Origin of the sequence: Rhizobium acaciae (assembly GCF_025941625.1) — a bacterium.
Classification (GTDB): domain Bacteria; phylum Pseudomonadota; class Alphaproteobacteria; order Rhizobiales; family Rhizobiaceae; genus Rhizobium; species Rhizobium acaciae.
Genome location: NZ_JAPCZO010000022.1, coordinates 54,959 through 109,280 on the forward strand (window position 1 = coordinate 54,959; position 54,322 = coordinate 109,280).

Annotated in this window: 59 protein-coding genes and 1 tRNA gene (2 of these 60 cut by a window edge); 31 read left to right on the forward strand and 29 right to left on the reverse strand. The window is 61.3% G+C overall.

Translation table 11 applies throughout. The annotated features are described in order from the left end of the window. Nucleotides 1-559, forward strand: partial view of an elongation factor G gene (locus tag OLZ32_RS29220; RefSeq protein ID WP_264398847.1) — the 3' portion only. The gene continues 1,397 nt to the left of window position 1, outside the view; only the last 559 of its 1,956 coding nucleotides appear in the window; its start codon lies off the left edge, out of view; its stop codon occupies nt 557-559. Between the two features lie 59 nt (nt 560-618). Here the strand turns inward: OLZ32_RS29220 and OLZ32_RS29225 are convergent, their stop codons facing one another. Then, entirely contained in the window at nt 619-1,665 is a 1,047-nt protein-coding gene (locus OLZ32_RS29225) for an NAD(P)-dependent alcohol dehydrogenase (protein ID WP_003541222.1), read from the reverse strand. Between the two features lie 205 nt (nt 1,666-1,870). On the opposite strand from OLZ32_RS29225, the gene OLZ32_RS29230 reads away from it, so the two are divergent. The 3 genes from OLZ32_RS29230 to OLZ32_RS29240 all read left to right on the forward strand — a co-directional run bounded on the left by OLZ32_RS29230 (nt 1,871) and on the right by OLZ32_RS29240 (nt 5,611). Beyond that, on the forward strand, nt 1,871-2,779 hold the full coding sequence (locus OLZ32_RS29230) for an AraC family transcriptional regulator (protein WP_003541220.1): 909 nt from the start codon (nt 1,871-1,873) through the stop codon (nt 2,777-2,779). 91 nt (nt 2,780-2,870) lie between these two features. Continuing rightward, nucleotides 2,871-3,929 (forward strand): glycosyltransferase family 2 protein, encoded by a 1,059-nt coding sequence (locus tag OLZ32_RS29235; RefSeq protein WP_264398848.1) that lies wholly within the window; start codon nt 2,871-2,873, stop codon nt 3,927-3,929. Beyond that, complete coding sequence (locus OLZ32_RS29240; RefSeq protein ID WP_264398849.1) at nt 3,929-5,611, forward strand: hypothetical protein; 1,683 nt, start codon at nt 3,929-3,931, stop codon at nt 5,609-5,611. Before OLZ32_RS29235 ends, OLZ32_RS29240 begins: the two co-directional genes overlap by 1 nt. 83 nt (nt 5,612-5,694) lie before the next feature. Here the strand turns inward: OLZ32_RS29240 and OLZ32_RS29245 are convergent, their stop codons facing one another. Beyond that, nucleotides 5,695-6,060 (reverse strand): DUF4087 domain-containing protein, encoded by a 366-nt coding sequence (locus OLZ32_RS29245; protein ID WP_264398851.1) that lies wholly within the window; start codon nt 6,058-6,060, stop codon nt 5,695-5,697. A gap of 21 nt (nt 6,061-6,081) precedes the next feature. Then, nucleotides 6,082-6,561 carry a hypothetical protein gene (locus OLZ32_RS29250; RefSeq protein ID WP_017988892.1) on the reverse strand — a complete coding sequence of 160 codons (480 nt, stop codon included), beginning with the start codon at nt 6,559-6,561 and terminating at the stop codon, nt 6,082-6,084. A 142-nt stretch (nt 6,562-6,703) separates the two neighbouring features. Between OLZ32_RS29250 and OLZ32_RS29255 the strand changes: the two genes are divergently transcribed. Both OLZ32_RS29255 and ilvC read left to right on the forward strand, forming a co-directional pair. After that, nucleotides 6,704-7,369, forward strand: coding sequence for a TetR/AcrR family transcriptional regulator (locus tag OLZ32_RS29255; protein WP_017961202.1), 666 nt, complete (start codon nt 6,704-6,706; stop codon nt 7,367-7,369). Between the two features lie 49 nt (nt 7,370-7,418). Then, complete coding sequence (gene ilvC / locus OLZ32_RS29260; RefSeq protein ID WP_003560822.1) at nt 7,419-8,438, forward strand: ketol-acid reductoisomerase; 1,020 nt, start codon at nt 7,419-7,421, stop codon at nt 8,436-8,438. Nucleotides 8,439-8,487: 49 nt separating this feature from the next. Here the strand turns inward: ilvC and OLZ32_RS29265 are convergent, their stop codons facing one another. The 6 genes from OLZ32_RS29265 to OLZ32_RS29290 form a co-directional block, all read right to left on the reverse strand. Further along, the gene (locus OLZ32_RS29265; protein WP_264398856.1) at nt 8,488-9,075 is read right to left on the reverse strand and encodes a class I SAM-dependent methyltransferase; all 588 of its coding nucleotides are present in this window, start codon (nt 9,073-9,075) and stop codon (nt 8,488-8,490) included. After that, the gene (locus tag OLZ32_RS29270) at nt 9,065-9,400 is read right to left on the reverse strand and encodes a type II toxin-antitoxin system RelE/ParE family toxin (protein ID WP_003541211.1); all 336 of its coding nucleotides are present in this window, start codon (nt 9,398-9,400) and stop codon (nt 9,065-9,067) included. Before OLZ32_RS29270 ends, OLZ32_RS29265 begins: the two co-directional genes overlap by 11 nt. Continuing rightward, nucleotides 9,384-9,635, reverse strand: a complete 252-nt coding sequence (locus OLZ32_RS29275) for a ribbon-helix-helix domain-containing protein (RefSeq protein ID WP_264399007.1) — start codon at nt 9,633-9,635, stop codon at nt 9,384-9,386. Before OLZ32_RS29275 ends, OLZ32_RS29270 begins: the two co-directional genes overlap by 17 nt. Before the next feature lie 118 nt (nt 9,636-9,753). Next, on the reverse strand, nt 9,754-10,131 hold the full coding sequence (locus OLZ32_RS29280) for a type II toxin-antitoxin system VapC family toxin (RefSeq protein ID WP_264398860.1): 378 nt from the start codon (nt 10,129-10,131) through the stop codon (nt 9,754-9,756). Beyond that, complete coding sequence (locus OLZ32_RS29285) at nt 10,131-10,340, reverse strand: AbrB/MazE/SpoVT family DNA-binding domain-containing protein (RefSeq protein ID WP_003560812.1); 210 nt, start codon at nt 10,338-10,340, stop codon at nt 10,131-10,133. The genes OLZ32_RS29280 and OLZ32_RS29285 overlap by 1 nt, the downstream gene beginning before the upstream one ends. Nucleotides 10,341-10,678: 338 nt before the next feature. Beyond that, complete coding sequence (locus tag OLZ32_RS29290; protein ID WP_264398864.1) at nt 10,679-11,779, reverse strand: branched-chain amino acid aminotransferase; 1,101 nt, start codon at nt 11,777-11,779, stop codon at nt 10,679-10,681. Nucleotides 11,780-11,984: 205 nt separating this feature from the next. Between OLZ32_RS29290 and OLZ32_RS29295 the strand changes: the two genes are divergently transcribed. Then, nucleotides 11,985-13,205, forward strand: coding sequence for an aminotransferase-like domain-containing protein (locus OLZ32_RS29295; RefSeq protein WP_264398866.1), 1,221 nt, complete (start codon nt 11,985-11,987; stop codon nt 13,203-13,205). A 40-nt stretch (nt 13,206-13,245) separates the two neighbouring features. Here OLZ32_RS29295 and OLZ32_RS29300 read toward each other — a convergent pair whose 3' ends face one another. The 3 genes from OLZ32_RS29300 to OLZ32_RS29310 form a co-directional block, all read right to left on the reverse strand. Next, complete coding sequence (locus OLZ32_RS29300; RefSeq protein WP_264398868.1) at nt 13,246-14,289, reverse strand: DUF2278 family protein; 1,044 nt, start codon at nt 14,287-14,289, stop codon at nt 13,246-13,248. 203 nt (nt 14,290-14,492) lie between these two features. After that, on the reverse strand, nt 14,493-15,551 hold the full coding sequence (locus OLZ32_RS29305; RefSeq protein WP_003541195.1) for an aldo/keto reductase: 1,059 nt from the start codon (nt 15,549-15,551) through the stop codon (nt 14,493-14,495). Nucleotides 15,552-15,775: 224 nt separating this feature from the next. Then, on the reverse strand, nt 15,776-16,246 hold the full coding sequence (locus tag OLZ32_RS29310; RefSeq protein ID WP_003541193.1) for a MarR family winged helix-turn-helix transcriptional regulator: 471 nt from the start codon (nt 16,244-16,246) through the stop codon (nt 15,776-15,778). A 231-nt stretch (nt 16,247-16,477) separates the two neighbouring features. Here OLZ32_RS29310 and OLZ32_RS29315 point away from each other — a divergent pair, with 231 nt between their 5' ends. The 4 genes from OLZ32_RS29315 (at nt 16,478) to OLZ32_RS29330 (ending at nt 21,222) form a co-directional block, all read left to right on the forward strand. Next, nucleotides 16,478-17,245 carry an alpha/beta fold hydrolase gene (locus OLZ32_RS29315; RefSeq protein ID WP_011652698.1) on the forward strand — a complete coding sequence of 256 codons (768 nt, stop codon included), beginning with the start codon at nt 16,478-16,480 and terminating at the stop codon, nt 17,243-17,245. A gap of 290 nt (nt 17,246-17,535) precedes the next feature. Further along, complete coding sequence (locus tag OLZ32_RS29320; RefSeq protein WP_264424197.1) at nt 17,536-18,513, forward strand: ABC transporter substrate-binding protein; 978 nt, start codon at nt 17,536-17,538, stop codon at nt 18,511-18,513. A gap of 7 nt (nt 18,514-18,520) precedes the next feature. After that, entirely contained in the window at nt 18,521-20,215 is a 1,695-nt protein-coding gene (locus OLZ32_RS29325; RefSeq protein WP_264398873.1) for an ABC transporter permease, read from the forward strand. Then, nucleotides 20,203-21,222, forward strand: a complete 1,020-nt coding sequence (locus OLZ32_RS29330; protein WP_264398875.1) for an ABC transporter ATP-binding protein — start codon at nt 20,203-20,205, stop codon at nt 21,220-21,222. The genes OLZ32_RS29325 and OLZ32_RS29330 overlap by 13 nt, the downstream gene beginning before the upstream one ends. Nucleotides 21,223-21,254: 32 nt before the next feature. Here OLZ32_RS29330 and OLZ32_RS29335 read toward each other — a convergent pair whose 3' ends face one another. Both OLZ32_RS29335 and OLZ32_RS29340 read right to left on the reverse strand, forming a co-directional pair. After that, the gene (locus tag OLZ32_RS29335; RefSeq protein WP_017988887.1) at nt 21,255-21,476 is read right to left on the reverse strand and encodes a hypothetical protein; all 222 of its coding nucleotides are present in this window, start codon (nt 21,474-21,476) and stop codon (nt 21,255-21,257) included. Nucleotides 21,477-21,597: 121 nt separating this feature from the next. After that, entirely contained in the window at nt 21,598-21,906 is a 309-nt protein-coding gene (locus tag OLZ32_RS29340; RefSeq protein ID WP_245512302.1) for a DUF4189 domain-containing protein, read from the reverse strand. Nucleotides 21,907-22,159: 253 nt separating this feature from the next. Here OLZ32_RS29340 and OLZ32_RS29345 point away from each other — a divergent pair, with 253 nt between their 5' ends. From OLZ32_RS29345 to OLZ32_RS29365, 5 genes are all read left to right on the forward strand, one after another. After that, nucleotides 22,160-23,269: an endonuclease/exonuclease/phosphatase family protein gene (locus OLZ32_RS29345; RefSeq protein WP_264398879.1), complete on the forward strand. Its 1,110-nt coding sequence runs from the start codon at nt 22,160-22,162 to the stop codon at nt 23,267-23,269. Beyond that, nucleotides 23,266-24,039: an NUDIX hydrolase gene (locus OLZ32_RS29350; protein ID WP_003541178.1), complete on the forward strand. Its 774-nt coding sequence runs from the start codon at nt 23,266-23,268 to the stop codon at nt 24,037-24,039. Before OLZ32_RS29345 ends, OLZ32_RS29350 begins: the two co-directional genes overlap by 4 nt. A 165-nt stretch (nt 24,040-24,204) precedes the next feature. Then, nucleotides 24,205-25,116: a PhzF family phenazine biosynthesis protein gene (locus OLZ32_RS29355; protein ID WP_017988885.1), complete on the forward strand. Its 912-nt coding sequence runs from the start codon at nt 24,205-24,207 to the stop codon at nt 25,114-25,116. A gap of 227 nt (nt 25,117-25,343) precedes the next feature. After that, nucleotides 25,344-25,419, forward strand: a tRNA-Lys gene (locus tag OLZ32_RS29360). Between the two features lie 156 nt (nt 25,420-25,575). Further along, on the forward strand, nt 25,576-25,872 hold the full coding sequence (locus OLZ32_RS29365) for a hypothetical protein (protein WP_026159948.1): 297 nt from the start codon (nt 25,576-25,578) through the stop codon (nt 25,870-25,872). 126 nt (nt 25,873-25,998) lie between these two features. Here the strand turns inward: OLZ32_RS29365 and OLZ32_RS29370 are convergent, their stop codons facing one another. Continuing rightward, nucleotides 25,999-26,313 carry a hypothetical protein gene (locus OLZ32_RS29370; protein ID WP_245271948.1) on the reverse strand — a complete coding sequence of 105 codons (315 nt, stop codon included), beginning with the start codon at nt 26,311-26,313 and terminating at the stop codon, nt 25,999-26,001. A 247-nt stretch (nt 26,314-26,560) separates the two neighbouring features. On the opposite strand from OLZ32_RS29370, the gene OLZ32_RS29375 reads away from it, so the two are divergent. Then, complete coding sequence (locus OLZ32_RS29375) at nt 26,561-26,863, forward strand: hypothetical protein (protein WP_003541172.1); 303 nt, start codon at nt 26,561-26,563, stop codon at nt 26,861-26,863. 286 nt (nt 26,864-27,149) lie between these two features. Here OLZ32_RS29375 and OLZ32_RS29380 read toward each other — a convergent pair whose 3' ends face one another. After that, nucleotides 27,150-27,458 carry a hypothetical protein gene (locus OLZ32_RS29380; RefSeq protein WP_003541169.1) on the reverse strand — a complete coding sequence of 103 codons (309 nt, stop codon included), beginning with the start codon at nt 27,456-27,458 and terminating at the stop codon, nt 27,150-27,152. A gap of 389 nt (nt 27,459-27,847) precedes the next feature. Here OLZ32_RS29380 and OLZ32_RS29385 point away from each other — a divergent pair, with 389 nt between their 5' ends. Both OLZ32_RS29385 and chrA read left to right on the forward strand, forming a co-directional pair. Next, nucleotides 27,848-28,663, forward strand: coding sequence for a sulfurtransferase/chromate resistance protein (locus OLZ32_RS29385; RefSeq protein ID WP_264398891.1), 816 nt, complete (start codon nt 27,848-27,850; stop codon nt 28,661-28,663). 1 nt (nt 28,664) lies between these two features. After that, nucleotides 28,665-30,086: a chromate efflux transporter gene (gene chrA, locus OLZ32_RS29390; RefSeq protein ID WP_017988881.1), complete on the forward strand. Its 1,422-nt coding sequence runs from the start codon at nt 28,665-28,667 to the stop codon at nt 30,084-30,086. Here the strand turns inward: chrA and OLZ32_RS29395 are convergent. Further along, the gene (locus tag OLZ32_RS29395; RefSeq protein ID WP_003541163.1) at nt 30,083-31,414 is read right to left on the reverse strand and encodes a hemolysin family protein; all 1,332 of its coding nucleotides are present in this window, start codon (nt 31,412-31,414) and stop codon (nt 30,083-30,085) included. The genes chrA and OLZ32_RS29395 overlap by 4 nt on opposite strands. 237 nt (nt 31,415-31,651) lie before the next feature. After that, nucleotides 31,652-32,035 (reverse strand): VOC family protein, encoded by a 384-nt coding sequence (locus tag OLZ32_RS29400; RefSeq protein ID WP_003541160.1) that lies wholly within the window; start codon nt 32,033-32,035, stop codon nt 31,652-31,654. A 373-nt stretch (nt 32,036-32,408) separates the two neighbouring features. Here OLZ32_RS29400 and OLZ32_RS29405 point away from each other — a divergent pair, with 373 nt between their 5' ends. After that, nucleotides 32,409-32,735 (forward strand): RcnB family protein, encoded by a 327-nt coding sequence (locus OLZ32_RS29405; RefSeq protein WP_003541158.1) that lies wholly within the window; start codon nt 32,409-32,411, stop codon nt 32,733-32,735. Between the two features lie 113 nt (nt 32,736-32,848). Here the strand turns inward: OLZ32_RS29405 and OLZ32_RS29410 are convergent, their stop codons facing one another. The 3 genes from OLZ32_RS29410 to OLZ32_RS29420 form a co-directional block, all read right to left on the reverse strand. After that, on the reverse strand, nt 32,849-33,028 hold the full coding sequence (locus tag OLZ32_RS29410) for a hypothetical protein (protein WP_003541156.1): 180 nt from the start codon (nt 33,026-33,028) through the stop codon (nt 32,849-32,851). After that, nucleotides 33,025-34,230, reverse strand: coding sequence for a zinc metallochaperone GTPase ZigA (zigA, locus tag OLZ32_RS29415; RefSeq protein WP_264424199.1), 1,206 nt, complete (start codon nt 34,228-34,230; stop codon nt 33,025-33,027). Before zigA ends, OLZ32_RS29410 begins: the two co-directional genes overlap by 4 nt. 146 nt (nt 34,231-34,376) lie before the next feature. Next, nucleotides 34,377-35,396: a zinc ABC transporter substrate-binding protein gene (locus tag OLZ32_RS29420; protein WP_319641142.1), complete on the reverse strand. Its 1,020-nt coding sequence runs from the start codon at nt 35,394-35,396 to the stop codon at nt 34,377-34,379. Between the two features lie 102 nt (nt 35,397-35,498). On the opposite strand from OLZ32_RS29420, the gene znuC reads away from it, so the two are divergent. From znuC to OLZ32_RS29440, 4 genes are all read left to right on the forward strand, one after another. Next, nucleotides 35,499-36,410, forward strand: coding sequence for a zinc ABC transporter ATP-binding protein ZnuC (gene znuC, locus OLZ32_RS29425; protein WP_264398920.1), 912 nt, complete (start codon nt 35,499-35,501; stop codon nt 36,408-36,410). After that, entirely contained in the window at nt 36,403-37,218 is an 816-nt protein-coding gene (znuB, locus tag OLZ32_RS29430; RefSeq protein ID WP_011652681.1) for a zinc ABC transporter permease subunit ZnuB, read from the forward strand. Before znuC ends, znuB begins: the two co-directional genes overlap by 8 nt. Beyond that, on the forward strand, nt 37,215-37,613 hold the full coding sequence (locus OLZ32_RS29435; RefSeq protein WP_011652680.1) for a Fur family transcriptional regulator: 399 nt from the start codon (nt 37,215-37,217) through the stop codon (nt 37,611-37,613). The genes znuB and OLZ32_RS29435 overlap by 4 nt, the downstream gene beginning before the upstream one ends. Before the next feature lie 151 nt (nt 37,614-37,764). After that, the gene (locus OLZ32_RS29440) at nt 37,765-38,163 is read left to right on the forward strand and encodes an ester cyclase (protein ID WP_264398924.1); all 399 of its coding nucleotides are present in this window, start codon (nt 37,765-37,767) and stop codon (nt 38,161-38,163) included. Between the two features lie 31 nt (nt 38,164-38,194). Here the strand turns inward: OLZ32_RS29440 and OLZ32_RS29445 are convergent, their stop codons facing one another. Continuing rightward, on the reverse strand, nt 38,195-38,557 hold the full coding sequence (locus tag OLZ32_RS29445) for a hypothetical protein (RefSeq protein ID WP_264398926.1): 363 nt from the start codon (nt 38,555-38,557) through the stop codon (nt 38,195-38,197). Between the two features lie 330 nt (nt 38,558-38,887). Between OLZ32_RS29445 and OLZ32_RS29450 the strand changes: the two genes are divergently transcribed. Continuing rightward, complete coding sequence (locus OLZ32_RS29450; RefSeq protein ID WP_032992435.1) at nt 38,888-39,289, forward strand: hypothetical protein; 402 nt, start codon at nt 38,888-38,890, stop codon at nt 39,287-39,289. Between the two features lie 89 nt (nt 39,290-39,378). Then, nucleotides 39,379-40,086: a methyltransferase family protein gene (locus OLZ32_RS29455; RefSeq protein ID WP_210162455.1), complete on the forward strand. Its 708-nt coding sequence runs from the start codon at nt 39,379-39,381 to the stop codon at nt 40,084-40,086. Between the two features lie 236 nt (nt 40,087-40,322). Here OLZ32_RS29455 and OLZ32_RS29460 read toward each other — a convergent pair whose 3' ends face one another. Together OLZ32_RS29460 and OLZ32_RS29465 are read right to left on the reverse strand one after the other, a co-directional pair. Further along, entirely contained in the window at nt 40,323-40,853 is a 531-nt protein-coding gene (locus OLZ32_RS29460) for a gamma carbonic anhydrase family protein (RefSeq protein ID WP_264398934.1), read from the reverse strand. Between the two features lie 10 nt (nt 40,854-40,863). Then, nucleotides 40,864-41,559: a fumarylacetoacetate hydrolase family protein gene (locus OLZ32_RS29465; RefSeq protein ID WP_264398936.1), complete on the reverse strand. Its 696-nt coding sequence runs from the start codon at nt 41,557-41,559 to the stop codon at nt 40,864-40,866. Between the two features lie 283 nt (nt 41,560-41,842). Here OLZ32_RS29465 and OLZ32_RS29470 point away from each other — a divergent pair, with 283 nt between their 5' ends. Continuing rightward, complete coding sequence (locus OLZ32_RS29470) at nt 41,843-42,595, forward strand: nucleotidyltransferase domain-containing protein (protein WP_264398938.1); 753 nt, start codon at nt 41,843-41,845, stop codon at nt 42,593-42,595. Between the two features lie 31 nt (nt 42,596-42,626). Here the strand turns inward: OLZ32_RS29470 and OLZ32_RS29475 are convergent, their stop codons facing one another. Both OLZ32_RS29475 and OLZ32_RS29480 read right to left on the reverse strand, forming a co-directional pair. Then, complete coding sequence (locus tag OLZ32_RS29475) at nt 42,627-44,597, reverse strand: CHASE2 domain-containing protein (RefSeq protein WP_017988872.1); 1,971 nt, start codon at nt 44,595-44,597, stop codon at nt 42,627-42,629. Next, a complete protein-coding gene (locus OLZ32_RS29480; protein WP_264398941.1) occupies nt 44,597-48,355 on the reverse strand; it encodes a FecR domain-containing protein in 3,759 nt (1,252 codons plus the stop codon). Before OLZ32_RS29480 ends, OLZ32_RS29475 begins: the two co-directional genes overlap by 1 nt. A gap of 128 nt (nt 48,356-48,483) precedes the next feature. Here OLZ32_RS29480 and OLZ32_RS29485 point away from each other — a divergent pair, with 128 nt between their 5' ends. After that, nucleotides 48,484-49,023: a Pycsar system effector family protein gene (locus OLZ32_RS29485; protein WP_003541124.1), complete on the forward strand. Its 540-nt coding sequence runs from the start codon at nt 48,484-48,486 to the stop codon at nt 49,021-49,023. An 83-nt stretch (nt 49,024-49,106) separates the two neighbouring features. Here OLZ32_RS29485 and OLZ32_RS29490 read toward each other — a convergent pair whose 3' ends face one another. Both OLZ32_RS29490 and OLZ32_RS29495 read right to left on the reverse strand, forming a co-directional pair. Further along, nucleotides 49,107-49,595 (reverse strand): RidA family protein, encoded by a 489-nt coding sequence (locus tag OLZ32_RS29490; protein ID WP_264398943.1) that lies wholly within the window; start codon nt 49,593-49,595, stop codon nt 49,107-49,109. Continuing rightward, on the reverse strand, nt 49,589-50,314 hold the full coding sequence (locus OLZ32_RS29495) for an SDR family NAD(P)-dependent oxidoreductase (RefSeq protein WP_264398945.1): 726 nt from the start codon (nt 50,312-50,314) through the stop codon (nt 49,589-49,591). Before OLZ32_RS29495 ends, OLZ32_RS29490 begins: the two co-directional genes overlap by 7 nt. 193 nt (nt 50,315-50,507) lie before the next feature. Here OLZ32_RS29495 and OLZ32_RS29500 point away from each other — a divergent pair, with 193 nt between their 5' ends. Together OLZ32_RS29500 and OLZ32_RS29505 are read left to right on the forward strand one after the other, a co-directional pair. Then, on the forward strand, nt 50,508-51,410 hold the full coding sequence (locus OLZ32_RS29500) for a LysR family transcriptional regulator (protein ID WP_264398947.1): 903 nt from the start codon (nt 50,508-50,510) through the stop codon (nt 51,408-51,410). Between the two features lie 113 nt (nt 51,411-51,523). Continuing rightward, a complete protein-coding gene (locus OLZ32_RS29505) occupies nt 51,524-52,300 on the forward strand; it encodes a DUF1194 domain-containing protein (protein ID WP_003541118.1) in 777 nt (258 codons plus the stop codon). A gap of 123 nt (nt 52,301-52,423) precedes the next feature. Here the strand turns inward: OLZ32_RS29505 and ampC are convergent, their stop codons facing one another. Then, the gene (gene ampC / locus OLZ32_RS29510) at nt 52,424-53,581 is read right to left on the reverse strand and encodes a class C beta-lactamase (RefSeq protein WP_264398950.1); all 1,158 of its coding nucleotides are present in this window, start codon (nt 53,579-53,581) and stop codon (nt 52,424-52,426) included. A gap of 123 nt (nt 53,582-53,704) precedes the next feature. On the opposite strand from ampC, the gene OLZ32_RS29515 reads away from it, so the two are divergent. Further along, on the forward strand, nt 53,705-54,322 hold the 5' portion of the coding sequence (locus tag OLZ32_RS29515; RefSeq protein ID WP_264398952.1) for a LysR family transcriptional regulator. The gene runs 267 nt beyond the window's last position; 618 of the gene's 885 nt are visible here — the first part of the coding sequence; its start codon is at nt 53,705-53,707; its stop codon lies beyond the right edge, outside the window.

Sequence of the window (54,322 nt, forward strand, 5' to 3'; positions counted from 1 at the left end):
CTTCGCGCTTGAAGTGGACGTCGGCCAGATGCCGGCCAGCTTTTACAGGGCGGTCGAAGAAACCGTGTTCGAAACGCTGAAGCAGGGCGTTTTCGGCTGGCAGGTCATCGATTGCCACGTAGCGATGACGGCGGCCCGGCACAGCTCGCCCGCAAGCACCGCCGCCGATTTCCGGCAACTGACACCTTGGGTGCTGGCAGATGCACTGTCGGCCGCGCAAACCGTCCTGTGCGAGCCGATCGATCGCTTTCATCTCGAAGCGCCGGGGGAGAGCTTGAACGGCTTGCTGACCCTGCTTGCGAAATCTGCCGCGACGATGACGGATTCCGTGATCGCCGACGGCATGGCCCGGCTGGAAGGCACGATGGCGTCCGCGATGATCCAGAGCGTCCAGCAGCAATTGCCGGGCCTGACCAGCGGAGCGGGGACCATGGAAACCTCTTTCGACCATCATGCCCCGATGGCCGGCTCGCCGCGCGTTCGCCGGCGTTCAGGCCCCGATCCGTTCAAACCAGTCGAATATCTGCTGCGGCTGCAGTCCACGAGAGCCTCAGCATGAGAACGGATGGAGGATGCCGTGATCAAAAAGGCGGCTCTCGCGAGCCGCCTCTCGTTTTCTCAAGCTGCCAGCGAGGCGATGTCGATAACGAAGCGGTAGCGGACGTCGCTTTTCAGGACGCGTTCATAGGCTTCGTTGACCTGCTGGATGTTGATCTTCTCGATCTCGGAGACGATGTTGTGCTCGCCGCAGAAGTCGAGCATTTCCTGGGTTTCCTTGATCGAGCCGATCATCGAGCCGGAAATGCTCTTGCGGCCGGGGATGACCGAGAACGCATGTACGGGGATCGGGTTTTCCGGCGCGCCGACCACCACGAAGGAACCATCCACCTTCAGCAGGCCGAGATAGGCATTCCAGTCGATCTCGGCGCTGACGGTGCAGATGATCAGGTCGAAAGTGCCGGCGAGCTTCGTGAAGGTTTCCGGGTCGTTGGTGGCGTAATATTCCTTGGCGCCGAGCTTCAGCCCATCTTCCTTCTTGGAAAGGCTCTGGGAGAGAACGGTGATATCGGCGCCCATGGCCGCACCGAGCTTGACGCCCATGTGGCCGAGACCGCCCATGCCGACGATCGCGACGTTCTTGCCGGGGCCGGCATTCCAGTGGCGCAGCGGCGAATAGAGCGTGATGCCGGCGCAGAGCAGCGGCGCGGAGGCATCGAGCGGCAGATTGTCCGGAATGGACATGACATAGCCTTCCCTAACGACGATCGAGTCGGAATAGCCGCCCTGGGTCCGTGTCTTGCGGTCGGCTTCGAAGTCGTTGTAAGTGCCGGCGAGCCCCGGCATATACTGTTCGCGATCGAGGTCGCGCTCGGCGCAGCCGATGCAGGAATCGACGAAGCAGCCGACGCCGACGCGATCGCCGACCTTGAATTTGGTCACATCGGAACCGACAGCCGAGACGATGCCGGCGATCTCATGGCCGGGCACGATCGGATAAACGGCGTTCTTCCATTCGTTGCGGACAGTGTGGATGTCCGAATGGCAGATGCCGGCAAACTTGATGTCGATAACGACGTCATCGGGGTTCGGGTTGCGGCGTTCGAAGGTGAAAGGGGTCAGCGGCTTGGAAGCGTCGGTCGCGGCGTAGCCTCTTGCAATAGGCATGGGAACCATCCTTTTCGATTGTGGGTGGGGGTTGAAAGAGATGGTGGACTATTGCCCGGAACTGCGTCAGAGGGTTAGAGCGATCCTCTCAGCTTTTTGCACGATCCTGCAAAAGTGAGGCGCCGGCCTGTTTGCGAAATGGCGAAGGCACTCTAGATAAGAGCGGTATCGCCGGCGTCAGACAGATGACAGAAAGAGTTGCCGCATGACCTTGCCCTTCAGCCCCTATCAGGAAATTGTCGATATCGCGATGCGCTTCGCGGCTGGTGACGGCGAGTTCGCGACTGATATCGGCAATCTTCACATCAGCCGTCGGTCCAAGCCCAGCGATCCGCTGCACAGCAGCTACCGGCCCTGTTTTGCCTTTGTACTGCAGGGCGCCAAAAGCTTGCGCCTCGGCACTGAACTTATCAGCTACGGGACTGGGGACTATCTGCTGACATCGCTCGACCTGCCGGTCGCCTGGCGCGTCACGGAGGCCAGCCCTGAGGTTCCGCATCTCTGCCTGGGGCTGGCAATCGACTCGGAAAAGCTGCTGGAGTTGCTCAGTCGCATCGATATTCCGAGCCCGGCCGCCCATACCGACGGGCAGCGCGGGATGGCGGTAAACGTCGCTCCGCCGGAGCTCCTGGATGCTGCCGTCCGCCTGCTGCGCTTGCTCGATCGTCCAGGCGACATTCCTGCCATGGCGCCGCTGATCGAGCAGGAAATCCTCTACCGGGTGCTGACCGGGCCGGATGGCGCGCGGCTGATCAACATCGCCACTGCAGACAGCCACAGCAACAGGGTCGCGCGCGCCGTTGCATGGCTGAAGGAGAATTTCGCGCGGCCACTGCGCATCGAAGACCTTGCCGACCGCGTCAGCATGAGCGTGTCGTCCTTCCACCATCACTTCAAGTCGGTCACGGCGATGACGCCGGTGCAGTATCAGAAGCAGCTTCGCCTGCACGAGGCGCGCCGTCTGATGCTCGTGGAGCGGCTCGATGCGGGCACGGCCGGTCACCGTGTCGGCTATCAAAGCCCGTCGCAATTCAGCCGCGAATATAGCCGCCTTTACGGCGCCTCGCCGGCCCGCGATATCGACGGCGCCCGCGAGGTCATGGCGGCGGAATAGTCGGCCTTGCGACCGGTAGCCAATCGTTAAAGGATGTTTGACGTTTCGTCGCTAGTCTGGCGCTAAACATCAAGCAGGCACCGACGTCAGCATGGCGCAAGTCCCATTTCTTTCCATCGTCGCGCCTTGTCACAACGAGGAAGAAGGGCTGCGCGAGTTCTGCCGCCGCGCTGCCGCCGCTGCTCATAGCGTCACTGGTGATGCCTTCGAGCTCATTCTCGTCGATGACGGCTCGTCCGACCGCACCTGGGAGATCATTTCGAACCTGGCGGCCGATGTGCCGCAGGTGCTCGGTATTCGTCTTCTGCGCAATCATGGCCACCAGCTGGCATCGACGGCGGGTCTTGCCGCCTCGCGGGGCGAGCGTGTACTTTTGATCGATGCCGATCTTCAGGATCCGCCCGAGCTGCTTTTGATGATGATGCCGATCATGGAGCGCGGCGCCGACGTCGTTTACGGCCAGCGCACACGCCGCCAGGGCGAAAGCTGGTTCAAACTCGCCTCCGCTTCGCTCTTCTATCGCGCTTTGTCCAAGCTCGCTTCCGTGACCATTCCGCGCGATACCGGTGATTTCCGGCTGATGCGTCGGCGTGTCGTCGATATCCTGCTGGCGATGCCGGAGCGCGATCGCTTCATCCGCGGCATGGTCAGTTGGATCGGCGGCAGGCAGGTGGCGCTCCCCTACGAGCGTGACGCCCGTTTTGCCGGCACGACGAAATATCCTCTGCGAAAGATGATCAATTTCGCTCTCGATGCGATCACCAGCTTTTCGACGACGCCGCTGCGCATCAGCACTTGGCTTGGCATGATGAGCGCGGGCGTCGCTATCGCGTTGCTGGTCTACACCTTCGTTCGCTGGCTGCAAGGCGAGACGGTGACCGGCTGGTCGTCGATCATGGCCGCGGTCAGCGCCTTCAGCGCTATCCAGCTGATCTGTATCGGCATCATCGGCGAGTATCTTGGTCGCCTCGTCCAGGAGAGCAAGAAGCGGCCGATGTTCATGGTCGAGACGATCGTGCGCGGCAGTGAACATGCAGAATTGTCGATCGCATTCTCGGAGATGAGCGCCAGCGACAAGAGCGCCGCGCTGGATGCGGCCTTTGCATCCGAAGAGCCGCCGCGCTCGCAAAAGAACAGCCGGATCGGATAATGGACCGGATTGCCGCGCCTGCTGTGGCCGCAGCCGGGCCTGAGGAATTGATCGCCAGGCAGGATTCCACCGTTGCGATCGTCGCATTCGTCGGACTTGCCGCGGCTCTGGTTCTCCTGTTTCCCTTTCCGCCAGTTCTCGATTACGCCAATCATTACGCCCGTATCTGGCTCCTTTCGGGCGGGATCGGCGAGCAGCCGTTTCCTGAGATCTATGCGGTCGATTGGAACCGCACCTTCACCAATGTCGGGATCGACGTTCTAGCCACCTGGCTGGGGCCGCTCGTCGGCGCAGACAGGCTTGCACGAGCTTTGCTTTTCCTGGCGATCGTGCTGCCGCCGCTCGGGGCAATCGGCCTGCACCGCGCGCTGTTCGGCGGCCGGCACCATTGGCAGACCGCCATACTGTCGCTCGGCTGGTGCGCCACCATGATCGGCGGCTTCATCAACTTCCAGATCGGCCTCGGCATGGCCTTGTTCTTCGCCTGCGTCGATCTGCGGCTGCAGCGCAGAAATCCCGCCGTGGTTTTTGCCTGGCGGCTTGCCGCCGCGCTGTTGCTGACGGTGATGCATCTCTTCGCGCTTGGCTTCTATATGGCGATCGTCTGCGGCCTCGAATTTTCCTGGCGCATCGATATCGTGCGATCGAAGGCGGCTCTGATGAGGCTCGCCGGCCGGTTGGCGCTGGCGCTCGGCGCCTGCGTCCTGCCGCCGCTCGCGCTCTATCTCCATACGGCGGCTTTGCCCAATGCCGGCGGCAACGGCCTTGGCCTTGCCTGGAACGACGGCATCGTCCTGATTTTCATGAACTTGCTGTCCACTATCACGACCTATGTCCCGGTGGTGGATGTCGTGCTGGTTCTGCCGCTGATCCTCATCTGCACGCGTGCCGTCCGCGCGGGCGATATCCGCATGCATGCGGGGCTTGCCGTCGCCGCCTGCGGCCTGCTGCTTCTGTCCTGTGTTTCGCCTCGCCACATGCTCGGCACCGGATGGATCAGTTGGCGCTTTCCGATCATGACAGCACTCGTCGCTATGGCGATGGTGTGCCCCTTCGCCAATCTCACGCGCCGGCAAGCGCTGTTGCTGGCGCTCATCATCAATCTCGCGGCCTTCGGCCGCACCGGCTGGATCGGCTGGAACTGGTGGCTGGCACAGAAGGACGTTGCTGCCGTCGAGACTGTGCTTAAAAAGGTGCCTGCCGGTGCCGCCGTGCTCCCTTTGGGACACGAACCCGAGACGGTGAACAGTCTTGCCCACTCCAACCGCCATTTTGCCTGGGGGTTGGATACTTTCCGGCACCTGCCAACGCTTGCCGTGCCCTTCTCGCATGCTTTCGTGCCGACGCTCTTCACGGCAAAAGGCAAGCAGCCGTTATCGGTTCTGCCGCCATGGTCTGAGATCGCGGTTCCCGAGGGCAATCTGCTGTCGATCGGCGTGCTTTCATGCCCGGCAATGATGCAGGAATATAGAAACTTTACGCCTTATCTGTTGGATTGGCGCAGGCGTTTCGATTTCATCCTCGTCGCCAATGCCGATATCCCTGACCGTTATGTCGGCACCTTGATGCCGGCGGGCCTGATGCTGGTCGAAGATGCGGGTTTCGCAAAGCTTTACGCGATCGACAAGGCGATGCAGGCCGAGCCTTTCGCCGTCCCGGCAGGTTGCGCCAGGGCGTCATAGGTCGGGGCTCTTCGTGGACCGATTGCCTCTGGACGATTGGGTCATGATTGCGGCCGCCATCCGGTTTTCGGGTGAGGCGCTAGTCAGCCGGGGAATTTCAGCGCCTTGTCGGCACGGCATTTGGCGAGCTCTAGCTGGCGGAAGGATAGGATGCGGGTGATGCGGTCCTTGCCATCCGTCTCCACACTCATACAGGCGCAGGCATAGCCGTAATTGCCGTTGGTCCTGACATAATCATGTTCGGAGATGTCGGAGATCAGCTCCATGCCTTCGACCTCGCCGGCATCGTCGCCCTGGGTCATGATCGTCCAGGTGTTCTCCGCGTCCTCCAGCCACCAGTTGGCGGGCGTCGGATTCTCGATCCAGCCGCAGCGCGTTTCGGCGGCCCGCGCATTGGCTGCGACGATAAGAGCTGCGGTCATGACCGCGGCGGCTATCCGGTATCTCATTGCCTTTCTCCTCGACAAATATCAGTTGTTGATCGCGATGATCGCCCAATGGCTCGCCTCGCAGGCATTGTCCTCGCAAACCGCGCCCATCCAGACGGCGCCGCCGGCCAGCATGACGCCGTCGCTGTTGACGAATAGATCCTCGTATTGCTGGCGTCCGACGGCGCGGCGCGTTTCCGGCGTCACGAGATCATCGAAATTGTCGATGAAATCCTCAGCGCTCTCGACGTCGTAGCTCTCGCCATTGGCCTTGACCGTCAGCGGGTATTCGGCAAGGCCGGCGATGGTCCCGGCGTCGCCCGAGCGCATCGCTCGAACGAGTTGGCGCAGCGGCCTGTCGAAGCCTGCGGCATCGCCGTGCAGTTCCTCGATGCGATTATAGACGTCGCTGTCGGACTGCGCGAGAGCGCTTGAGCCGCCAAGGAGGATTGCTCCGAGCAGGAGAAGAGCTGGAGAACGGCGTGACATCGGAGCCTCCGGGCAAATGGTAGAGCGCGACATTATGCGATCGCCGAGGATTCGCGCCTATCCAATTCTGGTGTTTCATCGCGGTTTCACGTATTAAAAAAATCTATCCAGGCTTCTTGACGACCTGATCGGTTTATCGCATAAACCTCACGAACCGTACCGTACGGTACGTATTATGGGAGCTATGACCGTGTCCGTCGATACCGCAGAGCCGAGCGAATTTTCGCCGCGCCAGAACGCCGTTCTGGAGCAGGCGCTGCAGTTGCTCGTCGATGGCGGCGAAAAGGCGCTGACGACCTCGGGTGTAGCGCGCGCCGCCAATTGCTCGAAGGAAAGCCTCTACAAGTGGTTCGGCGATCGCGACGGGCTGCTATCGGCGATGATCGCCTATCAGGCCAGCAAGGTGCGCACCTTCGAGCGCAACGGCGAGCGGCTGACGGCGGCGAGCCTGCATGACCATGTCGTCATTTTTGCGCGTGACCTGCTGGAGGTGCTTGCCGGCGACGTCTCGCTGGCGCTCAACCGGCTGGCGATCGGGCAGTCGAACCGCGACGGCTCGAAACTCGGCAAACTGCTGCTCGAGCGCGGCCGTCGCCAGATCGACCGGCGCGCCATGGCGCTGATCGATGCCGGCAAAAGGGCAGGGCTCCTGCGTTTTGCCGATGCCGACGAGGCTTATCACACGCTTTACGGCCTTGTTGTGTCCGACCTGCATGTGCGCATGCTGCTCGGCGAACCAGGCCTCAAGGATACCGCACGCCAGGCGGAGAGGGCGGTCACCGCCTTCCTCAGGCTTTATGGCACGGACAAGGTTCTGGCGGAGATGCCCGTTCTCGGCTGATTCCGCTTTAATGACTGTCAACAAGACAAGCAAAGGGAAGGAACTTCAAATGCGCGTCTATTACGATCGTGATGCCGATCTCAACCTCATCAAGGCCAAGAAGGTCGCCGTCATCGGCTATGGTTCGCAGGGTCGTGCCCATGCACTGAACCTCAAGGACAGCGGCGCCCAGAACGTCGTCATCGCACTCAAGGCCGGTTCGCCGACCGTCAAGAAGGCCGAAGCCGATGGCTTCAAGGTCATGACGGTTGCCGAAGCTGCCGCCTGGGCGGACCTGATGATGATGGCGACCCCGGACGAACTGCAGGCCGACATCTACAAGGCCGACATCGCCGGCAACATCCGTGATGGCGCAGCCATCGCCTTCGCTCACGGCCTCAACGTTCACTTCGGCCTCATCGAGCCGAAGGCTTCGGTCGACGTCGTCATGATCGCACCGAAGGGCCCGGGCCACACGGTTCGCGGCGAATACCAGAAGGGCGGCGGCGTTCCCTGCCTCGTTGCCGTTCACCAGAACGCTTCCGGCAATGCGCTTGAACTCGCTCTCTCCTACGCCTGCGGCGTCGGCGGCGGCCGTTCGGGCATTATCGAAACCAACTTCCGCGAAGAGTGCGAAACCGACCTCTTCGGCGAACAGGTCGTTCTCTGCGGTGGTCTCGTCGAGCTCATCCGCGCTGGTTTCGAAACGCTCACCGAGGCCGGTTACGCGCCTGAGATGGCCTATTTCGAGTGCCTGCACGAAGTGAAGCTTATCGTCGACCTGATTTATGAAGGCGGCATCGCCAACATGAACTACTCGATCTCGAACACGGCCGAGTGGGGCGAATATGTCTCCGGTCCGCGCATCATCACTGCCGAGACGAAGGCCGAGATGAAGCGCGTCCTCAAGGACATCCAGACCGGCAAGTTCACGTCCGATTGGATGCAGGAATACCGTGCCGGCGGCTCGCGCTTCAAGGGCATCCGCCGCCTGAACGACAGCCACCCGATCGAAGAAGTCGGCGCCAAGCTGCGCGGCATGATGCCCTGGATCGGCAAGAACAAGCTGGTCGACAAGTCGGTCAACTAAGCACTTTTTGTGCAATTGCAGTTTAAGGCCGGGGCGAAAGCTCCGGCCTTTACCGTTCTGCGCTGACGGTCAGCCAGCGGGTCGGCTTGCCGTCATAGCCGCTGCCGTCGCTTTCGCCGATGGCGATGTTCCGCCAGCCGCCTTTCGTCAAAAGCTCCGAAAGCCATTCGGCGGAGGGATAGTTGTAATAACGCCCGAAGCCGTCATGGCCCTCCGCTTCCCCTGCCTTGAAGCTTGCGTGAAGGTGGCCGCTAGGCCTCAGGGCGCGGCGGACACGGGTGAAGACGTTGGGCAGTTCAAGCCTGGGAACATGGAGAAGGCTCGCGTGCGCCCAAACGGCGTCGAAGGCGCTGTCGGCGTCGAGTTCCTGGAACAGCATGACCCTGACCGGCCTGCCGATCAGCGCCTCCGCTTGTCTTGCAAGCTCGGTCGAGCCATCCGTTGGCGTCACGTCGAAACCCTGCCACAGCATGTAGGCGCTGTCCTGCCCGCCGCCGCAGCCGAGTTCGAGGATTGCCGCACCCGGCGCAAGCCCGGCGAGGAAGGCATCGAGCTGCTGCTTCGGCAGGCTGCGCACCCGCTTGGCGTATGTCTCGGCATTCTCCTCATAGAAGGCGGAGGTGTGGTCAAGAGGCATGCTGTTCGGCCGATCGCGGGCGTCGGTTGGATTGAAGATGTCTTTCAGGAAGCCGGTCGGCGTCGATGATGTCAATGACGACAATCCCTTCCGATGTCACCCGGTAGAAGGCGACGTGGCGCATGTGGAGGAGGCGGCGAAGGCCGACGCCGAGTTCGTCGCATTCTTCTCCCATGGAGGGAGCATGCGAAAGAAGCACGAAAATCCTGTCCCAGTCGAGAAGATAGGCGTCTGCCTGCGCCTCGCCGAAATTGAGGCAAGCATATTCGTCGATGCCTGATAGCACGGAATACGCGGTTCGGGTCAGCCTATAGGTGGTTGTCACGCAGCTTTGCCTTCGTTTCCGACAGGATGTCGGGAATGCGTCGCTCGCTCGGGCCGCTTTCCTCAGCCTGTCTCAGAATGTTGCGCAGTTCTTCGTCGTCAAGCTTATGATGGAGCTGATCCTTCAGAATAAGCTCCGCCAGGAATGCGCTGGCACTGTTGTATCTGCCGCTTGCGACACGGTTTTCGACGTAGTCCGCCAGATTATCCGGAAGCGAGATCGTCATTTTCGCCATTGGATTCGGTGCCGCCTGCACATGCCGGTTTTCAGCCATTCCAGATGCCAGATTATCATTTCCCAGTTTGTGATAGAAGCGTTGTGCCGCGCCGTCGAGGGCTTGGGTCACATGCGGATCAGTCTTTTTTATCGATATAGATGACGCGTTCGAGATCCTTGAAATGGGCATCGCAGGTCAGGATGTCGGCATCGTGGCGCTCCGCGGTCGCATAAATGATCGCATCGGCGGTGGCGAGTTTATGGGCTGCCGATATTTCGGCAGCACGGCGAGCAAGCGTCGTGTCGAGAGAAACAACCATGCATGTCGCGGTATAGGCGATGAAGCTGTCGACGGCTTCCTCGTCCTTTTCGCGTGCCAGCCATTTGGAAAGCTCAAGCTGCACGATCGTCGGAACGATGCATTGATCGCGTTCCGGGATTTCGGCCTGCAGCCTGGTTCCGGCAGTACTTTTCGTCAGCCATTCTATCCATGCGGAGCTGTCGATCACGCGCATTAGAAACGGTCGTTCCGGTCGCGGTAGTTTTTGTTGTCTGCGCCTTCGGCGAGGCCGCGAAGATCGGCAAGCGTCGGGACCGGCATCAGCAATACGCCTTTGCCTTTGGGTATGAACACGAATTCCTGTCCCGCCGACCAGTGCTGTTGTTCGCGCACTTCCTTGGGAATGGAGATCTGGAATTTTGCAGAGAGGGTTGCGGTTGCCATTCTTACCTTTCCTCTATCGATTAGGGATAGTAAGAATTCACTTGGCATCGGTCAATGGCGAACTGTTTTGGCGTTGGTGCCATTTCGGTCGTCAAATGCGAAGTTGACGATGGTTTCTCCCGGCTGGCGCGGCCACAAAAATCGGGCGGCGTCCGGTTTCGAAAGAGATCCGCGGATTGCTTAAAGGTCGTCGGCTCGAAGAACATCGTATCGTGCAGATCGAAACGAACTCCGGCGAGGGCGGAATAGATCGCCAGCCGGCGGCTTTGCGGGCGAGGCGGAGAGCGGCGCCCACCATGTCGGTGTTGACGCCGCCGTTGGCGTGACGCGTCCGGAGTTCAGGCCGGGATAAGGCGCGTCCAGCCGCGCTCATCGTTGGTTACGCCTTTCTGCAGACTGACGAGCTGCTGGCGCAGTTCGCTGGTCAACTTGCCGGTCTGTCCGTCTCCGACCAGAAACTCGCCGCCGGCATGCCGAACCAGGCCGATGCCCGCCAGAACCGCGGCAGTGCCGCAAGCGAAGGCTTCGACCAGCTTGCCGCCAGTTGCGTCCTGCTGCCATTCCGCGAAGGAGTAGGGACGCTGCTCGACGCGCAAGCCCTTTTCTCCAGCGAGCACGATCACCGAGGCCCGGGTGATACCCGGCAGGATCGTGCCGCCAAGAGGCGGGGTCACCACCGATCCGTCATTCATGACGAAGAAGACGTTCATGCCGCCGAGTTCCTCGACCCAGCGATGCTCTGCTGCGTCCAGGAAGACGACCTGATCGCAATCCTTCTTCGCTGCCTCGGCTTGCGCCACGAGGCTGGCTGCGTAGTTTCCGCCGCATTTTGCAGCACCGGTGCCGCCGCTGGCTGCACGGGTGTATTCAGTCTCGACCCAAAGGGAGATCGCCTTCGCGCCGCCTTTGAAGTAGGCGCCGACCGGAGAGGCGATGATGCAGAAGACATATTCCTGAGCCGGACGAACGCCCAGGAATGCCTCGTTGGCGAACATGAAGGGGCGAAGGTAGAGACTGGCGTCGCCGGATGGGATCCAGGCCTTGTCAACGCGGACCAGTTCTTCGACCGCCTTCAGGAAGAGTTCTTCGGGCACAGGAGGCATAGCCATACGGGTCGCCGACTGCGCGAAGCGGCGGGCGTTTTCTTCGGGCCGAAAGAGCAGAATCCGGCCATCGTCTGCCTTGTAGGCTTTCATGCCTTCGAAAATTTCCTGAGCATAGTGCAGCACGGCGCTTGCAGGATCGAGCTCCAGAGGACGCCTCGGCGTAACCTTCGCATCGTGCCAGCCCTTGTCGGCAGTCCATCGTGCCAGGACCATATGATCGGTGAAGACCTTACCGAAGCCGGGTGTCTCCAGTGCCTGGATGCGGTCGGCGTCGGAGACGGGAGACTTGTGCAATTCGATTTTGATTTCAGGAGAGGTCGTCGTCGCGGTCATTGCTGGCACCTTGATAGTACATTGAATAGTGGCGGCGACACTACTGCCGCCGGGCTGGTCTTGGAAGGCCTGAATCGGCCGGTTTCGGCATCGATCAGGGGAATAATCGCTTTCTTGTCACAGGGACAAGAAAATAGGTCAGCATTGTTGACATAAATTCTCCGCCATGGTCTGCTGGGGGAATAGAAAAATATGAGGAAACCCCATGCTGAACTGGGACACCATGTTTGCGTCGCGCTCGTCGCGCATGCGCGCATCCGAAATCCGCGAGCTCCTGAAGCTTCTCGACCGGCCCGACATCATCTCCTTTGCCGGCGGCATTCCTGATCCGGCGCTGTTTCCCGATCGAGAGTTCAAGCAGGCTTACGCCGATATCTTCGACGGCGCTGCCGTCAACTCGGCGCTGCAATATTCGGTCAGCGAGGGCTACAAACCGCTGCGCGAATGGCTGGTTGGGCAGATGGCAGCTCTTGGCGTCCCCTGCGAACTCCATAACGTTTTCATCGTGTCCGGTTCGCAGCAGGGCCTCGATTATCTCGGCAAGCTGTTCCTGTCGCCTGATGACACCGCGCTGGTGACGTGGCCGACCTATCTCGGCGCGCTGCAGGCCTTCAACGCCTATGAACCGGCCTACGACCAGCTGACGCCGAACGGCAACCGGACGCCCGAGTCCTACCGCGCGGCCGCTTCCGCTGCCGGCGGCAAGGTGAAGTTCGCCTATCTCTCCGCCGACTTCTCCAACCCGACCGGCGAGACCGTCGATCTCGACGGCCGCAAAAAGGTCCTGGCACTGGCAGAAGATCTCGACATTGCCGTCATCGAGGATGCGGCCTACCAGTCGCTGCGTTACGACGGCGATCCGATCCCGCCGATCCTGGCGCTCGAGATCGCCGAGAAGGGCCATATCAACGATACGCGCACGATCTATTGCGGCAGCTTCTCGAAGACGCTGGCGCCCGGCCTTCGCGTCGGCTTCATCGTCGCCAATGCGCCCGTCATCCGCAAGCTGGTGCTGATGAAGCAGGCGGCCGACCTGCATTCCTCGACGATCAACCAGATGGCGATATCAGATGTCGCCGAGCGCGGTTTCGACGCGCAGGTCGCAAAGATCAAGGCTGCCTACATCAAGCGTCGCGACTGCATGCTGGCCGCCCTCGACAAATACATGCCTGAAGGCACCAGCTGGACGAAGCCGGAGGGCGGTATGTTCATCTGGATCACGCTGCCGGAGGGCATGGACGGCGCCAAGCTGCTGGCGAAATCGCTTGAGACCGCCAAGGTCGCCTTCGTGCCCGGCAAGGCGTTCTTCGCCGACGGTTCGGGCGCCAACACCTTCCGCCTCAGCTTCTCCTGCGCCAACGAGCAGATGATCGAAGACGGCATCGGCCGCCTGAGCGCGCTGATCTCGGCCGAAATCGGCAGCTGAATCCAGCCGCCCGGCGGACGGATCAAGGGCAGGGCGCCGATCAGAAGATCGTCGTCCAGCCTTCGTTCGCCGTCTCGCTCTTACCGTAGCCAACCCGATCGGCAACGGCACCGTCGGCATTGCGCAGGATGATGTCGCCGCCCCTGTTGGCAAGCTGCGGGCCGCCGGCTGCGGCATCGAGCGCTATGGTGCGCAGCTCGCCTGCGCTCAGCGATCCCGACAGCGTCTGGGTCCTGCCGTTTTCGTCCTCCAGCTTCCAGCCTTCGAGCGATGCCTCCATGTCGGAGCGGTTGATGATCGTCACCGTTTCGGCCTCGGTGCCGCCTTCGCCGTTGACCGGGTTGATCAGCGCGGCGACGATGCGCAGCGACGAGGCGACGATCGGCTGCGGCCGGCGTGTGCCTTCGCCGCGGCCCTGGCCGCCACGGCTGTCGGAAACCGGATGGCCGGTCCCCGCATCGGTATTCCAGTTCTGCGACTGAAAGCAGAGGAAGATCGCCGCCCATTCGTCGGTATCGTTGAAATGGACGAGCAGCGCGCCGTCCTGGTTCGGCCCGTTGGTGGCCTTGAAGCTGCCGCCATCGCCCTGGTTCATGTGGATGTCGTGGATGCCGTTGCCCGGCTCGAAATCGAAATATTGGTCGGGCTTGTTGTGCTCGGGGCCCCAGGCCTCGCCGAAGGCATAGAAATGGATGTCGGAATCGGCAATGCCTTCCTCAACGATCGGCTCGATGAATTCCCTAAGATCGTTCTTCGGGCCGGAGAGCTGGAAGGGCGCGACATTCATGTCCTCGCGCTCGATCAGCCCGCCGCGGACATAGTCGATCGCAAGCTCCGGACGGTCCTTGCGGATGTCGGTCAGGCCCATCGGCAGGGCTTCGAGGGCGTCCGTCAGTGCCGGATGCTTGAAATCGACGATGTTGGCATAGAGCAGATCGTGCGGCGACATCATCGAGCGGACATTCAGAGCGATCCGGTAGCTGACGCCGTCCGCCTCGATGCGGATCTCGATATGGGGATCGTTGTCGTCATCAAGGGCGAGTGCGCTCGCCGTACCCTTCAGGACCTTGTAATTCTTCAGCATGGAGAACCTCGCGGGGGTGGCGGGATCTTACGCTAACACGGCGAAAGTGCATCTTTTATGACGGCTAAAGTATGACGCGATCTTTCAGATTCGCCTGCCACACTTTAGGTCTTTGATTTGAGCATGTCGTGGTCGCAAAACCGCTGCACACTTTTGCGCGAGATGCTGTGTCTTTCGCCGTGCAATGCCTGATCCACTATTGCCTATTGCCGGAGATGCGGACCGAAAAGCTCGAGATCGGCTTCACCAAACCTGTCGCTCACCGTGTTCAGCTGGTGCCAGTAGGGATAGATCACCGGCGGCAGGCTGACCGCGTCGAGGCGCTTGCGCTCCTCGTCCGTGAGTTTCAGCTCGGCGGCGGCGATGTTGTCGCGGAACTGGGCTTCGGTGCGGCCGCCGATGATGACCGAGGTTACGGCCTTGCGGCCGATGAGCCAGGCGAGCGCCACCTGTGCGGCCGAAACGCCGCGTTCCCCACCGATCGCGACCAGCGTCTCGACGATGTTCCAGAGGCGGTTCTCATCGCGGATCGGCGGTTCGGTCCAGCCGGCGAACTGGCGCGTACCTTCGGGCGCTGCCTGGTTGCGACGATGCTTGCCGGAGAGCAGGCCGCCGGCCAGCGGGCTCCAGACCAGCACGCCGAGCCCCTGGTCGATCGAGATCGGCAGCAACTCGTATTCGGCGTCGCGGGCTTCCAGCGTATAGTGGATCTGCTGGCTGACGAAGCGTTGGTACCGGTGCTCGTTGGCGATGCCGAGCGCTTTCATGATGTGCCAGCCGGAATAGTTCGAGCAGCCGACATAACGCACCTTGCCCTGCCTGATCAGGGTGTCGAGGGCTTCCATCGTCTCTTCAAGCGGCGTCTGGCCATCCCATTCATGCACCTGGTAAAGGTCGATGACATCGGTCTTCAGGCGCTTGAGGCTCGCCTCGCATTCGCGGATCAGATGGTAGCGTGACAGACCCTGGTCGTTCGGGCCGTCGCCCATGCTGAAGCGGGCCTTGGTAGCGAGCAGCACGCCCTGCGGCCGCTTGCCGGAGAGCACATCGCCGATGATGTTTTCGCATTCGCCGTCGGAATAGGCATTGGCGGTGTCAATCAGGTTGATGCCGGCATCGATGCACATATCGATCATCTTTTTCGCCTCGGAAACACCGAGGTCGCCGACGGTCTTCGCCCAACCGACGCCGCCGAAGGTCATCGTGCCCATGGTCAAAGTCGAAATCTTCAGGCCGGAACGGCCGAGCAAACGATATTCCATTGAAACTCCTCCCTTGAAACAAGACTGACGTACCTCAACGCTCCGAGATAGCAATGGGTGCGTATTCACGGCTGCGTGAGGCTTAGGCAAGATTCTGAGCGCCGGTATCTTCCGGCCCTGCAGCGGCTATAGCCGATCACGAGCCGAGCGGCAGATCGTACAATATGTCATCGGCTTGTCGACGGAAATTGTCTCGGCGCAGCGTCGACGTGGTGGAGGCCACGTCAGCTCTCGTCTTTGTCCTTCTTGTGAATATTGTCGCGAAGCGAAGCGATTGCGTCCCGAATCTTGCTGACAGCCTCGGCGTCGAGACCGACAGCCTTGCCGATGCAGTCGAATACATGGGAGGCACGGCTCTTGAGGGCCAGTCCCTTCTCCGTCAGGCGCAAGAGCACCTGGCGCTCATCGGCGGGATTTCGGTTGCGGGTGACGAGGCCGACATTTTCCAGTCGCTTCAGCAGCGGAGTGAGGGTGCTGGAGTCGAGAAAAAGTGTCTCGCCGAGATCCTTCACCGTGCGGTCGTCGCGCGCCCACAAAGCGGTCATGACCAGGAATTGCGGATAGGTGAGTTCCAGCTCGTCGAGCAGGGGACGGTAAAGCTGGTTAAAGGCGTGGCTTGCCGAATAGATCGAAAAGCAAAGCATTTCATCGATCTTGGGTACGTCAGCGAGCTCATCTGATGTGGTGTCTTTCATCACGCTCTCCTTTGATCTCAATATAATTTGTGCGCGATCTGTTTGCAAGCTATTGACTCGGCAGACGAGGAAACCTAATTAGATCGTGTACAAATAAATCGCTGACAAATTATGTACCGAACACGGAAAGCTGCAGAGGTTTGCTGCGTCAACGGATGCGCAAGCAGGTGAATTCCCTTGTGGCTCCCCATTCGGCTTCTTTGAAACTCAACCGACGAAAGGAAATGACCAATGTTCAAGTTTGCTGCTGCCGTCGCCCTGGCGGGCGCTCTTCTTTCCGGTGCTGCCGTTGCTCAGCCGGCCAAGCCGACCGTTGTCCTCGTCCATGGCGCCTTTGCCGATTCATCCAGCTGGAACGGCGTCGTCGAAATCCTGCGCAAGGACGGCTTTTCTGTCGTGGCAGCCGCCAATCCGCTGCGCAGCGTTTCTAACGACGCTGCCTATGTCTCCGACGTGGTTGGCAGCATCGCCGGCCCTGTGGTCCTTGTCGGCCACTCCTATGGCGGCCAGGTCATTTCGACCGCGGCCAACGGCCACGACAACGTCAGGTCGCTGGTCTATGTCGCGGCCTTCGCGCCGGATGCCGGAGAATCGGTCGCAGATCTCGCCGGCAAGTTTCCGGGCGGTACGCTGAGCGGAGCGCTTGCGGCCCCGGTAAAGCTCAGCGCCGGCGGTGTCGATCTCTATATCGACCAGGCCAAGTTCCATGATCAGTTCGCCAGCGACGTGCCGGCCGAACAGGCGGCCCTGATGGCGGCTGCCCAACGTCCGGTCACCGAGGCTGCCCTGACCGAAAAATCCGGCGAGCCCGCCTGGAAGAAGCTGCCGTCATGGTTTGTCTACGGCACCGGCGACAAGAACATTCCGGCCGCAGCCCTTGGCTTCATGGCCGAGCGGGCAGGCTCCAAGCGGACCGTGGTGGTCGATGGCGCCTCCCATGTCGTGATGGTGTCGCATCCCGAGAAGGTGGCGGAACTGATCGAAGAGGCCGCAAAGTAGTATTCGATCCGAGGGGCCACGGCGCGTGAGCGCCGTGGCCGGTCGCCGCGGAGATTTTGCCCGCGGGCCATGACCGGCTCTGCCTGCGCGACGTATCGGCGGGGCGGGACCCGCTGATCAACCATCTGCTGCAGTTGATCCTCAGTGAACTGACCGAGGCGAGCGTGGCGAGGTCACGACCGGTCGATGGCAAAGCTGTGGTGCAGGGCGTGGACCAACCGCCGCGCCCTGTCACATCTCTGTCAACGACCCCTAATAAGGGAGGGGTATCGAAATCGAGGACCTCTCCCATGAAAACGATCGTCTCCGCCGCAGCACTTGTCGCCGCGAGCCTCTTTGCCATTCCGGCTTCGGCCGCAAACCTGGTTCTCTACACCAGCCAGCCGAACGAAGACGCGCAGGCGACGGTCGATGGCTTCATGGCTGCCAATCCCGATATCAAGGTCGACTGGGTACGCGACGGCACGCCGAAGATCATGGCGAAACTCCAGGCCGAGATCCCGGCCGGCAACCCGGTTGCCGACATTCTCCTCATCGCCGACGTGGTGACGCTGGAGCGCCTCAAGGAAGACGGCAAGCTCTTGGCCTACAAGTCGCCGGAAGCTGCCCAATACGACGCCGCCCTTTATGACGCCGACGGCTATTACTATTCCACCAAGCTGATCACCACCGGCATCATGTACAATACCTCGGCCGCGATGAAGCCTGCGAGCTGGAAGGACCTGACCAAGCCGGAAGCCAAGGGCCTCGTCACCATGCCGAGCCCGCTTGCCTCGGGTGCGGCCCTCGTCCACGCCCAGACACTTGCCGCCGTTCCGGGACTCGGCTGGGATTTCTACAAGTCGCTTGCGGAAAATGGCGCGATTGCTGCCGGCGGCAACGGCGCCGTGCTGAAGTCCGTTGCCTCGGGCGAAAAGGCTTATGGCATGGTTGTCGATTACCTGCCGATCCGTGAGAAGGCCAAGGGCGCTCCCGTCGAATTCGTCTTCCCGAGCGAAGGCGTTTCGGCCGTCACCGAGCCGGTAGGCATCCTCGCCAGCACAAAAAATGCCGATGCCGCCAGGAAATTCGTCGATTACGTGCTCTCCGAAAAGGGCCAGGAAGGCTTCCTGAAGCTCGGCTACATCCCGGCCCGCAACGGCATGAAGCTGCCGGAAGGCTTTCCGGCGCGCGACACCATCAAGGTACTGCCGATCAAGGCGGCCGAAGCGTTGAAGAATACCGATCAGGATCTCAAGACCTTCTCGGGCATCTACGGCTCGAACTGATCCTTTCATGCACGGATACACCAAAACCGGAAACAGCCAGCCCGCCTGGCTGTTTCCGTTTCTCGTCATCATCGTCCTGATCCTCAGCGTGCTGCCGCTCGCCCGCCTCGCCATGGTCGGAATAGCGGCCTTCGCCGACGGCGGCGTGATGACGGTTTTGAGCGAGGCGTCGCTCTGGTCGGCGACCTATTACACCGTCGTCACCGCCATTCTAGGCACGATCATCTCGCTCGTCATCGGCTGCCTATTCGCCTTCCTGTTGACGCTGACCGATATCCGCGCCAAGGGGCTGCTCAGCTTCTTCTTCGTGCTGCCGATGATGATTCCGCCGCAGGTGACGGCGCTTGCCTGGGTGCAGATGTCAGGCCCCTCCAGCCCGCTGCTGAAGGCGCTGCATATCGCCCCGCCACTCGGTTCGCCGCAGCCGCTCTATTCGGTGGGTGGCATCGCGCTGCTCTATGGCGTGCAGCATGCGCCGCTGATCTACCTGGCGCTCCGAGCCGGGCTGATGACGTTGCCGCGCGACGGCGTCGAGGCCGCGCGGCTTTCCGGCGCCTCCAGCTTGCGGGTATTCCGCGATATCATCCTGCCGCTGTCGCTGCCCGGCATCATCGCCGGTGCGGCGATCTCCTTCGTCTCCTGCACCGGCAATTTCGGCATTCCTGCCATTCTCGGCATTCCGGCCTCGATCTTCACGCTGCCGACGTTGATCTTCACCAAGTTCTCCGCTTTCACCAGCCGCACCTTCGGTGATGTCGCCGTGCTCTCGGCGATCATCGCCATCATATCGGTCGTCGGGCTGATGATCCAGGACCGGGCGCTGCGCGGCCGTGACTACCGCGTCATCGGGTTATCCGGGGCGAGTGCGGCCTTCGAACTCGGCGCCTGGCGCCTGGTCTGCACACCGCTCGTCTGGGTGATCCTGTTCTTCATGCTGGCAGCACCCTTCTTCGCGCTTGTCGCCGGCGCCCTGGTGCCGGCCTATGGCGTGCCGCTCACTTTCAAGACGATGTCGCTGCATGCCTTTGAGGAGATCCTGTTCCGGCAGGCGGTAACGCGCACCGCCTTTATCAATTCGCTGTCGCTTGCCGGCGCGACCGCGCTTGGTCTCCTCGTGGTGACGGTGCTCGCAGCCTACACGCTGACGCGGCGCAAGGATGCGGCTTCCCGCATCGTCTCCAGCCTGATCGAGATACCGTATTCGCTGCCCGGCATCGTCATGGCGGTCTGCTTCATTTTGGTGTTCGCAGCGCCGATCCCGATCCTCCACGTCTCGCTCTACGGCACGATCTGGATCATCCTGATCGCCTATTTCTCCTCGTTCTTCGCCGTCAGCCTGAAACCCGTGGTCAGCGCCTTCCACCAGCTCGATCCGGCTCTGGAAGAGGCGGCGCGGCTTTCCGGCGCCGGCTTCTTCCGCCGGCTTGACGATATCATCGTGCCGCTGATTGCGCCGGCCGCCGGCGCCTCCGTTATTCTTGTCTTTCTGATTGCCTGCAACGAGCTGACGATCTCGGCGCTGCTCTGGTCTGCCGGCACCCAGACGCTCGGCGTCGCCATCTACAATGTCGATGACAGCGGCAGCTCGGACCTTGCTTCGGCACTCTCGGTGCTCGTCGTCCTGATGGTCGTTGTGCTGATGCTGCTGCTTGAACTTCTGGCGAAACGACTGCCGAAAGGAGTGGTCCCGTGGCGAGGCTGATCCTCAACCAGCTCGGCAAGGATTTCGGCACCGGGCGCGCCGCCGTCAGCGGGTTTTCGCTCGATGTACGCGAGGGCGGCTTCCTGGCGTTGCTCGGGCCTTCCGGTTGCGGCAAGACGACAGTGCTGCGGATGATCGCCGGTTTCGAGACGCCGAGCGACGGCTCGATCCATCTCGGCGAGAGATTGCTTGCCGATGCCGCGCAGTCGCTGCCGCCGGAAAAGCGCAACATGGCGATGGTCTTTCAGTCCTACGCGCTTTGGCCACATATGAGTGTTGCCGACAATGTCGGCTATCCTCTCAAAGTACGCGGCATCTCGGGCGAGGCCTACCGGGCAAAGGTGCGCGACGCGCTCGGCACCGTCCGGCTCGCCGACTACGCCGAACGACGTCCGGCCGATCTTTCCGGCGGCCAGCGCCAGCGCGTGGCGCTCGCCCGCTGCCTGGTGACATCGCCCGATGTCGTTCTGCTTGACGAGCCGCTTGCCAACCTCGACCGGCACCTGAAACAGGAGATGGAGGAGACTTTTCGCGAGTTCCACCAGCGCTCGGGCGCGACGATGATCTACGTCACCCACGACCAGAGCGAGGCGATGGCGCTCGCGACCGACGTCGCCGTCATGTCGGAAGGGCGGCTGCTGCAGGTGGCACCGCCGGCCGAGATCTACGCGCGGCCTGAAGGGCGCATAGTCGGCGGGCTCATTGGGCGAGGGGCCATTCTCACGCTGCCGCTCATGGGCCGTGAACGCCATCTGGAGTGGGACGAACTGCAGGATGCGCTTCGTGCTGACAATACCGATGACGCCGATGTTCTGGTGCGGCCGGAAGATGTGGTCATCGGCGGAGAGGGGGCTCCGGCAACTGTCGAATCCGTGCTTTTCGAGGGCGAGCGTTATGCTGTGAAACTCACGCTCGGCAACGGCCAGACGCTACGTGCTTTCAGCCGCGTGGTTGTCGCGCCCGGCGAGGCGGTTCGCGTCGTCATCCGCGCCGGCTGGCGGCTTTGATAGAGGGCGGCGCTAGACTCGTACGGTGACATTCAAAAGCTGAAGCCCGATGAATCGTCGAGAAGAAGCATTCCCTTATTCGTCCAGCGGCCCCCTAGGGGAGCTGGCTCAACCAGCCCGTAAGCGGCGAGAACCTCGACCGCCAGTTCGCCGGCATACATCGCCTTGTGATTCAGATAGCCGTTGCCTTCGCTTATGTATTGTTCACACATCCACGCCAGCGCTTTCAGTATCTCTTTCTCTTCGAGGGTCATGACTTTTGGGGCTCCTGCGCACCTAAAATACACAATGAAATCAGAGGCTACATGACTTCAGCGATCACCGCCACCGTCTTGGGATTAATGGTGCGATGGTTTTGCGGCAACCCAGCCGGGCTTATTCGTTCTCCGAACATTGCCAGCGGATGACGCGGCAGCTGCCGGTTTGCTTTCTGCAGCTGCGGATCGCCTGGCGCTGGGCCTCGCGACCATCATAACCCCAGCCGGAGCCCCAGCCGCCGCGATGACCGACGGCTACCGCGCCGCAGCCATTGCGGAACCAGATAGCGATGCGACAATCGTTGGCGCTGCTGTCGCAGTTGCGCCGGGCAACGGTTTCGGCGTCGCCGCGATTGTCATAGGCATGGGACCAGCCGATGGCGTCGGGTCGACGGCGAGTAGGCGATGGCGCCGTAGGTGTCGGCAAGGGCCGCGCCTGGGAGGGACGTCAGAACCGCAAACGATGCAAGAACCCGCTTCATGAAATGCCCCCACGGCGGAACGGCGATTATCCTTTGCGGAGAACTATCCGAGGCTTGCGGCGGAATGTCTGCCGCCTAAGTCACAGGCAATCGCCTCTGGGGCTCCAAGAGGAGTGATTATCCGCATATTTCTTGGCCCTGCCATCTTTTCCCGCGGCTATTGCCGGATAAGGTACTGCCCGCAACCGGATTCCTCCCATGTCGCTTCGCCTCGCCACCTTCAATGTCGAAAATCTCCTGACCCGTTTTGATTTCACCGGCTTCCGCAACCAGTTGCGCCAGGACCGGGTCATCAAACTTTTCCAGGTGTCGAGCGAGGGCGTCTATCAGCAGCTCGAGCAGGCGCGGGTGATTGCCGCGACCGACGACACGCGGCAAATGTCGGCCCTTGCGATCGCCGACGCTGACGCCGATATCCTCTGCCTGCAGGAAATCGACAACATGGCTGCCCTTCAGGCCTTCGAATACGGCTATCTCTTCCGCATGGTCGGAAACGGTTACCGGCAGAAATACCTGGTCGAGGGCAATGACAGCCGCGGCATCGATGTTGCCGTGCTGATGCGCGAGGAAACGCGCGATGGCCAGAAGATCGAGCTCAGGGACATCAGAAGCCATGCGATGACGACCTATCGCGATCTCGATCTCTTCAATGAGGAGCTGGCGCTCACCAACCGCATCGACGACAAGATCTTCAAGCGCGACTGCCTGGAGCTCGACCTTCTGATCGGCGGCCGGCCATTTTCGCTCTACGTCGTGCATTTCAAGTCGATGGGCAATCCGCGCGACGGGCTGGACGGGCGGCTATCGACCATGCCGATCCGCCGCGCCGAGGCACGCGCCGTGCGCCGCATCATCGAGGATCGCTTCGGTGCGGAGCAAGCCGGCACCAAAAGCTTCGCCATCTGCGGAGACATGAACGATTATCAGGAGCGTGTCGATGTCATCGGCCGCCGGGGTACCGGCTATCGCTTCGAACATCAGAACGAGACCGAAAGCGCGCTCGACGTTTTCAGCAGCGACGGCTTTGCCGAAAATGTCGTGCGTCGCCGCGAACCCCTCGACCGCTGGACGCTCTATCACGCTCGCGGGCCGCAGGAGCAGTGGCTTTGCCAACTCGACTATCTCTGGCTTTCGCCAGCACTTGCCGCCCATAATGCCGGCCGCCTGCCCGAAATCATCCGCAGCGGCCAGCCCTACCGCACCATCTTCCCGCCGGGGCAGGAGGTGGAGCGTTATCCGCGCACCGGCTGGGACAGGCCGAAAGCGTCCGATCATTGCCCCGTCGTCATGACACTGGATCTCCCATGAATGCAAATTTGAACGCGAATTTCACCAACATCAATTTTTCCGATGATTTCGCCGGCTGGCCGCCGGAGGCGACGGTCTTCCCGATTGCCGGCGTGGATCTGCGCATTCTGCCCGGTCCCCATCCCTTCGTCGCCGCCGAAGAAGCGGCGATCCAGGAGAACTGGGTCAGGGAGACTGCTGCCAATCCGGCGCTGTTCGACGGGCGCATGGTGTTCCAGCGGCTGGTATCGCTCGGTGAAGACGGGATTGCCGGCGAGGGCCACGTCATTCCCTTTTCGGCCTTCATGTGGTGGCGCCGGCAGCCGCGGCGCCAGGGCGGCATTCACATCTTCGCCTATCCGGTGCTCGAGACCTCCGATGGCGCACTGGTGGCGATCCGCATGGGCGCCCATACCGCCAATCCCGGCCAGGTCTATTTCGCCGCCGGCTCGCTGGAGCCGGAGGATATCGTCGACGGGCGCTGCGACATCGAGGCGAACATGCGCCGCGAGGTCCATGAGGAGACTGGGCTCGATCTTGCCGAATCCGTCGCCGGCGAGGGGATGTTCGCCACCCATAACAAGCGCACGGTGACGCTGCTGCGGTTATTCCGCTTCGACATGACGGCGGATGAGATGATCGAGCGGATCGAGCGGCATATGCTCGTCGCCGAGGATCAGGAGATTGCGGGCGCGGTGGCAATCCGCTCGGCCGATCCCTCCGCCCATGCCTATAACATCGCCATGTTGCCTGTGATCGACTGGTATTTCGGTAAGGCCGAGCGGAGTTGATGTATGCCGCCGAAAGCCATGCAGCGTTTCGGGATAACGACACGCATCACGTAACGATCGAAAGCGCGTCGTGTGAATCCGGTTGACGTGACGCGTTTTAGCGCCTTGCACTCGCTCGCCCGGTCGGGCAGGTTGGCGGCGCGATGACGATTCAAGGAGGCTGATGTGGCGCGAAGCTACAGCGTCTATGACGTGTTCACCGATCGAAAGCTTGCGGGCAACCCGCTGGCGGTGATCTTCGACGGAGACAATCTCAGCGACGAGGCAATGCAGGCGATCACCCGGGAGATCAATCTCTCGGAGACGGTCTTCGTGCAGCCTTCGGCCAACCCCGCCTATGCGGCGCGGCTGAGGATATTCACGCCTGGGCGCGAGCTGCCCTTTGCCGGCCATCCGACGGTCGGCACGGCTGTGGCGCTGGCCGAACGGGCGCATGGTGCTGCGACGCGCGATCTCGTCACGGTGCTCGAGGAAAATGTCGGGCCGGTGCGTTGCGCGGTGCGGTTGAGAGAGGGGGAGGCGAGCTTTGCCGAATTCGACCTGCCACGCAAATCGCAGGCGGCCATCATGCCGCTCGACAAGCTCGGCATCGCCGACGCGCTATCGCTGAAGGTGACCGAGATCGGCTTCGAAAATCACGTCCCGTCGGTCTGGAGCGCCGGCGTTCCTTTCCTGCTCATTCCGGTGCACGATGTCGGAGCCACGCAGCGGCTGGAATTCGATCCGCAACTCTGGGAGAAGATCGTGCCCTTCGTCGATGGCGCGCTTGCCTCGGCTTATGTCTATTGCCGCGGCGGCGTCAACCACGTGGCGAAGTTCCATGCGCGCATGTTTGCAAGCGGCATGGGTATCGTCGAAGATCCGGCCACCGGCTCGGCGGCCGCCGCACTCTCCGGCGCGATCCACCATTTCGACCGGCTGACGGACGGGCATCACCCGATCATGATCGAGCAGGGCGTCGAGATGGGCCGGCCGTCCTTCATCCACCTGCATATCGATGTCGACGGCGGGGCGATTTCCAACGCGCGGATCGGCGGCCAGGCTGTGCGGCTGGCCAGTGGCACGCTCGACCTTTGATTTCAATATAACACCGCGCGTCCGACAGAACGCGCTAAGGACGCTCTATCAATTTGAATCCGCGCATAATCCTTTCCGAAAATCGATTCCGACTTTTGGGGTTATGCGCTGTATTTCAGCCATGCCGAAAAATCTTCGCGATTAACCAAAGAAATTTCGCCGATGTGCTGGACAAGGCTGCCGATCCTGTTTATACGCCCCGTCACACCGCGCAGCCAAGCGCGAACGGGTGATTAGCTCAGTTGGTAGAGCAGCTGACTCTTAATCAGCGGGTCGTAGGTTCGAGCCCTACATCACCCACCAAATTTCTTGAAAAGATTGATGTATTTGAACTCAGGCCGGATTTTCCGGCCTGCTGGAAAACTGTTCTCGAAGAGAGCGGCACGGTTCGCGCTGTCCGCAGGACTGGCCGCGTCGGTCCATGCGCCCTATCTCCCTCTCGCGTATCGGGAGGGGTCTATGAGAAGCGTTATTTTTGTCGTCGCATTGTCTCTGCCGTTGCCTGCCTTTGCCGCAGCCGTCATGAACGTCAAAGCGAGCGAGCATAGCTGCAGCGAGCTTACGCAGATCATTCGCCAGAACAAAAAGGTCTTTGTTCGCGTCGGTTTCGGCGGCCGCAGTTTCCGTTATCCACCCGCCCAGTGCAGTATGGGTGATAAGCGCACCACGACTAGTTTGCGCGATGCGGAGGGAAAGCAGTGCATCCTTGATTATTCCTGCGTCTTCGACCCCGCGTCGCCCTATAACTTTCCCTAGAACAGGATGTCATCCGAAAACCGCTCACACTTTTCGGCATCATGCTCTGGACGCTTCCGTTGAGAGAGGGAGCGAGCGGGAAATGCGGGCAGCGGTCAACTTCAAGCGGCGCCGACCGAGGTTGACTCAATCGCTGCCGCTCAGTTTCATCCCTACAAGCCAGAGAGCTGCGACGATGAAAAACGACAGTGCCGCCATCATTGCTATGGGCGGTGCGTATTCCTGGAAGGAATGCGAGGCGTTTAGTCTGAGGACGTAAATAATCACAACCGCAAGTTTGATCGCGATCAGGAGGGCCAAGGTCGCGTTTTTGGCGTAACGCCCGATTTTCGGCCAATCGAAGCTTCTGGCGGGTGACGCATCGACCTTCTGTGTCGGAACGCTTCTTGTCCGCTCCGGCTCCGGCAATGCAAGGTGTCTGCGCCCAAACGTCGGTTTCATGGCCGGCAGCGTAGACCAAATATCTTAATGGATCGGGACGTTGCGATGCCCTCGCCGAAGCAGTAGCGAAGGAGTGCCTCGCCCATCTGGACTTCGCTGCCTTCGAAGAGCCCGTGCGAAGCTGATTTCTGAAGGGGCCGGGAGAAAAAATGCTGGGCTGTGCTCAGGCGTACAGTTCGGAGGGTTTCTGGACTGGCAGCATGGAGTGCGATGCCCTAGCTTCGCTCTCTCACATTCAGGAGTTTCCATGAAAAGAGTTGTTCTGGCCGTCGCGCTATTGTTTCCGTCCGTCGCTCTTGCCGTCGAGGCGGTGGAGGTCAATGCCAGGGATCACAGTTGCGAAGAGCTTGCGCAGATCATCCGCAAGGACAAGGCGGTTTTTGTCCGGATGGGCTTTGGCGGCCGCAGCTTCCGTTATCCGCCGGCTAGGTGCAATCTCGGCGACAAGTACGACACCGCAAGGGTGAGGGATGGCAATGGCAAGCTTTGCCTCCTCGACTACGAGTGCGTGTACGATCCGCAGTCCTTCTATAACAGGATTCCCAAATAATATCGGAGCCAAGCGTTGCCGGGACGAAGCGATGACCTTGAATTTCTTCGATCATGCCGCCAACTTGAATGCCTGTTCGGCATGGATGAAGACGTCGAGAAAAAAGGCCGGGCGAAACTCGCACCGACCTTCCTCGATCAGTCTCGATAACGGCTGCCAGTACCTCCGTGGTCAGCCGTCAGAGACAGATTTAGTATCCCTTAAATAGGGTTTGCTTCAAAATCTTCAAGAGCTCGCAGCCGAGAGGAAGCCGGCACTGGGCCGGCTTCTTCTGACCGAGCAGCGATTACTGCTGTGCAGGGGCAGCCGGCGGAGTGGCCGGTGCTGGTGCCGGTGCAGGCGTTGCGCTGTTGTCGGTCGGAGCGATCGGCTTGGCCGGCGCCGGCTCTGATTGTGTCGTGGAGGCTGTCGTGTCCGGGGATGTGCCGGGGGTGCTCCACTGCGAATAGGCGAATGCAGCGACAGCGATCACGGCCAATGCAGCGACCCAGACAACCCACGTATTACTGCTGCGCGCGCTCGGCGTGGTGCGCAGATCTAGATTTGGGTTCAGCGGGCGGTTCGGGTCGTTGGCATTATTGGGGTCGTACGTCATGGTACTTTCTCCTCTTTCGGTGACAGAAGAATGCCGAAGTGGGCATTTTGTTCCGTTCTGGGCCGAAGCGCTTGTGCTGATTGGGTTTTCGTACTCTTCATTCCCGCTCGAGTGGCGCTCCATGCATTTGTGGCTTTGCCGCTCACCTCTCATCTGCCTGCCGGCTCGCCTGGAGGCGACCGGCAGAGACCCGGTGGAAGAGCTGCCGGCTGATCGGGTGCCGTGGTGGATGGCAGGCCGCTGCCGCGGATGGCAAGCCGCCATGGCGTAATGCGCTTGACACGACGGGGTCTGTTTGCGCATGGTTTGGCCATGGGGTCGCGATCACCCCACGAGGCGTCATGCTGAAGAATCGCGTCCAGTAAAACCGATCAACGGAGGGACGCGTCATGCCGTCATTTCTAGAAATCTCACCTGAAAAGCTCAACCGCCTCATTGGGACGCCTGGGGCTCCCGTCATTATCGACGTGCGCACGGAGGAGGACTTCGCGCTCGATCCACGCCTGGTGCCGGGCTCGATCCGGCGCGCCCATGCCGATGTCGCGTCCTGGGTTGGCGGCGTCGATGCCGAAGCCGTCGTCGTGGTATGCCAGAGAGGCGGCAAGCTCAGTCATGGTGTTGCCGCCTATCTCCGCCATGCCGGGATCGACGCGGAAAGCCTCGAAGGTGGCTTCGAGGCGTGGATCGCGGGCGGACCGGCCGTGCCCGATGCAAAGCTGCCGCAACGCGACGCTGAAGAGCGCACCGTCTGGGTGACGCGCGCGCGGCCGAAGATCGATCGTATCGCCTGTCCCTGGCTGATCCGGCGCTTCGTCGATCCGAGCGCCGTATTCCTGTTCGTGCCGGCGCCTGAGGTTTTAGCCGTCAGCGAGCGCTTCGGGGCGTTGCCCTTCGATATCGATGACGTGTTCTGGAGCCATCGCGGCGAACTCTGCACCTTTGATGTCATGGTCGAGGAGTTCGGACTGGCATCGGAACCGCTGCTGCGCCTGGCGCGGATCGTCAGGGCGGCGGATACCGCAAGGCTCGATCTCGCGCCCGAGGCGGCGGGCCTGCTGGCCGCCTCGCTCGGCCTTTCCAGGATGTATTCCGACGATCTGGAACAGCTCGAGGCCGGGATGCTTCTCTACGACGCCTTCTTCCGCTGGTGCCGCGATGCGACCGAGGAAACCCACAACTGGCCGGCGCCGAAGAAGAGGGCATGAGATGGTCGAGATGACGGATAATGCGCCCAGTGGCAAAATGGCGGAGGAAGACGCCGGAGGGGGGCATCATCACGGCGTCTCGTTTGGCGATGCCTTCAGGGTGTGGCTGCGGGTCGCCGCCCTGAGTTTCGGCGGCCCTGCCGGCCAGATCGCCGTCATGCATCGGATCATCGTCGACGAGAAGCGATGGATCGGTGAGCACCGCTTTCTGCATGCGCTGAATTATTGCATGCTGCTTCCCGGACCCGAGGCGCAGCAGCTCGCCATCTATATCGGCTGGCTGATGCATCGGACAGTGGGCGGCCTCGTCGCCGGGCTGCTGTTCGTGCTGCCTGGCTTCCTGTCGATCCTCTGTCTCAGCTATATCTACGCGGCTTACGGCAATGTCGGCATCGTCGCCGGCCTGTTCTTCGGGCTGAAGGCGGCGGTGCTTGCCGTCGTCGTGCAGGCCGTCATCCGCATCGGCGGTCGTGCGCTCAAGAATCGCGTCATGGTCGGTATCGCGGCAGCGGCCTTCATCGCCATCTTCTTTCTCCATGTGCCGTTCCCGCTGATCGTGCTCGCGGCCGGCATTGCCGGCTTCCTCGGCGGCAGGTTCGGGCTTGCCGCCTTTCAGATGGGCGGCGGCCATAAGGCCGGAAGCGGCGCGACACTGTCGGATGCCGAGTCGGCGCTCGGCGAAGGCATACCGGCGCATGCGCGCCCGAATCTCGCCTGGTCGCTGCGCATCTCGGCCGTGCTGCTTGCCCTCTGGCTCGCGCCGCTCGCGGCGCTCTACGCAACCTTCGGTGCTGACAACGTCTTTACCGAAATCGGCCTGTTCTTCAGCAAAATGGCGGTTGTCACCTTCGGCGGGGCCTATGCCGTGCTTGCCTATGTCGCACAGGAGGCCGTGCAGCATTTCGGCTGGCTGAAACCCGGCGAGATGCTGGATGGTCTCGGCATGGCCGAGACGACGCCAGGGCCGCTGATCATGGTCGTCCAGTTCGTCGGCTTCATGGGTGCCTACCGGGATCCGGGAGCGCTGGACCCGATTCTTGCTGCAACACTTGCGGCGATACTGACGAGCTGGGTCACCTTCGTGCCCTGTTTCCTCTGGATCTTCCTCGGCGCGCCGTTCATCGAAAAACTACGCGGTAACATTGCGCTCGCCGGTGCGATGTCGGCCATAACAGCGGCGGTGGTCGGGGTTATCCTCAACCTCGCTATCTGGTTTGCCCTGCACACGCTGTTTGCCGAGGTTGCGACCGTAGAGCTTGGCGGCTTGCGGCTCGATATTCCCGTGCTGCAATCGGCCGTGCCGGCGGCAATGGCGCTGTCTGCCGCCGCGGCTGTCGCGATCTTCCGCTTCAAGGCTTCCGTCATCGCGACGCTGCTAGTCTGCGCAGCCGCGGGAATGCTCTGGACGCTGGCGGTCGGCTAGGCCTCCGCCCCATCCGCGGAAATGCGCGTCGCGAGCATCTTGTCGATACGCATGCCGTCCATGTCGAGCACCTCGAAGCGCCAGTTGTCGAAAACGAAGGTTTCACCGGCTTCGGGGATGTGTTGGAGCTGATGCAGCGCAAAACCCGCCAGCGTATGGAAATCGGCATCCGGACGATCGCGCAGGCCCAGCCGTTCGAAGGCGTCGAAGGCCGGCATCATCGCATCGATCAAGAGCGACCCGTCTTCCCTGACGACGATATCGGGCTCTTCGTTGGATCCCGGCAGATCGCCGGCGATGGCTTCGAGCAGGTCGGTCTGGGTGACGATGCCTTCGAGGCTGCCATATTCGTCGATGACGATGGCGAGGCGAACGGGTGAGGCCTTGAAACTGTCGAGCACGCGGACGACCGAGGTGCCCTCATGCAGCACCAGCGGCTGCTTGATCACCTCCATCGGCCGGACCTTGCCGCCGTCGAGAACCTGATCGAGAAGGTCCTTCTTCAACACCATGCCGATCGGCTCGTCGATCGAGCCGCGGGCGACCAGCAATTGTTCGTGGCTGCATTCGCGGATGGTCTTCAGGATTTCGGCCTCGCTGTCGTCGGCGTCGAACCATTCGATGTCGAGACGCGGGGTCATGATGTCGGAGATCGGTCTGTCGCCGATGTTGAACACCCGCTCGACGAGCTGCTGCTGCACCTGGTTGAGAAGGCCGGCCTCCTGGCTCTCAGCGACCAGCAGCTTAAGCTCCTGCGGCGAATGGAACGACGATTCCCCGGTTCCGGCGCGAAGACCGACGCCCCGCAGCACCATGTTGCCCATGCCGTTCAGGACAAAGATCGCCGGCTTGAACAGCACCAGGAACAGACCGAGCGGGCGCACCACGGCAAGCGACGTGGCCTCGCTGCGCTGAAGCGCCAGGCTCTTCGGCGCGAGCTCCCCGAGCACGATATGCAGGGCCGTGATGATGACGAAGGCGATGACGACGGCAACAGTATGCGCGCCCGCCGTCGCCCATTGCCCGGGCAGCCAGGACAGCAGCGGCTCGATCAGGTGCGCAAGCGCCGGTTCTCCAACCCAGCCGAGGGCGAGCGAGGAGATGGTGATGCCGAGCTGGGTGGCTGCAAGGTTGGAGTCGAGATTGTCGACGGCGCGCTGAAGTGCCGAGGCGTTCATGCGGCCTGCCGCAGCGAGTTCGGCGACGCGGCTACGCCTGACCGACACCAGGGCGAATTCGGCGGCAACGAAGAAGCCATTGGCGGCGACGAGAAGAAACACGGCTAGTATCCCAACATAGTCGGAGAGCCCGCCGGCGGAATCGGACATGTTTTCCCTGCCTTCGAATTGATAGGAATCCGAAACTACACGCTCGCACACTGGTGGCAAGGCGTTCCGGCCAGTCTCGCGGCGAGAGATGCCGACGCCGGCTGCCGTAATCGAAATACTGCGTTGGTTTGCGGATGACCGCAAATGCATGGCAACCGCATGACCGGAATCATGGGTGCGGTTCGCCGATGTGAAGCCTAAAACTCGTGGCGAACCGCATGACCGTCGTCGCGCCATTCATCGCTTGGGCGCCTCGAAGAGCTCGATCGGGTTTCCGGCCGGATCGTCGAGCAGGATTTGCTTGCCGCCTATGCCCTGCACGATCTCGTTGCGGAAACGCGCGCCGGCCTGACGCAGCGCGGCGACGTCTGCTTCCAAGTCCTTGACCTCGATCTGGATGCGATTCCAACCGCCGGGCTCCGGCTTTCTCCCATCTGGCATTGCTTGAGATGCTCCGCCAGGTCCCGTCATGCCGCTGACGAACAGACGAAAACCGTCCTTGGTCAGGATGGCGAAACTCGGCGCGGGACGAAGCGCGACGGAGAAGCCGAGATGTCTTGTGTAGAATTCCACCGCGGCGTCGACGTCGTCGACGATGTAGCGCATGCTGATACCGGGCATGTTTTCCTCCATTGTGGTCTTCGTTGTCTTGATCTGATCGTCCCTCGCGGGACCTGCAGAATTCTCCTGTTCCTAGGATGTCTCGCCTCAAAACTCGATTATGCGCCCGTTTCAAGTTTTTATGCATCTCTTGATGCCGCTGAGCACCTTTGGGCGAGACTAGATCGAATCGAGAGGATGCCGCCTGCCGCCAGCAGCACGACAACCCTCCACGGCCGCGCCAAAACCTCGAGCACTGAGTATAAGTTTAATCTAAAGTACAAGCTTCGACCCGTAGCTATTGGATTCCATTACAAAAGTTTAATTTTTATTTCAGTTTCGGTTCATCTTTTCGGCCCTAGTTTGGTCACGTGCCCAACACGAGGACCCCCACATGAAAAAGATTTTTGCAGCTCTTCTTTCCGCCTCCTTCCTTCTTTCCCCGATGGTTGTTTCCCAGGCCAGCGCCGACGACCATCGCCGTCCGCCCATCGTCGTGCAGAAGAAGGTGGTCGTTAAGAAGACGGTCGTCCGGTCGCATTGGAAGAGGGGATACCGCGTCAATGCCAGCGAGCGTCGCCGGTTCTCCAATGTCAACGATTACCGCCGCTACCGGCTGGCGCCTCCGCCGCGCGGTTATCGCTGGGTGCGGGCCGATAACGATTATCTGCTGATCGGCGTCACCAGCGGCATCATCTCCAGCATTATTGCCGGTCGCTGATCGGTCGATAGATCAGGAAAGGGCGGCTTCGGCCGCCTTTTTGACTCTGGGAGGGCGTGTAGCAGTTTCGCGCCTTCCTCCTCTTCTTCAGCTGGCGGCGGTTATGACCCGCTTTAGGGTTGCCTGCGCGACGGCATGACCCGTTCAGCAACGATGCCGAGAAAACCTCTTGGTCTTCCGACTTCAGCGTCGGTATCCTTCTCGTGTGTCAGCGGATGAAGCCCTTCGATCGGCGGCAGCGGCTCGCATTCGGTGCAGACGCAGTGAGAGCGTTTGATTGCCTTCGCCTTCATGCCGCCTGCCTGTTCCAGCTGGCGAAAGGGTCGGGCAGGTTGCGCCAGCGTTCCGGCGCAAACACCGTGGTGTCGAGCAGACAGGCGTCGAGTTCCTTCCTGATCCAGGCCTCGTCCATCGGTTCGGCGCCGATGAAGACGATTTCCTGGCGGCGGTCGCCCCAGACGGGGTCGAGATAAGGGCCGATGGCGCGCATGAAGGCCGGTTCCTCAGGCCATTGTTCGCGGGGTACGGCCGCCCACCAGAGACCCAACTTGCCGGTGCGCACGATCGCGCCCGCCTGGCTGATCTCGCCGACATGGTGCGGGCGCGTCGCCAGCCAGAAGAAGCCCTTGGCGCGCACCACGCCTGGCCATGTCCGATCGAGGAAGGCCTGTAGCTTTGCCGGATGGAAGGGCCGCTTCTCGCGATAGACGAAGGAGCGAATGCCATATTCCTCGGTCTCCGGCACGTGGTCGCGGAAACCGTGCAGCTCCTTGTACCAGAGCGGATGGGTCTCGGCCTTGTCGATATCGAAGCGGCCGGTGCCGAGCACGTCTTTCAGGGCGACCTTGCCGAAATCTGCCTCGATCAGCTTCGCATCCGGATTGAGGCCGGTGATGATCTTGCGCGCGGCGTCGCGCTCTTCCTTGGTTGCCGTGCCGACCTTGTTCAGCACCACGACGTCGGCGAATTCGATCTGTTCGACCAGCAGGTCGACGATGGTTCTGTTGTCGCCGTCGCCGGCCGTTTCGCCGCGGTCGGCGAGGAAATCGGCCGAGGCATAGTCGGCAAGCAGATTGGCGGCGTCGACGACGGTCACCATGGTGTCGAGCCTTGCGACATCCGAAAGGCTTTGGCCATTCTCGTCGCGAAATTCGAAGGTGGTGGCGACGGGCAGGGGCTCGGCGATGCCGGTCGATTCGATCAAGAGGTAATCGAAGCGTCCCTGATCGGCGAGCTGGCGCACCTCCTTCAGCAGATCGTCGCGCAGCGTGCAGCAGATGCAGCCATTGGTCATCTCGACGAGCTGTTCCTCGGTGCGGGAGAGATTGGCGCCGCCGTCGTGCACCAGGGCGGCATCGATATTCACCTCGCTCATGTCGTTGACGATAACCGCGACGCGCAAGCCTTCGCGATTGGTCAGCACGTGGTTGAGCAGCGTCGTCTTGCCGGCGCCAAGGAAGCCTGAAAGCACCGTGACGGGAAGTCTATTGTCCATGGGAACCTCATCAGAGTCTTATTTATGTTATATCATTACGTTTGGCGGCCCGAAAAAAGGCGGAACGGGGTTGTCCGCCTTTTTCCGCCTCAGCTCTCCCTGGAGCGTCGCGTGTCCGGCAGGACGCGCGGAGCGGCGCATGAGAGTCATGCGCTGAAGAGGCAGTCCTTCATGCTGTTGGCGATGCCGCGCATGAGGTTGAAGTAGAGATCGGGGCCGGCCTTCAGCGTTGCCGCTTCGGGATCGAGCACGCCTGACTTGGCGCGCGTGCCTTCGATGACGACATTGACGAGGCGCGGTTCGAACTGCGGTTCTGCAAAGACGCAGGTGGCGCCGAGTTCGCCGACCTTGCGGTGGATTTCCGAAACACGCTCGGCGCCGGGAATGGTTTCCGGGCTGACGGTGATCGAGCCGGCGACGCGGATACCGTAGCGGTGCTCGAAATATTGGTAGGCGTCGTGGAAGACGATGAAGGGCTTGTCCTTGACGGGAGCGACCATACCCTTGATCTCGGTATCGAGCGCATCCAGCTTGTCGTCCAGCGCCTTGGCGTTGCCCTGATAGGTCAGAGCATTGGCGGGATCGGCGGCGACCAACGTCGTGGTGATCATGGCCGCCATGGCCTTGGCGTTCATCGGGTCGAGCCAGAGATGGGTGTCGAAGGCGCCGTGGTCGTGGTCAGCTTCGGCGTGATCGTGTTCGTGCTCCGGGGCGGCGGAAGCACTGTCGTGCTCGTCACCGTCGTCATGCGGCTCGAAGGCGCCGCCTTCACGGAAGGGCAGCTTGACGAGACCGGGCGCATCGTCGAGTGCCGCGATGCTGGCATCCCGGCCCAGCGCCTGCAGCGGTTTTTCGAGGAAAGCCTCGAGACCGGGGCCGACCCAGAAGATCACCTTGGCGTCCTGCAGGGCGCGGGCATTCGATGGCTTCAGATTGTAGGTATGCGGGGAGGCGGCGCCATCGACGATCAATTCGGGTTCGCCGACACCCTGCATGATCGCCGAAACCAGCGAATGGATCGGTTTGATCGAGGTGACGACGACAGGCGCATCGGCTGCCCGCATGGTGCCGGAAAAGAGCAGGGTGGGGATCGCCAGGGCCGGGATTGCGAGGGCCGGCATTCGGAGGACCGAGTTTTTAAGGGCAGGCCCCAAGGCGCGTTTCATCAATATGCTCCGCTTGAATTGCAATTGTTATGTTATTACATCAATTGCGTTATGCTATAACGTGTGCAATAGCAGGACGCAACAGCACTTTCGGAAAATTTGATGCTCTCTCCCGCAAAGACCCCCGCCGGTATCAGGGCCGAACCGCTGGTTTCGCTTGAAAATGTCGGCGTTCTGCGCAATGGCCGCTGGCTGGTGCGCGGTGTCGATTTTTCCGTTTCGCGCGGCGAGATCGTCACGCTGATCGGGCCGAACGGCTCGGGCAAGTCGACCAGCGCCAAAGCGGCGATCGGTGTGTTGAAGCCTGATGAGGGCAGGGTGGAGCGCAAGGCCGGCCTCAAGGTCGGCTATGTCCCGCAGAAGCTCACGATCGACTGGACGCTGCCGCTTTCGGTGCGCCGGCTGATGACGCTGACAGGACCGCTGCCGGAGCGCGATATGCTCTCGGCGCTCGAATCCGCCGGCATCGCCCATATGCTCGATGCCGAGGTCCAGCATCTCTCCGGCGGCGAATTCCAGCGGGCGTTGATGGCGCGCGCCATTGCACGGAAGCCCGATCTGCTGGTCCTCGACGAGCCGGTGCAGGGGGTCGATTTTTCCGGCGAGATCGCCCTCTACGATCTGATCAAGTCGATCCGCAATGCGACGGGCTGCGGCATCCTGCTGATCTCGCACGACCTGCATGTCGTCATGGCCGAAACCGACACGGTCATCTGCCTCAACGGCCATGTCTGCTGCCGCGGCACGCCTGAATCCGTCAGCCGCAGCCCGGAATATGTGCGCCTGTTCGGCAGCCGGGCGGCGCAGACGCTGGCTGTCTACAGCCATCACCACGATCATACGCACTTGCCGGACGGCCGCGTGCAACATGCCGACGGCACGGTAACCGATCATTGCCACCCCGACGACGGCCATCACGCGCATGAGCATGGGCATGCCGGTCATGAACATGATCACGATCATCCTGACCATGCCCATCCGCACGCGCATGAAGCGGGAGAGCGCCATGCTTGACGATTTCTTCGTGCGCGCCATCCTTGCCGGCGTCGGCCTGGCGCTGACGACGGGGCCGCTCGGCTGCTTCATCATCTGGCGGCGCATGGCTTATTTCGGCGATACGATCGCCCATTCGGCGCTGCTCGGCGTCGCACTGTCGCTGCTTTTCGAACTCAACCTGACACTGGCTGTCTTTGCTGTCGCCGCTCTTGTGTCGGTGCTGCTGCTCTTCCTGCAGAAGCGCCAGGCGCTGTCGGCCGATGCGCTGCTCGGCATCCTCTCGCATGCCACACTGGCGATCGGCCTCGTCATGGTCGCCTTCATGAGCTGGGTGCGGATCGATCTCATCGCCTTCCTGTTCGGCGATATCCTCGCCGTTTCCACCACCGACATCGCATTGATCTGGGGCGGTGGGCTGTTCGTGCTTCTGGCAATGGCCTGGCTCTGGCGGCCGCTCTTGGCTGCGACCGTCAATGCCGAGCTCGCCGAGGCCGAGGGGCTGAAGCCCGAGCGGGCGCGGCTGTTCTTCATGCTGCTGATGGCCGTCGTCATTGCCATTGCCATGAAGATCGTCGGCATCATGCTGATCACCTCGCTGCTGATCATTCCGGCGGCTGCGGCGCGGCGCTTTTCGCCGACGCCGGAGATCATGGCAGTGCTCGCTTCGCTGATCGGGGCGGCGGCCGTCGTCGGCGGTCTGTTCGGCTCGCTCACCTACGACACGCCCTCCGGCCCCTCGATCGTGGTCGCGGCGCTGATCCTCTTCATTCTCAGCCTGCTTCCCGTCAGGCGCCACCGCGCGGTCATGCAAGGACAAGGCTCATGACGACACCGCAATTGACCAAGAACCAGTCGCTGGTCTTCGACGTGCTCGAAAAGGCCGAAGGGCCGCTCAGCGCCTATACCATCCTCGACAAGCTGCGCGACCACGGTTTTCGCGCGCCGCTGCAGGTCTACCGGGCGCTGGAGAAGCTGCTCGAATATGGCGTGGTGCACCGGCTCGAAAGCATCAACTCCTTCGTCGCCTGCGCCCATCCGGGCGACGATTGCCACAGCCACGGCATCGTCGCCTTCGCGATCTGCGAAAGCTGCGGCCAGGTGACGGAGTTCCATGACCACGAGGTCGACCACCGGTTGATGGAATGGGTGCGGGGCCAGAAATTCAAGCCCGAGAAGACGACGATCGAGATCCGCGGGTTGTGCGAGGCCTGTGCGGCATAAGCTTCCTCGCGTTCGCTAGACGATCGGCTCGCGGGCTATTGGGATGGCAGAGCCTGAAGGATCCCGACGTTATTCGACGCCGATCACAAAGCGGCGATCAAAAAGGGCGAGGGCCGGTAACCCGGCCAGAACCCAAGCCAGGGACGATCGCGTGACGAAAACCGAACTCGCGGAGATATACCGCGGCTACATCGCCTGCTTGAACAGGCAGGACTGGCCCCATCTCGGGCAGTTCGTCGGCGACGATGCGGTTCATAACGGCCGGCGGCTCGGGCTGCCGGGTTACGTCGCCATGCTCGAGCGGGACTTCGATGAGATTCCCGATCTTTATTTCAAGGTGCTGATGCTGCTTTGCGATCCGCCATACATCGCCTGCAGGCTCGGCTTCGATTGCAGGCCGAAGGCAAAATTCCTCGGCCTCGATGTGAACGGCAGACGCCTTTCGTTCACCGAGAACGTCATCTACGAATTTCGCGGCGGCAAGATCGTCGAGGTCTGGTCGGTCATTGATAAGGCGGCGATCGAAGCCCAGCTTGCGGGCTCGAATTGACCGCGCGGACGGTTTCCGGTCTGCGTTTCGATCAGATGATGGCGACGCGCTCGCCGAAGGGCGTATAGTCGTCGAAATTCCGGGTGCCGATCCGATCGCTTTCGCCTGACAAGACCGGCTGTTCGCCGGCCTCTTCCCCTTCTTCTGATGCCGCATGCCCGTGCCGCTTTTGCGGATGCTCCTCGTTTTCGACGATCAGATCCGCGTGCGGGATGAGACCGTTTGCGGCCTCCTTCTCCACAGCCTTCTTCGCTGCCAGCTGATCGGCAGTGATCTGCGACTGGCGGGCGGCGACCCAGGCATTGTCTGGTTCGGAGCCGATCGAGGTGCTGGTGCCGACCTTGGTGGGTTCGGACGGGGCGGTGGCGGAAATGGGGTTGATCGCGTCGACCATGAGATTCTCCTGCGGTGACCAACTGGCGAAACAGCCGGCCGTTTCGTGGGATGAAAACGGCGCGTTCTTCGGACCAATCAGGGAGACATATCGAGCCCGCGCCGAAAAACACAAGGGGACATTGACGTGACTGCCACCTCGGACAATGACGAAATCGGTAGCAGGTTGCGGGAAGTTCGACGAAGAATTGTGTGCACAAGGGGGTGCTCGGCGCGTGGTTAATGTAAGAATCGGAAACACTTTGTGACTAAGTGTCTCCAAAAGCAGCGTTTTTTGACTTGCTGCGCGCGAAGACATGACGGATATTGTTTAAACGTTGAGGAAGCCGTCATGATTAGAATGATTGAAAACCCTGCCGAACTGGCTGGCGAAGATATCACCGGCAAATATATTCTCCGGAGGCTGAACTATCACTGGTTCGCCTACGGCAAGGCGGCTATCGTGACTGCATGCAAGGGAACGATCCTGCAACTTGAGCGGGAAGAGACGGTCTATTCCGAACGTTGGGGACGTCGCGCCTATACGGGTACCGGCAGACGCTATCCCGGCGGCATCTGTCCGATTTCTGCGGTCGCCTGCGTTTGCGATACGCCCGACGACGTCAATGCCGTCATTCAGCTGGATGTCGAAGCGCAGGACGAATTCTATCAGCTGATCGCCAAGGCCGAAGCCAGGGTTCAGGCTCTTGCCTCATCCTCACGAAACAGCCAGTTTCTCGAAGCCGCCGAGTAAGGCGATTTTTTCAATGAAATCCGCCATGTGCAGCGTCCTTCTGCGCGTCTAAGAGGACGCGCGGCGCTGTAATGGAACGGAGAGCGATCATGACGCAGCGGGACACTCGGCCCGGTCACTCATTCGCGGCGGCGCCATCTCTTGGATCGCTCGCCATCACCATTGCCGTCATGTTTGCCGCGCTGTTCTGGCCGGCCGGCACGCTCGACTGGCGGCGCGGCTGGATTTTTCTCGGCCTGTTCCTTGTGCTGACTGTTGTCGCAATCATCTGGATCTGGCGGACGAATCCGGAGCTGTTTGCGGCGCGCAGCCGATACCAGAAGGGTACCAAACCCTGGGACGCCGTGGTGGCGACGCTGACGATTATTCTCTTTGCCGCCATTCTTCCGGTCGGCGCATTCGACGACGGACGTTTCCACTGGGCGCCGCAGCCCGATTGGGTCGTCTTTATCGGCTATCTCCTGATGACATCAGGTTATCTCGGCCTGACCTGGGCGCAATCGGTCAACCGGCATTTCGAGCCGACGGTGCGCATTCAGACCGACCGCGACCACAAGGTGATCGACACCGGACCCTACGCCGTAATCCGCCATCCCGGATACGCAACCGCCATCGTGCTCAGCGCCGGCATGGCGCTGTCGCTTGGATCGCTCTACGCGCTGATCCCCGCCGGTCTGCTCGTCGTCGTCCTCTTCGGCCGCACGCTCGGCGAGGAAGCCGAACTGCGCAAGGGCCTCGAAGGCTATGCGGAGTATATGGCGCGTGTGCGCTGGCGCTGGATTCCGGGAGTCTGGTGAGCGGAGAGGGTGCTTCGCCACCCGCCGCCGTCCTTCGAGGCTCCGGCCTTTGGCCTACGCGCCTCAGGATGAGGGCTAATCGGAGTGCCGTGCTGCTGGGGGCTGATGGATGCGCTGTGTGTCTCGCAAGCTGAGGCGTTCGCGACCGTCATCCGTTGCCCTCACTCCAGCATCATCGTGAGGCGCCCCGCAGGGGCCTCGAAGGACGGGGCTTGCCATCGGCCTCGTGTTACCGATCAACCGATCTGCCTGAGATCCCGCGCGAAACGTTGCCAGTTGGCGACGTAGTTTTTTGCCGAGCGACGGATGGCTTCTATTGCCGCTTCGTCGAGCACGCGCACTGCGCGGGCAGGTGCTCCGACGATCAGGGAGTTGTCGGGGAATTCCTTGCCTTCGGTGACCAACGCATTGGCGCCGACGAGGCAGTTGTTGCCGATCTTCGCACCGTTCAGGATGGTCGCACCCATGCCGATCAGCGTGTTGTCGCCGATGGTGCAGCCGTGAAGGATGGCGTGGTGACCGATTGTGCAGCCTTTGCCTGTTGTCAGCGGGAAGCCCATGTCGGTGTGAGCCATCACACCTTCCTGGATGTTGGTGCCTTCGCCGACGGTGATCTTCTCATTGTCGCCGCGCAGCACTGCGCCGAACCAGATGCCGACATTCTCGCCGAGCTCGATCTGGCCGATGATGTTAGCATCCGGTGCGATCCAATAGAGGCCGGAGGCGGGCAGTTTCGGCGTTAATCCGCCAAGCGCGTAGACGGGCATGGCTCTCTCCTCAGACGACCTCGACCGATAGGGTGGCGACGCCGTCGATGCCACAATTGATGCGATCGCCCCTGGCCACCGCGCCGACGCCGGCGGGTGTGCCGGTCATGATGATATCGCCGGGTGCAAGAGTGAAGAGCTTCGACAATTCGGCGATGATCTCCGGCACCTTCCATATCATCTGGTTGAGATCGCCGTCCTGCACGCGCTTGCCGTTCTGTTCCAGCCAGATCCTGCCTTCCGCGGGGTGGCCGAGGCGGCTTGCCGGAACGATCGGCGAGATAGGGGCGGAATGTTCGAAGGCCTTGCCGATCTCCCAGGGACGCCCAAGCTTCTTTGCCTCGCCCTGGAGGTCGCGGCGGGTGAAATCGATGCCGACAGCATAGCCGTAGACGCAGTCGAGCGCGTCCGCGGCCTCGATGTTTGCGCCGCCTGATTTCAGCGCCAGCACGCATTCGACCTCGTAATGCACGTCTGATGACAGCGACGGATAGGGAAAGGCTTTTCCCGCCGACAGTAGGTTGTCGGCATTCTTCTGGAAGAAGAAGGGCGGCTCCCGGCTGGGATCATGGCCCATCTCGATTGCGTGATCGGCATAATTACGCCCGACGCAATAGACACGGCGCACCGGAAAGCGCTCGTCACTGCCTTCGACCGGCAGCAAAACCGGTGCGGGACGCGGAATGACGGTGGCGGGATGGGGCATGGCGGGTTCTTCCTGTTTGCGAGTCTTGCCCCATCTTAGACGCAAAGCATCGCGCCGGGAAAGCCGTCCTTGGCGTCCGGCTTCGGTGCATTGACGCTGTCACCGTCGCGGGTTAACCTTAGCCATGAACAGAACTTTTGCAGTTTCGACGATGTCTACGACCACCGCGCCGCGGTGGGTGGTAGACGCGTGAACTGAATTCCGTTCATTGCTGCTGAACCAACCCGCCGGAAACGAGCGGGTTTTTTGTTCCCGCTCGTTTCCCGTATTCGAGGACGAGATCGTGGACGATATCCAGAAACATGTTCTTGCGGAGGGGGCGCTGGCCGTCGCCCGCCACTGCATCGCCAGCCGCTATCCCAGGGCCGCATTCGCCTATGTCGCCGGCTCCATCATGCGCGGCGAAGGAACCGCCTTTTCGGATATCGATCTGGTCGTCGTGTTCCCGTCCATCGAAAGAGCATGGCGGGAATCGTTCACTGAAGGCGGTTTCCCGGTCGAGGCCTTCGTCCATGATCCGCAGACGCGGGCGCATTATCTCCATCAGGATGCCGACAGCGGTTATCCCATCATGGCCAACATGGTTGCGACGGGCAGAATCCTGGGATCGGATATCGACAGCGCCCGCGCAATCCAGACAAAGGCGACGGAGATGTTGGCGGCAGGACCCAAGCCTCTCGGCGGTCCAAGCTATGACTTGCTGCGCTACCAGGTCACCGATTTGGCCGATGATCTGCGCGGTACCCGCCCGCCCGAAGAGATCGCCGCCACCGCCGCGCTGCTCTACCAGAAGCTCGCCGACCTGATCCTGCTCGGACGCGGCGCATGGGCCGGCCGCGGAAAATGGGCGCCGCGCCTGATGCGGAAGCTTGATGCACAATTGGCAGCGGAATTCGACGCGGCGTTCAGACTGGCGGCAGCGGGCGATGGCGTCCGATTTCTGGCTTTGGCCGATCGCGAGCTTGCCGTCCATGGCGGTCGTTACTTCGAGGGATTCAGGCAGGACGCACCGCTGGAAGCGCGCCGCTTGGAATAGTATTGATTTGCGTTGCCTGCATTCTGCTCGGTCATTCCTCGCCTGACTCGACCAGCGCCTCGCGAACGATCGTGTAGTAGGGGGCGAGCTCGGGGATATCGGCGGCCAGCCGGTCGAAGACAGGGTCGGATGGTGCAAGGGTGCCGGCGTATTTCGCCTGAATGAAGGCCTCATGGGCGGCGAGTGCCTCAGCGTCGGCATCGTGCACGACGGTATAGACAGGCGAGGGCACGGTGCGGCCCTTGACGATGATGCGGTCAAGCTCGACGACGGTGTAGGTGCCGGCGACTAGCCTTGCTGTCTCCTCGCCGAGCAGCAGGGCTACCCCATAATTCTTCGAGGCGCCTTCGAGACGCGAGGCGAGGTTGACGCTGTCGCCGAGGCAGGAATAGTCAAAGCGGCGGGTCGAGCCCATATTACCGACGATGCATTCGCCGGTGTTGATGCCGACGCCCATCTTCAGAACGTGCGGCTTGCGGCCGAGTGCTGCCGCCTCCCGTTCCAGCTCGCGGTTCAGGCTCGTGATCGCGGCCTGCATGGCAAGCGAGGCCCTGACGGCGTTGAGGGCATGGTCGGGATCGTCGAGCGGCGCGTTCCAGAAGGCCATGATGCAATCGCCCATATATTTGTCGATCGTGCCGCCATGATCCATCACCACGTCGGAAAGCGGCGTCAGCAGCCGGTTGATCAGGCCGGTCAGTTGCTCCGGATCGTCCTTCAGCGTCTCGGCGATGGTGGTGAACCCACGCACATCCGAAAACAGTACAGAGAGAGTGCGCCGCTCGCCGCCGAGCTTCAGCTGCGAGGGATCGTTCGACAGGCGCCTGACGAGGTCGGGCGAGATATATTGGGCGAAGGCGCGGGTGATCTGGCGCTTGTTGCGGCGCTCCTCGGCAAAATCGAAGGCGGCTTGGCCGAAGACGACCGAGATATAGGCGACCGTCGGGCCGAGCGGCGAGACGAAGACATGGGCAAGCCGCATGCCGGCGGCGCTGACTGCCGCGAAGGCGACGAGGGCCGCCGCGCTGGTCACGATCGTCAGCCATCCCGTCGAGCGCCAGACGGTGGTCGCGGCCAGCAGCACCGATATCAGGATGCAGGCGGCGACCGTCGGCAGCCGGGCTTCTGCGATCGACAGACCGCTGCGGATGTTGTCGTAGATCGTCGCCTGGATCTCGACGCCAGAGACGAGCTTGCCGGTATGGACGGTGTAGGGCGTCGCGAAGGCGTCGACGCCGCCCTTGTCGATCGCGGGCGCATTCTGCAGGCTGAGGCCGATCAGCACGACCCGGTCCTTGAAATAATCCGGCGGCAGCAGATTCTTCGGGTCGAGCGCCTGGTAGTAGGAGACGGTGGGATAACTGCGGGCCGGGCCGAAGGACTGGATAAGCCGGCCGGCGGGCACCGTCTCGGAGGCCACGCCGGCGACCTTGGCCAGCATGGCGGCAAAGCCGTCCTCATAGCCCGGAATGCGCCGGAAGGTGCCGTCGCCGCTGAGTTCGACGGAGGCGATGCCGGTCACGGCACCTGCCTCGGTCAACTGCGGCAGCGGGGTCGCACGGATCAGTTGCGAGGCCTGCGGCGTCTCGATCAGGGTTTCGTCGCCGGCCAGCACGGTATCGGGGCCGACGGCCCTGGTGATCGCCGCGTCATTATCCGGGGTTGAGGGTTCGGCCAGGATGATGTCGAGTCCGATGACGCGGGCGCCGGCGGCGCGCAGCTGGGTAACGAGCTGGGCGTGAAGGCTGCGCGGCCAGGGCCATTGCGCGTTGATATCGGCAAGCGAGGGTTCGTCGATCGCGACGATGACGGGTCCGCCGGGTGGCGGACGGGGATCGTCGACGGTGGAGAGATAGTCGAAGCTTCTGAGCTCCAGCAGTGACCAGGCGGGCAGGCGCGACAGCAGCGAGATGGCGATCAGCGTCGTCAGCGACAGCACCAGGAGCCTCAGATGGCGGCTCCTGATCTGCCTGGCCTGCCGAGGCTTGTCCCGCAGCCGCATCAGAAGCGGACTTTGAGCGTGCCCTTGAAGGCGCGGCCCCAGCCGGGCACGCCGGGGGTGATCTCGAAGTCCTCGTCGAGCAGGTTATAGGCGGCCGCCTCCAGCTCGATGCGCTTGTCGAACGGTTCCCAGACCAGGTGGGCGTCGAGGCTCCAGTAGTCGTCGAGCTTGGTGCCAAACCGATCGCCGTCGCGCTCGCCGATATAGTTGGCGGCGACCGTCGCCTTGACCTTGGCTTCGTTGACCCAGGTCAGCGCAATCTGCCCGGAATTCTGCGGTATGAAGGGAAGAGGGCCGCCATAGCTCGGCTCGAGCGGATCCCTGTTTTCCGAATCCATGTAGGCATAGGTCGCCGAAAGGCCGAAACCATGGCCGAGCACGACGTTTGCTGTGACGGCAGCGCGATCGATGCTGCCGCGCGAGATTGGCAGGCTGGTATCCGAGGGAAGCGAGATCAGCGGCGTATCGACGGAGAAATCGTGCAATTCCTGATGCTGATACTCGACCGAAGTGAAGAAGCGGTCGGTCCATTCGGCATCCCACTGCAGGGCGACCGTATCCGTATAGCCTCGCGGATTGGCGGAAAACTGGTTGGCCTGGAGTCCGAGTATGCCGATCGGGGCAAGAGTCGGGACGGTGCTGTCAAAGCTTTGACGCATGAAGGCGGCACGCAGCCAGTGGTTTTGAACCGGCGCCCAGGCAAGGCCGAAGCGCGGCTCCAGCCGGCTGATATCGATGCCGTCGCCCTCCAGGCGTGTGGCGAACAAGGCATATTCGCCCTTGAGGTCCGGCGTTATCTCATGCAGCACATCGACATAGGCGCGGCCGATATTGACAGTGTTGCTGGTGGTGGTCGGACCCTCGATGATTTCCGGGATGAGCGGGACGCGAGGAACGAGTTCAAAAAGGCGGGAGGAGGTGGTCGAGCTTACATCGATCCAGCCGCCTTCGATACCGTACCGCCAGGTCAGCGGCCCGTTGCCGATAGAATGGCTGAGAGCCCCGATGTAGGTTTTGGAGGAAGTGTCCTCGATCCCTTCCAGCACAGGAATGATATCCGGGTCGGGCAGGGGTAAGATCGGGGCATCGTCGACTTGAAGTGAAGTTGCCGTTCGCGACTTGCTCTCCGAATAGAGGACTGCACCGTTCAATATGTTCTCGTAGGCAAAGGTGTGGCTCCAACCGATGCCAGCATTGGTTATTTCGTTGTCAACATCGCGACCGACATATTCCGGCAATATCGTCGTCCTGATCGGAAAGCCTGCCAAATTGAACAGGTCCGTCAGTGTCGTGCCCTGCGTCTGAGCGCTCAGCGCTCCATCATTCTTGCCGTGGTTGACGAAGGCTACCACGCGATCATCAGGCGTGACCGTTGCCGTCAGATAACCGTTGGCGCTCAGCAGCTTGTTATTCGTCTGGACACCGCCAAAATCGCGGTAGTCGCGGTCGAGCGCCAGCTCTTCCCAGGTCAGGTTGCCATAGAAGCTGATCGGAATGGTCTCGTTCGAATAGCCTTGGATATCGGCTTCGCCGATGCGCCTCGTATGGCCGTCGACGCTGTTGATGCCGCCGCCGAGCGAGCCTTCGATGAAGGGCACATCGAACAGCGTTGCCGAGCGCGAGCGGCCGGAAAGCATGTGCGGCGAAAGCAGCAGGCCCTGGATGAAGGATGAGTAGCTCGACGCGTTGCCGCGATTCTGGATGATGTTGTCGTCGCTGAAGCTGGTCGCGTTGACGAAAGGAAAGATGCTGCCTTTGATCGATTGATCGATATAACCCGTGCCGTTGAAGGGATCAAAGACGGCATCGCCGTAATAGCGGCCCCAGGCATCCAGGCCCTGCAGGCGGAAGGCGTTGTTGAGCGTCGAACCAGCACTCGCATTGGCGCCGAGCGAGCTGTAATCGCCGCCGCGGGCGCGGGAGCGTCGCAAGAATTCCTGCGCGTTGCGGATCGCGCCGTCGGCGTCGTAGTCGTCGATATCGACGGCGGTGCGGAAGGCCGAGATAACCGGGTCGTTCTTGTCGAGCCGGTCCGCATTGTCGAGCGCCTGCCGAGAAGGGATGCGGTCACCTTTTTCGTAATGGGCGGCGGCGAGCATCAGCTGCGACTGCGAATGCGCCGGGTTGGCGGTGCTGGCGGCGAGCAAATCTTGCAGCGCCTTGTCGCGCTCGCCGGTCTGCAGATAGTAGCGGCCGCGGGCGAGCAGGGCAATATCGAAGGACGGATCGAGGGCGATTGCCGTGTCGATCTCGCGCTTGGCTTCCTTCATGCGCCCCTGATCGAGATAGAGGATCGCGAGATTCGCACGGAGCAACGGGTCCAGCGGATCGAGCTCGATCGCCTTCTTGAAGGCCTTTTCCGCTTCGCCATTGGCATCGCGCGAACTCTGCAGCAGGCCGAGCGAATTCAGCGTGCCTGACCCGCCGGGGGCAAGCTCGATGGCGCGGTTCAGATCGGCAAGCGCGCCGTTGATGTCGCTCTGATAGACCGCCTTGTAACTCGCGCGGGCGGATAGTGCCATCGGATGGTCGGGGTCGAGCGCCAGCGAGCGTTCTATCGCTTCCTTCATCTGCTCGCGGTCATCGGTGAGCTGCGCCAGCTGGGCTCGGACCGCCGGCAGGGTCGGATCATCGGGATACCGCTGCTCCGCCTTCCTGATGATATCGATCGCAGCGCGCGGATTTTTTAGGAAGCCTGTCGTATAGGCCTCCATGATCGCGCCATAGGGGCCGGTGGTGTCAGCCGGCGGCGGTTCGGCATGGGCGGGGTCGGCCAGCGAACGGGCGAAATAGCCGCCATATTCCGCCATGTTGCGGCGTGTCGGGTCGAGATGCGGCAGGGCCTTCTGGAAGAGCTTGGCGGCATCGTCATAGCGCTTTTCCGAGCCGGCAATGGTGGCGTCGAGCAGGTCGACGCGAGCCTGCTGGGCCACTGTCAGCTTGCGGCCGCGGATGTTCTGCAACGTTGCGGCTGCGGCCTGACGGCCGTCGAAGGCGCTCTGGACTTCGGCAAGTTCCAGCCAGTCTTCGATCGTGCGGCGCGCAGGCGGCAGGGCCAGCAGACGGCGGCGTTCGGTCGCCATACGGTCGGCCCGCAGCGGCGAGGTCGGCATCAGGCCGAAGCCGTCGCGCAGGTCGAGATAGAAGAGCATCTGTTCGCGGTCATCGGGATTGACGCTGATGATCTTGTGCGGCGCCTGGCCGATGGTCGCGACCGCCCCTTCGCCCTCGTTCACTTCGACGCTGCCCTGCGGGTTGCTGAGCGCTACGCGGCCTTCGAGCACGATCATCGAGGTCTTGGCGCCGTCGACGGTCATGGTCCAGTCGGTGCCACGGATAGCGGCGGCCGCGGCCGGTGTTTCCACAGTCAGGCCCTGGCCGCCGCGTTCGGCGCGCGCCCAGATCGTTCCCGATTGCAGCTCCAGCGTCGTGTCGCCGCTTGCGGCCATCTTCTTGACCTGCAGCGAGGAATTACGGCCGAGGCGAACCTGGGTGTGATCGGAAAAGACGATGGCGAGCTGGCCGTTGGCGTTGGTGCGCAGCACGTCGCCGGTCAGCAGATCCTGATTGATGTCGACGACACGCCAGTTCGACACGTCGATGAAGCGGACTTCTTCGCCGGACTTGCGAGCGATGACGGAACCGGCGACGGGGGTTGCGCGCTCCACGGGGTCGGCCGCCGCCGGTGGCGAAAAGCCCGATACGACAAACGCAAGCGCCACCCCGACGCGACAGATGTTACTGAAATAACCCCGCATGTCCTCGACCCCATACCCCGCTCTCCCTTTGTCCGTGTAGAGTGGAAAAGTCAAGCATGTTGCACACGTGTTCTTGCTTTCGTCGTCAAGTGTAATATCAGGGAAACACTTGATGGCGGAGTATTCACGTGAGCGAATTTGAAAGTGCACCTGAGGTTATGCTGAGCAAGCCGTCGAGCGGCGACGTCAGCACTGAGTATTTCGATCATATCAAGAAAATCAACGACATATTTTATGATCAGATCAAGATATCCGACCAAAAGGCTGCATATATTTTTACTTTCATGCTCGCCTTTCTTGTGAGCTCCAGCGAAGTGAGGGCCGTGTTCAGCCTGACGCGTTACACCGGCGGCACGCCGGGCAGCATGCTGTTCTCAGGCCTGCTTGCGGCAGCCTCGGTCTTCTCGATCCTGTCGGCGATTCTTGTTGTGCTGCCGCGGCGTCTCGGCACCTCCACCTCGCTATTCTGGGGCGCCTGGCCTGACCATCGCGATATGTTCTTCGAGGCCGCACTACGCCGTGACGAGCGCTACCTCTTCGACCAGTATCTCGAAAACGCCAACATCCTCTCTGCCATCGCCCGCAACAAATACCGCTGCGTCACCTTCGCGTTTCGTGGGCTGATGGTAAGCGTGATCGCCTATGTGCTGCTGTTGATTGCCGTGTGAGGGAGTAAGCGGCGAAGCCAGCAAATGCGCTGAGCGCAGGCGCGGCCAAGAATGCAGGGCGCGCCGAGGGCGCGCCCGCCCGTTCAATCTTCGATTTCGAGAACGAGCTCGAGCTCGATCGGCACGCCTAACGGCAGGCTGGACACGCCGAGGACGATTCGGCTGGAGAGTTTGTCTTCGCCGAAGACTGCAAGCAGCATTTCGGATGCCCCGTCGGCGACCTTTGGGTGGTCGCGAAAATCGCCTTCGGTGGCGATGTAGACGCCGAGCTTGACGACCTTTGCCACCCTGTCCAGCGAACCGAGATATTCTCTGGCTGCCGCAAGGGCGCTAAGGGTCGCTGTCTCGGCGGCCTTCCTGCCGTCTTCGACCGTCAGCGCGCCGCCGACGCGGCCGATATAGCGGGGCTTGCGGTCGACGACCGGCAGCATACCGCTGAAGAAGACCAGCTTGCCGGTTCTGACCGCCTCGACATACGCGCCCAAGGGCGTCGGCGGTGGGGGAAGGGCGATGCCGAGGTCCTGCAGCCGCCGTTCCGCGCCGGCTGCCTCAGCTTTCGCATGGTCTACCATTTGCCCAGATGTGCGCCGCCGTCGACGTGCAGCACCTCCCCGGTTACGCGCGGAGCTTCGGTGAGGAAGACGACGGCATCGGCGATCTCCTCGACGTTGGAAATGCCTGCCATCGGCGATAGCGTGCTCAGGAAGTCCTTAGGATTGTCCTTGTGCAACGGCGTGTCCACCACACCGGGAGCGACGATATTGAAGCGAATTTTCTCGTTCGCATATTCCATCGCCAGGTTCTTGGAGATGGCGTTGATGCCGCCCTTTGTCATCATCGAGACTGAGGCGGAGAAGCCGGCGATCGGATGATCGGTCAATGGGGTGGTGATGCTGACGACGCTGCCGCCGGTTTTCTGCGCGAGCATCTGCCTGACGACCTGTTGGGTCAGGTGGATGAAGCCTTCGAGATTGGTCGAGGACAATTTCTGGAAGTCGGCCATCGTAAACTCGACGAACGGCTTGGCTAGAAAAATGCCGGCATTGTTGACGAGCGCGTCGATCGAGCTGAAGCGATCGATTGCAGTCCTTGCCACCCGCGCTGCGGTTTCGGCATCGCCGATGTCGCCATCGACAAGCGCCAGCCTGTCCGAGGCTTGGAAAGCCTCCGAGGCGCTGACCTGGCGCGAAGTAGCGACGACATTGTAGCCGCGCTGGATGAAGGCGTTGACGAGGCCGGCTCCGATGCCCTGGGAGGCGCCCGTCACGATGACTGTTTTTCTCGTAGTCATGCTGATCTCCATAATCTGGTTCGGGCAACGCGGGCCTTGCGGTTGCAAAGGCGGGGTCGCTCGAGATGGGGCTGCTGCGAATGCGCCTCCATCGGTTGTGGTTGTTTTCGCAAGGTGAATATGGCGAAAACTCCATTACCCGATTAGATGGAAATATCTGGATTCTCTTTTGCATCCATGCAAAAATCAGCACATGGCCGATCTGAACGACATCGCCGTTTTCGTGAAGGTGGCGCAGTATGGCAGCTTCAGCCGCGCTGCCCATTCCCTCGGCATGCCGGTATCGACCGTCAGCCGGAAGGTGACGTCGCTGGAGGAGCAGCTCGGCGTGACGCTCATCCAGCGGACGACCCGCAAGCTGAGCCTGACCGCGCAGGGCCGGGCCTATTACGACAGGTGCAGCGAACCGCTCGCCCATCTCCTCGACGCCGAGCAGGCGCTCACCGAGACACAGAGAAAACCGGAAGGTCTGCTGAAGATCTCCGTGCCCGTCATCTTCGGGCAGGAGGTCTTCTACGAATTCATCTCATCCTTCCTGAAGACCTATCCCAATATCCAGATCGATCTCTTCGTCACCAACCTGTTTCTTGATCTGATCGCCGAGAATGTCGATCTCGGCATCCGCTTCGGCGAACTTAAGGATTCCTCCATCGTGGCGCAGCGGCTCGGCAAGAGCGTGCGCTATCTGGTCGCCGCACCGGAGTATCTGAAGGGCAGGGTGCCTCCCTTGAAGCCTGAAGACCTGAAGGACCATCAGTGCGTGCTCTTGAACGGCCGCAACGGTGAAGCGGAATGGCATCTCGTGAACGGTCGCAAATCGGTTCGCCTGCATGTGTCGGGGCCGGTATCGAGCCGGGATTTCGATGCGGTGAGCGCCTTCACCTATCGCGGACACGGCATCGGCCTGCTGCCTTCGACCTATTGCGACGAACAGATCAGGAAAGGCGAACTCGTCCGCCTGCTGCCGGACTGGTCGTCCGAGGAAATTTTCGTGCACGCCGTCTATCCCACGCGCCGCTTCCTGCCCTCCCGATTACAGGTCTTTCTCGAGGCGCTGAAAGCATGGAAGACCCCCTTATGGCTTCCCTTGCATTGAAGGCTTCCGATTCCATCACCGAAAATTGAAGCCTTGCGCGAGGGCGAGCGTCCTCCCTCGGTCAAGCTGTGTTAGAGTTCGCTGGCTTGGATGGCGCAGGGATTGGATTGCCAATGCTGACGACACTTGCGGTGCTTATGGGTCTTTCCGGCCTCGTCCCCATCGCGCAGGCAGGGGGAAGCGAGGTCGATGTGACCCTCGTGCTTGCCGTCGACACCTCGCGGTCGATGGACTTCGAGGAGATCGGCATCCAGCGCGAAGGTTATGTCGAAGCGCTCAAGCACAAGGAATTCATCGACGCGGTCAAGGGCGGGCTGACCGGCCGCATCGCCATCAGCTATTTCGAATGGGCAGGTTATGTCGTCCAGGATTCCGTCATCGACTGGCAGGTGATCGAGACGGAGGAGGATGCGATTGCTTTTGCCGATAAACTCGAAGCCCGGCCGATTGCCACGCAGCGGCGCACATCGATCTCCACCGCGATCGCCCAGGGCGCCAGCATGATCGTTTCCAGTCCCTTCCAGTCCAGGCGGCAGGTGATCGATGTCTCCGGCGATGGGCCGAACAATTCCGGCGATCCCGTCACTCCCGCCCGCGACAAGGCGATAGAAGCCGGCATGATTATCAATGGCCTCGCCATCATCCTGCGGCCTTCCGATGCGCCGAACGGGCTCGATAAATATTATGCGGATTGCGTGATCGGCGGTCCCGGCGCCTTCGTGCTGCCGGTCCGCAAAATCGAGGATTTCGCCGTTGCCGTGCGCCGCAAGCTGGTGCTGGAGATCAGCGGCGTTTCCCCGCCGGCGACTGTGCGGAAAACAGCCGGCGCCGAGGCGGGTGCCGACTGCCTGATCGGTGAGAAGCAATGGCGGGACATCTTCGACCGTTGATGCCAGAACAGGATGATTTTAGGCCGGGTCGGCCTAAAATCTCAATCCTGTTCTGAATTACATAGTTAGAGCATGATGTCGTCCGAAAACCGCGCACACTTTTCGGCATCATGCTCTACCGGATCAGCGCGCCGAAATTATATCGGTCAGTATCTGGTAAGCGGCGGAGACGCGGTCCTCGTTGGGATAGTTTTTATTGGCCAGAATGACGATACCAACGCGCTCTTTCGGGACGAACGCGACATATGCGCCGAAACCATTCGTTGAGCCGGTTTTATTGATCCAGACATCGTCGCGCGGTTTCATTGCGGGCATCAGTTGCTTGACCGGAATGGTCTTGAGCATCGCGCCGGAATTGTTGTCCATCAACGTCGTCAATGTCGCGGGATAGGAATATTGTTCCCAGATAAGGTCCTGGGTCATCGTGCCGACATCGAAGTATCCCGTGTGCGTATTCGTGATCGCCTGCTGGAGCTTATCGTCCAATTCGACCAGTCCCATATTCGCGTCGATGAACCGGATCATGTCGCCTGCTGTGGATTTCACTCCATAGGCCTCGGACGAAAGAGTGGCGGTTGTCATCCGAGCCGGCTCGCCGCTTCGCTTGTAGCCTTGGGCATAGTCTGCCATTCTCGATTTCGGCACATTGATATACGTGCTCGTCAACCCGAGAGAAGGAAACAATTGGTCTTCCATAAGAGCTGCGAAATCTTTGCCCATGCTTTTTGCCGTTATATATCCGAGCGCGCCGATGCTTGGATTGGCGTATGTTCGGTGCGTTCCGGCGGCATATGATGGTTTCCAGTTTGCGAAATACTCCATCAGCTGTTTTTCGGTTTTGACGTCATCGGGAACTTGCAGCGGAAATCCGCCCGCCGTGTGCGTGCCCAGATACATCAGGACGACATCGCCGAAGGGCCTTCCCTTCATCGCCGGAAGATATTTGCTTGCCTTGTCCGACAGCGAAAGTCGGCCGGTCACGTCCGCGTGGGAGGTGAGGGTGACTGTAAAGGCTTTGCTGATCGACCCCAGTTCGAACATGGTCGCCGGGGTGACGGGCCTGTTCGTGTCCTTCGACTCGACGCCGTAGTTGAAGATGTGGTTCTGTCCGTCAGCGGTGATGGCAACGGCCAGGCCCGGAATGCCGTATTTATCCATGATTGGTTTTATCGCGGCGTCCGAGATGGCTTTCAGTTTCAGCTCGTCAGCCGCAAAGCCACTTGTGGAAATGCATGTCGAGACCAATGCGGCCGATAGAATTCCTATCCAATCACGCGTCATTTCTTCATCCTCTAAAAGCAGCTTCATCAGCGCAAAGGCGCATGAGGACGGCATTTAATGGCACTGTTTTGCGGCGGCAAACGATGATATCTCGGAGGAGATCCAAGAAAATCTAAGGCTAAGATGGTTCGGCAATTCCTCCCTTTAAATGGCTTGAGGGCCTTCGAAGCATCGGCAAGACATCTCAGCTTCACCCGGGCCGCGATCGAGCTTTGCGTTACCCAGGCCGCCGTAAGCCAACAGGTCAAAAGCCTGGAGAAGCGATTGGGGGCTGCCCTTTTTCAGCGTCTCCCTAGAGGCTTGAAAATCACCGCTGAAGGCGAAGCTCTTTTGCCGACCTTGACCAATTCCTTCGATCAAATGGCGATCACGCTGGACCGGATTGAAGCCGGGCAGGTTCGGGAATTGCTGTTCCTGGGCGTGGTGGGGACATTTGCCGTCGGCTGGTTGTTGCCAAGGCTTTCGGATTTTCGACAGCAGCACCCGTTCATCGATGTGCGCGTTTCGACAAACAATAATCGCGTCGATATGGCGGCCGAGGGACTAGACTTTGCCATTCGCTTCGGCAGCGGCTCCTGGCACGGCACAGAGGCGCTGCGTCTGTTCGACGCTCCGCTCTCTCCTCTGTGCACGCCCAAATTGGCGGAGCGCTTAAGGTCGCCTGCAGACCTCGTCGAGGCGACGCTTTTGCGGAGCTACAGGGCGGATGAATGGAGCACTTGGTTTGCCGCAGCGAATGTT

Coding starts and splice junctions, on each gene's coding strand:
- OLZ32_RS29460 (WP_264398934.1), bottom strand. CDS start 40,853: ATGCCCGTCTACGCGCTTGGCGGATTAACGCCGAAACTGCCCGCCTCC.
- OLZ32_RS29375 (WP_003541172.1), top strand. CDS start 26,561: ATGAAAAGAGTTGTTCTGGCCGTCGCGCTATTGTTTCCGTCCGTCGCT.
- OLZ32_RS29295 (WP_264398866.1), top strand. CDS start 11,985: ATGCTGAACTGGGACACCATGTTTGCGTCGCGCTCGTCGCGCATGCGC.
- znuC (WP_264398920.1), top strand. CDS start 35,499: ATGCTCTCTCCCGCAAAGACCCCCGCCGGTATCAGGGCCGAACCGCTG.
- OLZ32_RS29435 (WP_011652680.1), top strand. CDS start 37,215: ATGACGACACCGCAATTGACCAAGAACCAGTCGCTGGTCTTCGACGTG.
- OLZ32_RS29475 (WP_017988872.1), bottom strand. CDS start 44,597: ATGCGGCTGCGGGACAAGCCTCGGCAGGCCAGGCAGATCAGGAGCCGC.
- OLZ32_RS29385 (WP_264398891.1), top strand. CDS start 27,848: ATGCCGTCATTTCTAGAAATCTCACCTGAAAAGCTCAACCGCCTCATT.
- OLZ32_RS29420 (WP_319641142.1), bottom strand. CDS start 35,396: ATGAAACGCGCCTTGGGGCCTGCCCTTAAAAACTCGGTCCTCCGAATG.
- OLZ32_RS29265 (WP_264398856.1), bottom strand. CDS start 9,075: ATGCCTCTTGACCACACCTCCGCCTTCTATGAGGAGAATGCCGAGACA.
- OLZ32_RS29395 (WP_003541163.1), bottom strand. CDS start 31,414: ATGTCCGATTCCGCCGGCGGGCTCTCCGACTATGTTGGGATACTAGCC.
- OLZ32_RS29245 (WP_264398851.1), bottom strand. CDS start 6,060: ATGAGATACCGGATAGCCGCCGCGGTCATGACCGCAGCTCTTATCGTC.
- OLZ32_RS29285 (WP_003560812.1), bottom strand. CDS start 10,340: ATGGCAACCGCAACCCTCTCTGCAAAATTCCAGATCTCCATTCCCAAG.
- OLZ32_RS29400 (WP_003541160.1), bottom strand. CDS start 32,035: ATGCCCGGTATCAGCATGCGCTACATCGTCGACGACGTCGACGCCGCG.
- OLZ32_RS29250 (WP_017988892.1), bottom strand. CDS start 6,561: ATGTCGCGCTCTACCATTTGCCCGGAGGCTCCGATGTCACGCCGTTCT.
- OLZ32_RS29230 (WP_003541220.1), top strand. CDS start 1,871: ATGACCTTGCCCTTCAGCCCCTATCAGGAAATTGTCGATATCGCGATG.
- OLZ32_RS29255 (WP_017961202.1), top strand. CDS start 6,704: ATGGGAGCTATGACCGTGTCCGTCGATACCGCAGAGCCGAGCGAATTT.
- OLZ32_RS29455 (WP_210162455.1), top strand. CDS start 39,379: ATGACGCAGCGGGACACTCGGCCCGGTCACTCATTCGCGGCGGCGCCA.
- OLZ32_RS29480 (WP_264398941.1), bottom strand. CDS start 48,355: ATGCGGGGTTATTTCAGTAACATCTGTCGCGTCGGGGTGGCGCTTGCG.
- OLZ32_RS29280 (WP_264398860.1), bottom strand. CDS start 10,131: ATGCGCGTGATCGACAGCTCCGCATGGATAGAATGGCTGACGAAAAGT.
- OLZ32_RS29490 (WP_264398943.1), bottom strand. CDS start 49,595: ATGGTAGACCATGCGAAAGCTGAGGCAGCCGGCGCGGAACGGCGGCTG.
- OLZ32_RS29305 (WP_003541195.1), bottom strand. CDS start 15,551: ATGGAATATCGTTTGCTCGGCCGTTCCGGCCTGAAGATTTCGACTTTG.
- OLZ32_RS29500 (WP_264398947.1), top strand. CDS start 50,508: ATGGCCGATCTGAACGACATCGCCGTTTTCGTGAAGGTGGCGCAGTAT.
- OLZ32_RS29240 (WP_264398849.1), top strand. CDS start 3,929: ATGGACCGGATTGCCGCGCCTGCTGTGGCCGCAGCCGGGCCTGAGGAA.
- OLZ32_RS29380 (WP_003541169.1), bottom strand. CDS start 27,458: ATGACGTACGACCCCAATAATGCCAACGACCCGAACCGCCCGCTGAAC.
- OLZ32_RS29345 (WP_264398879.1), top strand. CDS start 22,160: ATGTCGCTTCGCCTCGCCACCTTCAATGTCGAAAATCTCCTGACCCGT.
- znuB (WP_011652681.1), top strand. CDS start 36,403: ATGCTTGACGATTTCTTCGTGCGCGCCATCCTTGCCGGCGTCGGCCTG.
- zigA (WP_264424199.1), bottom strand. CDS start 34,230: ATGGACAATAGACTTCCCGTCACGGTGCTTTCAGGCTTCCTTGGCGCC.
- OLZ32_RS29350 (WP_003541178.1), top strand. CDS start 23,266: ATGAATGCAAATTTGAACGCGAATTTCACCAACATCAATTTTTCCGAT.
- OLZ32_RS29495 (WP_264398945.1), bottom strand. CDS start 50,314: ATGACTACGAGAAAAACAGTCATCGTGACGGGCGCCTCCCAGGGCATC.
- OLZ32_RS29370 (WP_245271948.1), bottom strand. CDS start 26,313: ATGAAACCGACGTTTGGGCGCAGACACCTTGCATTGCCGGAGCCGGAG.
- OLZ32_RS29335 (WP_017988887.1), bottom strand. CDS start 21,476: ATGACCCTCGAAGAGAAAGAGATACTGAAAGCGCTGGCGTGGATGTGT.
- OLZ32_RS29290 (WP_264398864.1), bottom strand. CDS start 11,779: ATGACCGCGACGACGACCTCTCCTGAAATCAAAATCGAATTGCACAAG.
- ilvC (WP_003560822.1), top strand. CDS start 7,419: ATGCGCGTCTATTACGATCGTGATGCCGATCTCAACCTCATCAAGGCC.
- OLZ32_RS29450 (WP_032992435.1), top strand. CDS start 38,888: ATGATTAGAATGATTGAAAACCCTGCCGAACTGGCTGGCGAAGATATC.
- OLZ32_RS29320 (WP_264424197.1), top strand. CDS start 17,536: ATGAAAACGATCGTCTCCGCCGCAGCACTTGTCGCCGCGAGCCTCTTT.
- OLZ32_RS29505 (WP_003541118.1), top strand. CDS start 51,524: ATGCTGACGACACTTGCGGTGCTTATGGGTCTTTCCGGCCTCGTCCCC.
- OLZ32_RS29410 (WP_003541156.1), bottom strand. CDS start 33,028: ATGAAGGCGAAGGCAATCAAACGCTCTCACTGCGTCTGCACCGAATGC.
- OLZ32_RS29225 (WP_003541222.1), bottom strand. CDS start 1,665: ATGCCTATTGCAAGAGGCTACGCCGCGACCGACGCTTCCAAGCCGCTG.
- ampC (WP_264398950.1), bottom strand. CDS start 53,581: ATGACGCGTGATTGGATAGGAATTCTATCGGCCGCATTGGTCTCGACA.
- OLZ32_RS29405 (WP_003541158.1), top strand. CDS start 32,409: ATGAAAAAGATTTTTGCAGCTCTTCTTTCCGCCTCCTTCCTTCTTTCC.
- OLZ32_RS29465 (WP_264398936.1), bottom strand. CDS start 41,559: ATGCCCCATCCCGCCACCGTCATTCCGCGTCCCGCACCGGTTTTGCTG.
- OLZ32_RS29300 (WP_264398868.1), bottom strand. CDS start 14,289: ATGCTGAAGAATTACAAGGTCCTGAAGGGTACGGCGAGCGCACTCGCC.
- OLZ32_RS29325 (WP_264398873.1), top strand. CDS start 18,521: ATGCACGGATACACCAAAACCGGAAACAGCCAGCCCGCCTGGCTGTTT.
- chrA (WP_017988881.1), top strand. CDS start 28,665: ATGGTCGAGATGACGGATAATGCGCCCAGTGGCAAAATGGCGGAGGAA.
- OLZ32_RS29310 (WP_003541193.1), bottom strand. CDS start 16,246: ATGAAAGACACCACATCAGATGAGCTCGCTGACGTACCCAAGATCGAT.
- OLZ32_RS29315 (WP_011652698.1), top strand. CDS start 16,478: ATGTTCAAGTTTGCTGCTGCCGTCGCCCTGGCGGGCGCTCTTCTTTCC.
- OLZ32_RS29365 (WP_026159948.1), top strand. CDS start 25,576: ATGAGAAGCGTTATTTTTGTCGTCGCATTGTCTCTGCCGTTGCCTGCC.
- OLZ32_RS29275 (WP_264399007.1), bottom strand. CDS start 9,635: ATGGCGAAAATGACGATCTCGCTTCCGGATAATCTGGCGGACTACGTC.
- OLZ32_RS29445 (WP_264398926.1), bottom strand. CDS start 38,557: ATGGTCGACGCGATCAACCCCATTTCCGCCACCGCCCCGTCCGAACCC.
- OLZ32_RS29235 (WP_264398848.1), top strand. CDS start 2,871: ATGGCGCAAGTCCCATTTCTTTCCATCGTCGCGCCTTGTCACAACGAG.